Source organism: Sphaerisporangium sp. NPDC005288, assembly GCF_040607475.1.
GTDB classification, from domain to species: domain Bacteria; phylum Actinomycetota; class Actinomycetes; order Streptosporangiales; family Streptosporangiaceae; genus Sphaerisporangium; species Sphaerisporangium rhizosphaerae.
The window spans coordinates 1-57,671 of the sequence record NZ_JBEXGT010000043.1 but is presented as its reverse complement, the minus strand read 5'-3'; the positions used below and the strand labels follow the sequence as shown (position 1 = coordinate 57,671).

General features: G+C 71.9%; 48 protein-coding genes and 1 pseudogene (1 of these 49 running past the window's edge). 27 read left to right on the top strand and 22 right to left on the bottom strand.

What is annotated here, in order from left to right; all coding sequences use genetic code 11:
- The 6 genes from ABZU32_RS32110 to ABZU32_RS32085 all read right to left on the bottom strand — a co-directional run.
- Window positions 1-923, bottom strand: partial view of a sigma-70 family RNA polymerase sigma factor gene (locus ABZU32_RS32110; protein WP_354928024.1) — the 5' portion only. The gene continues 316 nt to the left of window position 1, outside the view; only the first 923 of its 1,239 coding nucleotides appear in the window; the start codon lies at window positions 921-923; the stop codon falls past the left edge of the window.
- A gap of 1 nt (window position 924) precedes the next feature.
- On the bottom strand, window positions 925-1,272 hold the full coding sequence (locus ABZU32_RS32105; protein ID WP_354928021.1) for a YciI family protein: 348 nt from the start codon (window positions 1,270-1,272) through the stop codon (window positions 925-927).
- A 153-nt stretch (window positions 1,273-1,425) separates the two neighbouring features.
- A complete protein-coding gene (locus ABZU32_RS32100; RefSeq protein WP_354847101.1) occupies window positions 1,426-2,097 on the bottom strand; it encodes a FadR/GntR family transcriptional regulator in 672 nt (223 codons plus the stop codon).
- A gap of 64 nt (window positions 2,098-2,161) precedes the next feature.
- The gene (locus ABZU32_RS32095) at window positions 2,162-3,193 is read right to left on the bottom strand and encodes an MBL fold metallo-hydrolase (protein WP_354928018.1); all 1,032 of its coding nucleotides are present in this window, start codon (window positions 3,191-3,193) and stop codon (window positions 2,162-2,164) included.
- Window positions 3,190-4,350 carry a steroid 3-ketoacyl-CoA thiolase gene (locus ABZU32_RS32090; protein ID WP_354928015.1) on the bottom strand — a complete coding sequence of 387 codons (1,161 nt, stop codon included), beginning with the start codon at window positions 4,348-4,350 and terminating at the stop codon, window positions 3,190-3,192. Before ABZU32_RS32090 ends, ABZU32_RS32095 begins: the two co-directional genes overlap by 4 nt.
- 187 nt (window positions 4,351-4,537) lie before the next feature.
- Window positions 4,538-5,236: a TetR family transcriptional regulator gene (locus ABZU32_RS32085; RefSeq protein ID WP_354928011.1), complete on the bottom strand. Its 699-nt coding sequence runs from the start codon at window positions 5,234-5,236 to the stop codon at window positions 4,538-4,540.
- A 214-nt stretch (window positions 5,237-5,450) separates the two neighbouring features.
- Here ABZU32_RS32085 and ABZU32_RS32080 point away from each other — a divergent pair, with 214 nt between their 5' ends.
- From ABZU32_RS32080 to ABZU32_RS32045, 8 genes are all read left to right on the top strand, one after another.
- Complete coding sequence (locus ABZU32_RS32080; RefSeq protein ID WP_354928008.1) at window positions 5,451-6,542, top strand: acyl-CoA dehydrogenase family protein; 1,092 nt, start codon at window positions 5,451-5,453, stop codon at window positions 6,540-6,542.
- Window positions 6,542-7,696, top strand: a complete 1,155-nt coding sequence (locus tag ABZU32_RS32075) for an acyl-CoA dehydrogenase family protein (protein WP_354928005.1) — start codon at window positions 6,542-6,544, stop codon at window positions 7,694-7,696. The genes ABZU32_RS32080 and ABZU32_RS32075 overlap by 1 nt, the downstream gene beginning before the upstream one ends.
- A gap of 90 nt (window positions 7,697-7,786) precedes the next feature.
- Entirely contained in the window at window positions 7,787-8,743 is a 957-nt protein-coding gene (locus ABZU32_RS32070) for a bifunctional MaoC family dehydratase N-terminal/OB-fold nucleic acid binding domain-containing protein (protein ID WP_354928002.1), read from the top strand.
- A complete protein-coding gene (locus ABZU32_RS32065) occupies window positions 8,743-9,150 on the top strand; it encodes a MaoC/PaaZ C-terminal domain-containing protein (RefSeq protein WP_354927999.1) in 408 nt (135 codons plus the stop codon). Before ABZU32_RS32070 ends, ABZU32_RS32065 begins: the two co-directional genes overlap by 1 nt.
- Window positions 9,151-9,224: 74 nt before the next feature.
- The gene (locus tag ABZU32_RS32060; protein WP_354927996.1) at window positions 9,225-10,397 is read left to right on the top strand and encodes a lipid-transfer protein; all 1,173 of its coding nucleotides are present in this window, start codon (window positions 9,225-9,227) and stop codon (window positions 10,395-10,397) included.
- 293 nt (window positions 10,398-10,690) lie between these two features.
- Window positions 10,691-11,437, top strand: coding sequence for a DUF899 domain-containing protein (locus ABZU32_RS32055; RefSeq protein ID WP_354927993.1), 747 nt, complete (start codon window positions 10,691-10,693; stop codon window positions 11,435-11,437).
- Between the two features lie 75 nt (window positions 11,438-11,512).
- Complete coding sequence (locus ABZU32_RS32050) at window positions 11,513-11,701, top strand: DUF5134 domain-containing protein (protein WP_354847129.1); 189 nt, start codon at window positions 11,513-11,515, stop codon at window positions 11,699-11,701.
- A gap of 11 nt (window positions 11,702-11,712) precedes the next feature.
- A complete protein-coding gene (locus ABZU32_RS32045) occupies window positions 11,713-12,714 on the top strand; it encodes a sigma-70 family RNA polymerase sigma factor (RefSeq protein ID WP_354927990.1) in 1,002 nt (333 codons plus the stop codon).
- A gap of 96 nt (window positions 12,715-12,810) precedes the next feature.
- On the opposite strand, the gene ABZU32_RS32040 is transcribed toward ABZU32_RS32045, so the two are convergent.
- Window positions 12,811-15,705, bottom strand: coding sequence for a hypothetical protein (locus ABZU32_RS32040; protein ID WP_354927987.1), 2,895 nt, complete (start codon window positions 15,703-15,705; stop codon window positions 12,811-12,813).
- A gap of 393 nt (window positions 15,706-16,098) precedes the next feature.
- On the opposite strand from ABZU32_RS32040, the gene ABZU32_RS32035 reads away from it, so the two are divergent.
- From ABZU32_RS32035 to ABZU32_RS32020, 4 genes are read left to right on the top strand one after another with little or no spacing between them, the layout of a single operon-like run.
- On the top strand, window positions 16,099-17,241 hold the full coding sequence (locus ABZU32_RS32035; protein ID WP_354927984.1) for an ABC transporter ATP-binding protein: 1,143 nt from the start codon (window positions 16,099-16,101) through the stop codon (window positions 17,239-17,241).
- Window positions 17,234-17,899: an ABC transporter permease subunit gene (locus ABZU32_RS32030; RefSeq protein ID WP_354927981.1), complete on the top strand. Its 666-nt coding sequence runs from the start codon at window positions 17,234-17,236 to the stop codon at window positions 17,897-17,899. The genes ABZU32_RS32035 and ABZU32_RS32030 overlap by 8 nt, the downstream gene beginning before the upstream one ends.
- On the top strand, window positions 17,896-18,567 hold the full coding sequence (locus ABZU32_RS32025) for an ABC transporter permease (RefSeq protein WP_354927978.1): 672 nt from the start codon (window positions 17,896-17,898) through the stop codon (window positions 18,565-18,567). Before ABZU32_RS32030 ends, ABZU32_RS32025 begins: the two co-directional genes overlap by 4 nt.
- A 40-nt stretch (window positions 18,568-18,607) precedes the next feature.
- On the top strand, window positions 18,608-19,531 hold the full coding sequence (locus ABZU32_RS32020; protein WP_354927975.1) for an ABC transporter substrate-binding protein: 924 nt from the start codon (window positions 18,608-18,610) through the stop codon (window positions 19,529-19,531).
- Between the two features lie 276 nt (window positions 19,532-19,807).
- Here ABZU32_RS32020 and ABZU32_RS32015 read toward each other — a convergent pair whose 3' ends face one another.
- Window positions 19,808-20,509, bottom strand: a complete 702-nt coding sequence (locus tag ABZU32_RS32015; protein WP_354927972.1) for a TetR/AcrR family transcriptional regulator — start codon at window positions 20,507-20,509, stop codon at window positions 19,808-19,810.
- On the opposite strand from ABZU32_RS32015, the gene ABZU32_RS32010 reads away from it, so the two are divergent.
- Both ABZU32_RS32010 and ABZU32_RS32005 read left to right on the top strand, forming a co-directional pair.
- Window positions 20,394-21,473, top strand: a complete 1,080-nt coding sequence (locus tag ABZU32_RS32010; protein WP_354927969.1) for an aldo/keto reductase — start codon at window positions 20,394-20,396, stop codon at window positions 21,471-21,473. The genes ABZU32_RS32015 and ABZU32_RS32010 overlap by 116 nt on opposite strands.
- 93 nt (window positions 21,474-21,566) lie before the next feature.
- A pseudogene (locus ABZU32_RS32005) lies at window positions 21,567-22,467 on the top strand (IS5 family transposase).
- Window positions 22,468-22,616: 149 nt separating this feature from the next.
- Here the strand turns inward: ABZU32_RS32005 and ABZU32_RS32000 are convergent.
- The 4 genes from ABZU32_RS32000 to ABZU32_RS31985 form a co-directional block, all read right to left on the bottom strand.
- On the bottom strand, window positions 22,617-23,624 hold the full coding sequence (locus ABZU32_RS32000) for a zinc-binding alcohol dehydrogenase family protein (RefSeq protein ID WP_354927966.1): 1,008 nt from the start codon (window positions 23,622-23,624) through the stop codon (window positions 22,617-22,619).
- Window positions 23,625-23,952: 328 nt separating this feature from the next.
- The gene (locus ABZU32_RS31995) at window positions 23,953-24,792 is read right to left on the bottom strand and encodes an SgcJ/EcaC family oxidoreductase (protein WP_354927963.1); all 840 of its coding nucleotides are present in this window, start codon (window positions 24,790-24,792) and stop codon (window positions 23,953-23,955) included.
- Window positions 24,793-24,832: 40 nt separating this feature from the next.
- Window positions 24,833-25,894: a sigma-70 family RNA polymerase sigma factor gene (locus ABZU32_RS31990; RefSeq protein ID WP_354927960.1), complete on the bottom strand. Its 1,062-nt coding sequence runs from the start codon at window positions 25,892-25,894 to the stop codon at window positions 24,833-24,835.
- Window positions 25,895-26,166: 272 nt separating this feature from the next.
- Window positions 26,167-26,958 (bottom strand): helix-turn-helix domain-containing protein, encoded by a 792-nt coding sequence (locus ABZU32_RS31985; protein WP_354927957.1) that lies wholly within the window; start codon window positions 26,956-26,958, stop codon window positions 26,167-26,169.
- A 458-nt stretch (window positions 26,959-27,416) separates the two neighbouring features.
- Here ABZU32_RS31985 and ABZU32_RS31980 point away from each other — a divergent pair, with 458 nt between their 5' ends.
- Window positions 27,417-27,896: a flavin reductase family protein gene (locus ABZU32_RS31980; RefSeq protein WP_354927954.1), complete on the top strand. Its 480-nt coding sequence runs from the start codon at window positions 27,417-27,419 to the stop codon at window positions 27,894-27,896.
- A 92-nt stretch (window positions 27,897-27,988) separates the two neighbouring features.
- Here ABZU32_RS31980 and ABZU32_RS31975 read toward each other — a convergent pair whose 3' ends face one another.
- The 9 genes from ABZU32_RS31975 to ABZU32_RS31935 all read right to left on the bottom strand — a co-directional run bounded on the left by ABZU32_RS31975 (window position 27,989) and on the right by ABZU32_RS31935 (window position 41,254).
- Window positions 27,989-29,647 (bottom strand): MFS transporter, encoded by a 1,659-nt coding sequence (locus ABZU32_RS31975; RefSeq protein WP_354927951.1) that lies wholly within the window; start codon window positions 29,645-29,647, stop codon window positions 27,989-27,991.
- 75 nt (window positions 29,648-29,722) lie between these two features.
- Complete coding sequence (locus ABZU32_RS31970; protein WP_354927948.1) at window positions 29,723-30,202, bottom strand: MarR family transcriptional regulator; 480 nt, start codon at window positions 30,200-30,202, stop codon at window positions 29,723-29,725.
- Window positions 30,203-30,322: 120 nt separating this feature from the next.
- On the bottom strand, window positions 30,323-30,796 hold the full coding sequence (locus tag ABZU32_RS31965; protein ID WP_354847171.1) for a MarR family winged helix-turn-helix transcriptional regulator: 474 nt from the start codon (window positions 30,794-30,796) through the stop codon (window positions 30,323-30,325).
- 105 nt (window positions 30,797-30,901) lie between these two features.
- Complete coding sequence (locus tag ABZU32_RS31960) at window positions 30,902-32,593, bottom strand: S49 family peptidase (RefSeq protein ID WP_354927945.1); 1,692 nt, start codon at window positions 32,591-32,593, stop codon at window positions 30,902-30,904.
- A 53-nt stretch (window positions 32,594-32,646) separates the two neighbouring features.
- Window positions 32,647-35,052, bottom strand: coding sequence for a 1,4-alpha-glucan branching protein GlgB (gene glgB / locus ABZU32_RS31955; RefSeq protein WP_354928090.1), 2,406 nt, complete (start codon window positions 35,050-35,052; stop codon window positions 32,647-32,649).
- 275 nt (window positions 35,053-35,327) lie between these two features.
- Window positions 35,328-35,891, bottom strand: a complete 564-nt coding sequence (locus ABZU32_RS31950) for a hypothetical protein (RefSeq protein ID WP_354927942.1) — start codon at window positions 35,889-35,891, stop codon at window positions 35,328-35,330.
- Window positions 35,892-36,037: 146 nt separating this feature from the next.
- Entirely contained in the window at window positions 36,038-37,465 is a 1,428-nt protein-coding gene (locus ABZU32_RS31945) for an aminoglycoside phosphotransferase (protein ID WP_354927939.1), read from the bottom strand.
- Window positions 37,462-39,174, bottom strand: a complete 1,713-nt coding sequence (gene treS, locus ABZU32_RS31940) for a maltose alpha-D-glucosyltransferase (protein ID WP_354847182.1) — start codon at window positions 39,172-39,174, stop codon at window positions 37,462-37,464. Before treS ends, ABZU32_RS31945 begins: the two co-directional genes overlap by 4 nt.
- Window positions 39,175-39,226: 52 nt before the next feature.
- Window positions 39,227-41,254, bottom strand: a complete 2,028-nt coding sequence (locus ABZU32_RS31935) for an alpha-1,4-glucan--maltose-1-phosphate maltosyltransferase (RefSeq protein WP_354927936.1) — start codon at window positions 41,252-41,254, stop codon at window positions 39,227-39,229.
- Between the two features lie 448 nt (window positions 41,255-41,702).
- Between ABZU32_RS31935 and glgP the strand changes: the two genes are divergently transcribed.
- The 5 genes from glgP (at window position 41,703) to ABZU32_RS31910 (ending at window position 47,201) form a co-directional block, all read left to right on the top strand.
- Window positions 41,703-44,300: an alpha-glucan family phosphorylase gene (glgP, locus tag ABZU32_RS31930; RefSeq protein ID WP_354847187.1), complete on the top strand. Its 2,598-nt coding sequence runs from the start codon at window positions 41,703-41,705 to the stop codon at window positions 44,298-44,300.
- Between the two features lie 118 nt (window positions 44,301-44,418).
- Window positions 44,419-44,802, top strand: coding sequence for a YciI family protein (locus ABZU32_RS31925; RefSeq protein WP_354847190.1), 384 nt, complete (start codon window positions 44,419-44,421; stop codon window positions 44,800-44,802).
- 66 nt (window positions 44,803-44,868) lie between these two features.
- A complete protein-coding gene (locus tag ABZU32_RS31920) occupies window positions 44,869-46,152 on the top strand; it encodes an RNA polymerase sigma factor (protein WP_354928087.1) in 1,284 nt (427 codons plus the stop codon).
- 103 nt (window positions 46,153-46,255) lie between these two features.
- Window positions 46,256-46,834 (top strand): NAD(P)H-dependent oxidoreductase, encoded by a 579-nt coding sequence (locus ABZU32_RS31915; protein WP_354847193.1) that lies wholly within the window; start codon window positions 46,256-46,258, stop codon window positions 46,832-46,834.
- Between the two features lie 10 nt (window positions 46,835-46,844).
- Window positions 46,845-47,201 carry a winged helix-turn-helix transcriptional regulator gene (locus ABZU32_RS31910; protein WP_354927933.1) on the top strand — a complete coding sequence of 119 codons (357 nt, stop codon included), beginning with the start codon at window positions 46,845-46,847 and terminating at the stop codon, window positions 47,199-47,201.
- A gap of 147 nt (window positions 47,202-47,348) precedes the next feature.
- On the opposite strand, the gene ABZU32_RS31905 is transcribed toward ABZU32_RS31910, so the two are convergent.
- Entirely contained in the window at window positions 47,349-48,194 is an 846-nt protein-coding gene (locus tag ABZU32_RS31905; protein ID WP_354927930.1) for a hypothetical protein, read from the bottom strand.
- A gap of 212 nt (window positions 48,195-48,406) precedes the next feature.
- On the opposite strand from ABZU32_RS31905, the gene ABZU32_RS31900 reads away from it, so the two are divergent.
- The 7 genes from ABZU32_RS31900 to ABZU32_RS31870 all read left to right on the top strand — a co-directional run.
- Window positions 48,407-48,769, top strand: a complete 363-nt coding sequence (locus ABZU32_RS31900; RefSeq protein WP_354847203.1) for a hypothetical protein — start codon at window positions 48,407-48,409, stop codon at window positions 48,767-48,769.
- Window positions 48,770-48,875: 106 nt separating this feature from the next.
- Window positions 48,876-50,177 carry a DUF6395 domain-containing protein gene (locus tag ABZU32_RS31895; protein ID WP_354927927.1) on the top strand — a complete coding sequence of 434 codons (1,302 nt, stop codon included), beginning with the start codon at window positions 48,876-48,878 and terminating at the stop codon, window positions 50,175-50,177.
- Entirely contained in the window at window positions 50,174-51,016 is an 843-nt protein-coding gene (locus tag ABZU32_RS31890) for a M55 family metallopeptidase (protein ID WP_354847209.1), read from the top strand. The genes ABZU32_RS31895 and ABZU32_RS31890 overlap by 4 nt, the downstream gene beginning before the upstream one ends.
- 64 nt (window positions 51,017-51,080) lie before the next feature.
- The gene (locus ABZU32_RS31885) at window positions 51,081-52,808 is read left to right on the top strand and encodes an FAD-dependent oxidoreductase (RefSeq protein ID WP_354927924.1); all 1,728 of its coding nucleotides are present in this window, start codon (window positions 51,081-51,083) and stop codon (window positions 52,806-52,808) included.
- 3 nt (window positions 52,809-52,811) lie between these two features.
- Entirely contained in the window at window positions 52,812-53,360 is a 549-nt protein-coding gene (locus tag ABZU32_RS31880) for a YbaK/EbsC family protein (RefSeq protein WP_354927921.1), read from the top strand.
- A 479-nt stretch (window positions 53,361-53,839) separates the two neighbouring features.
- Window positions 53,840-56,533: a protein kinase gene (locus ABZU32_RS31875; protein ID WP_354927918.1), complete on the top strand. Its 2,694-nt coding sequence runs from the start codon at window positions 53,840-53,842 to the stop codon at window positions 56,531-56,533.
- The coding region (locus ABZU32_RS31870) for a serine/threonine-protein kinase (protein WP_354927915.1) at window positions 56,530-57,671 on the top strand (1,142 nt) is incomplete at its 3' end. The genes ABZU32_RS31875 and ABZU32_RS31870, both read left to right, overlap by 4 nt.

Below are 57,671 nucleotides of genomic sequence, written 5' to 3'. Positions count from 1 at the left end.
TCGTCCCAGGTGGGCGCCTCGGAGTGGACGGCGGCGATGGCGGCCATCAGGGCGAAGCGGCCCGGAGGGCGGCGCCGCAGCGCCTCGCGGACCAGCGCCACCCCCTCGGCGATGGCCGGACGGTCCCAGCGGGTGCGGTCCTGCTCGTCCAGCGTGAGCAGCCGCCCGTCGCCGGCCACCCGGGTGGCGGCGCGGGCGTCGGTGAGCAGGATCAGCGCGAGCAGGCCGGCGGCGTCGGCGTCGTCCGGCAGCAGCGCCCGGAGCATGCGGGCCAGGTCCAGCGAGCGTTCCACCAGGTCGCGGCGGACGACCGACTCGCCTGCCGGGGCGGTGTGCCCGGTGGTGAACAGCAGGTGCACGACGGTGAGCACCGCGTCGATGCGCCCGGGGAGCGCCTCCGGCGGCGGCACGCGGTAGGGGATGCGCGCGGCGGCGATCTTCTTCTTGGCCCTGGTGAGGCGGGCCGCCATGGTCGGCTCGCTCACCAGGAAGGCGCGGGCGACCTCCGCCGTGGTCAGCCCGCACAGCAGGCGCAGGGTCAGGGCGACCTGCGCCTGCAGGGCCATGGCGGGGTGGCAGCAGGTGAAGATCAGCCGGAGCCGGTCGTCGCCCGCCCGCGCGGCGGGCGCCTCGTCCGGCCCCGGCTCGACCTGGTCCTCCAGCAGCAACGGCAGCGACCGGCGCATGGTCGCGTCCCGGCGCAGCAGGTCCAGAGCGCGGTTCCTGGCCACCGTCGTCAGCCAGGCCCCCGGGCTGGCCGGGACGCCCTGGGCGCTCCAGGCGGTCAGCGCCCTGGCGTAGGCGTCCTGCACGCACTCCTCGGCCAGGTCGATGTCGCGGGTGACGCGCACCGCCGCGGAGAGCACGAAGGCCCACTCGCGGCGGTGCGCGTCCGCGACGGCGGCCGCCGCCTCCGGGCTCACCTCAGTCGAAGATCTGCACCGGGCGGACCTCGACGCCGCCGTAGGGCGCCGGAACCTGCTTGGCCACGGCGATCGCCTCGTCCAGATCGGCCGCGTCGATCAGGTAGTAGCCGCAGATGGCCTCCTTGGTCTCGACGAAGGCCCCGTCGGTGACCAGGAACTCGCCGGAGGAGTCCTTGCGGATGGAGGTGGCGGTGCCGGTCGGGTGCAGCGCGTCGCCGCCCAGCAGCTTGGGCCCGTTGTGCTCGGCGAACACGACGTGCTCCTTGTAGACGCGGTCGTGGTCCTCCTGCGTGGCGGCGGCGTAGGAGGCTTCGTCCTCGTAGATGAGAACCAGGTACTTGGCCATGATGCGGTCCTTCCGTGTTCGTCCATGCCCATCGGAGCTCGTCGGGCCCTGCTTCGCGGGCCGGACATCCATCCCGACGCGTGGGTCTGCCTCGGATCGACAGGACGGCGGAACTCCGCCGGAGATTTTTCCCGGCCTCGGCGGCGCGGGGGCTCAGAGAGCGCGGCGCAGCCATTCCTCGACGCCGGCGACGTGGACGGTGGCCCAGGCGCGGGCGACGTCGGGCTGACGGCCCGCGATGGCCTCGTAGATCGCGGCGTGCTGCTCCCTGGTCTTGACGGTGGCCCCCTCCTGGGTGAGACCGCGCCAGACGCGGGCCCGGGTGGTCGGCCCGGACAGGCTCTCGATGAGCGAGCACAGCACGGTGTTGCCCGACCCCTTGGCGATGAGCTGGTGGAACTCCAGGTCATTGGCGACGAGCTGCTCGATGCTCGGGTCGTCGGGCAGGGCGTCCAGGATCGACCGGAGGTCCTCGACCTGGCCGTCGGTCATGGCGAGCGCCGCCATGCCGGTGGCGGCCGGTTCGAGGATGCGGCGCACCTGGAAGAACTCCAGCACGGTGTCGTCGCGGTGGAAGTCGACCACGAAGGACAGGGCGTCGAGCAGGAGGTGGGGCTCCAGGCTGGTGACGTACGTGCCGTCGCCCTGCCGCACGTCCAGCACGTTGATCAGCGCGAGCGCGCGGACGGCCTCGCGGAGGGAGTTGCGGGACAGGCCGAGGCGTTCGGCCAGGTCGGCCTCCTTGGGGAGCCGCGCGCCCGGGCCGAGCTCGCCCGAGACGATCATTCCCTTGATCTTGTCGATCGCCGCGTCCGTGACCGCCACGGAGACACCACCTCTGCTTTTCGCGCTTCATCCGCAGACATCGGATGTCTATGAGTGTATGGGGTCATTGTGACGTGGCGGTGAACCGGACGGGATCGCCGGGAGCCCCAGGTGCGCGGCGGACGGCGCCGCGGGACTCCAGCGTCCGCAGATGCGCCGCCGCCTCGCCCGCGGCGAGGCCGCGCTGCATGGGCGCCAGGTCACTCCACGGCCTGTTCCAGGTCATTCGCTCGGCGACCTGCCAGATCGTCAGGGGCTCGGCCGCGACCCCTGTCATCATGTCGCGCAGACGTAGGAGCTTGTCCTCATGGTGGGCCCGGATCTCGGCCGCGCGGGCGGCGACGTCCGCGAAGGGCTCCTCGTGCGCAGGCAGCGCGTGCGCCTCTCCCAGCCCGGCCACCCGGGTGAGGGACCCGAGGAAGTTTTCCAGCGGATCGACGTCCTGCCGGTCGTACGGATAAATGCCGATGTGAGGGGTGATGTCGGGCAGGACGTGGTCGCCGGTGAACAGCCGGTCGGCGTCCTCCAGGTGCAGGCACACATGCCCGGGAGTGTGGCCCGGCGTCCACACCACACGCAGCACGCGCCCCGGCAGGTCGATCAGGTCCCCGTCGCGCAACTCCCTGTCGGGCTGCGCGGGCGGGTCGGGCCGCTCGGAGGCCCGGACGGCCTCCGCCTCCGCCCCCGCGCCCGCCCGGCGCATCATCTCGGCCTGGAACTCGCGATGGGAGTCCACCGGCATGCCGCGCATCAGGCGCACGATGGCGGCGTCCGCCTCGTGCATCGCGATCCAGCCGCCCGACTCCTCGCGCACCCGCCCGGCCAGCCCGGCGTGGTCGGGGTGGTAGTGGGTGACGACCACCCCGCGCACCTCCCGGACGTCCACGCCGCACGCGGCGAGCCCGTCGCGCAGCGCCGTCCAGGCGTCCTCGTGGTTCCAGCCCGCGTCGACCAGCACCGGCCCCGCGGGAGACTCCACCGCGTACACCAGCGTGTACCCGAGCGGGCTGCCGGGGATCGGCACCGGCACGCTCCACACCCCGCCGCCCAGGTCGGCGGGACGCTGGGTGCTGTAGGCCCTGCGGCGCGTCCTCACACGCGCTCGAGGATGGTCGCGGTGGCCAGGGCGCCGCCGGCGCACATCGACACCAGCGCGGTCGCGCGGTCGGCCCGCTCCAGCTCGTGCAGCGCCGTGGTGACCAGCCGGGCGCCCGTCGCGCCCACCGGGTGCCCGAGCGCGATGGCCCCGCCGTTCACGTTGACCCGCTCCATGTCCGGGGCGTGCACCTCCGCCCAGGACAGCACGACGGCCGCGAACGCCTCGTTCACCTCGAACCTGTCGATGTCGCGCACGGACATCCCCGACATGGTCAGCACCTTGGCGGTCGCGTCCACCGGCCCGTCCAGGTGGTAGTAGGGCTCGGAGCCGACCAGGGCCTGAGCCAGGATGCGGGCCCGCGGGCGCAGGCCGTGCCGGGCCGCGGCCTCCTCGCTCATCAGCAGCACGGCGGCGGCGCCGTCGGAGATCTGCGAGGAGGTGCCCGCGGTGTGCAGGGCGTCCTCCCCGAGCACCGGCCTCAACCTGGCCAGCCCCTCGGCCGTGGTCTCGCGCAGGCCCTGGTCCCTGGACACGGCGAGGGTCTCTCCCGTGGGAACCCCGTTCTCGCCGAGAACAGGCGCGGTCACGGGGATCACCTCGCGCTCGAACCGGCCGTCGGCCCACGCCTTGGCCGCCTGCCGCTGCGAGCGGGCGCCGAACCGGTCGAGCCGCTCCCGGGTCAACCCGCGCCGCTGGGCGATGCGCTCGGCGGCGGTGAACTGGTCGGGCAGGTCGATCGACCAGTCACCGGGGCGCGGGTTGGCCGGCAGCACGTTGCTGCCGAGCGGCTGGCGGGACATGGACTCGACGCCGCAGGCGATGCCCACGTCGATCACCCCGGCCTGGATGAGCGCGGCGACCAGGTGCACGGCCTGCTGGGAGGAGCCGCACTGGGCGTCCACCGTCGTCACCCCGGTCTGGTACGGCAGGCCGGCGTAGAGCCAGGCGTGCCTGCCGACGTGGCCGCCCTGCTCGCCGGCCTGGGTGACGCAGCCCGCGAAGACCTGCCCAACGGCCGAGGGGTCGATGCCGGACCTCTCGACGACGCCGTTCATGGCCGCCCCGAGCAGGGCCTGCGGTTTGACCCCCGCCAGCCAGCCGTTGCGCTTGCCGATCGGGGTGCGTACGGCTTCGACGATCACGGGCCTGCCCATGCGGCCTCCTTCCCATCAGAACAAGGTTCCGCCGCGACTGTAACCGGTTCTAATTTGCCGCGAAAGCCTTGCCGGGCGCCGGAAGCCTCCCGGAACCCTCCTGGAAGCGGGAAGCCCTCCTGGAACCCTCCTGGAAGCGGGAAGCCCTCCCGAAAGCCGGAAGCCTTCGTGGATGCCCGAGGCCCTCTCAGGCGTCGGAGCCGTCGCGGTCGTCGCGGTCGTCGAAGTCGGCGAGCAGGCGCTCGGCCGCGATCTCGATGCGGCGCTGGATCTGCTCGTAGGTGCGCCGGCCGCGCAGCATCTCCAGCAGCTCGTTCACCCACACCCCGGCCAGCGAGCCGGCGAGGGCGAACTGCTCCTCGGAGGCGGTCTCGAGGGTGAGGCCGTTGCCCGAGACGCGCAGCAGCAGCCCGGCCATGCGGTCGCCGAACGGGACCTCGACCTGGGCCATGATCAGTGAGCGGATGAGCGCGTCGGCGAGCTCGGGCTCGCGCATGAGGCCGCGGGTGGCGCGCATGAGCACGTCCACCCCCCGCCCCGCCGCCGTCTCGGCGCTCGGCGGACGCCGCTCGATGCTGTTCTCGAGCAGGTCGATCTCTTCGCCGACGACCGCGACGACGAGATCCATCTTCGAGGGGAAGTAGCGGTAGAGGGTGCCGAGCGCGACCCCGGCGCGTTCGGCGACGGTCCGCATCTGCATCGCCTCGACGCCGCCCCGCGAGGCGAGGGCCGCGGCGGCCTGGACGATGCGCTTGCGCCGTTGGTGCTGGCTGCGGGTGCGGACGCCGGAGGAGACCCGGGGCGCCGGGGACGGCGGCGCCGCCTGGTCGTCGCCGCCGGGACCGGCGGCCGGGACGGCGGCGGTGCCGGCATGCGAGGTGCGCATGAGAACACGTTACCGGATGACCCGCAGGTAGGGCTTGTTACTCACCGGTCACAAGGAAGGCCGGTCTTGCATGACCTTTGTGTTGCGCGCATGTGTCGGATCGGGGTCACGCGCAATCGCTATGGACACAGATTAGAATCTGTTCTAATTTGCGGCTGACCGGACTCCCACTGGACTCCCACCGGGCTCGACCGGGCGCACGGAAGGCGTCGTGATGGATTTCGACCTCGACGAGACGCAGGCGGAGCTGAAAGAGCTGGCCGCGGGCCTGTTCGGCCGGGAGGCCGGGCACGACCGCCTCGCCGCCCACGAGAAGAGCGGGCAGCCCTACGACGCCGAACTGTGGCGGGCGGTGGCGCGGGCGGGGCTCATCGGGGCCTGCCTGCCGGAGGAGGCCGGCGGCGCCGGGCTCGGCGCCGTGGCGATGGCCGTGGTCGCGCGCGAGGCCGGGGCGCGGGTGGTCCCCGTCCCCCTGCAGGACGGCCTGGTCGCGGCCATGGTGATCGGCCGGTACGGCTCGGCCGCGCAGCGCGCGCTCGCCGCGCGCCTGGCCGAGGGCGAGGTCGTGCTGACCGCCGCGCTCATGGAACCCGGCCGCGACCTCGGCACGCCCCCGCTCACCGAGGCCCGTCCCGGCGGAGCCGGCGGCGCGTGGGCGCTCTCCGGGCGCAAGACCATGGTCTCCTACGCCGCCGAGGCCGCCGCGATCGTCGTCCCGGCCGTGACGCCGCGGGGCGTCGGGCTCTTCCTCGTCGAGCCGGGGGCGGCGTCCCTGGCGCCGGCGCCCACCTCCACCGGCGAGCCGGCCGCGACGCTGATCCTCTCCGACACCCCGGCCGAGCCGCTCGGCGAGCCGGACGGCGCCGCGTTCGCCGCCCTGCGGCGCCTGGCGCTGGTCGCCCTGACGGCGAGCGCCTCCGGCGTCCTCGCGGGCGCGCTGGCCCTGACCACCGAGCACATCAAGACCCGCAGGCAGTTCGACCGCGCCCTGGCCGAGTTCCAGGCGGTGACCATGCAGATCGCCGACGTCTACATCGCCGGGCGGGCGCTGGACGTGGCCGTCTGGTCGGGCGCGTGGCGGGCGGACCAGGGGCTCGCCGAGGAGGCCGACGTGGACCTCGAGGTCGCCGCGCACACGGCCGCCGACGCCGCCCTCGCCGCCCTCTACACCTGCCAGCACCTGCACGGGGGCCTCGGCCTGGACGTCACCTACCCGCTGCACCGCCACTTCGCCTGGGGCAAGCACCGGGCGCACCTGCTCGGCGGCGCGGAGGCCCGGCTCGACATGATGGGAGCCCTCGTCTGATGCTGATCGACCTGACCCCCGAGCAGAAGCGGCTCCGCGAGGAACTGCGGGAGTACTTCGCCGCCTGCCTGACCGACGAAGACCGCGCCAAGATCTCCGAGGACCCGTTCGGTGAGGCGTACATGGAGCACTGCCGCAGGCTGGGCCGCGACGGCAAGCTCGGGCTCGGCTGGCCCGAGGAGTACGGCGGTGGCGGCTACGGGCCGCTGGAGCAGCAGATCTTCGCCAACGAGATCGCCCGCGCCGACGTGCCGTACCCGATCATCACCGTGCAGACGGTGGGCCCGACCCTGATGCAGTACGGCACGACGGAGCAGAAGGAGTTCTTCCTGCCCCGCATCCTGGCCGGCGACTGCCACTTCGCCATCGGGTACAGCGAGCCGGGCGCCGGCACCGACCTGGCCTCGCTGCGCACGACGGCGGTCAGGGACGGCGACCACTACGTCGTCAACGGCCAGAAGATCTTCACCTCCGGCGCGCACTACGCCGGGTACATCTGGCTGGCCGCCCGCACCGACCCTGGTGCCAAGAAGCACCGCGGCATCTCGATGCTGATCGCCGACACCCGCGACCCGGGGTACTCCTGGACGCCGATCGTGACCATGGACGGCCGCCACCACACCAACTCGACGTACTACTCCGACGTCAGGGTGCCGGCGGACATGCTGGTCGGCGAGGAGAACAAGGGCTGGGACCTCATCGTCAACCAGCTCAACCACGAGCGGGTCACCCTCGGCCCGGCCGGCAACCTCGCCCGCGTGTACGACCGGTTCTCCGCCTGGGCCCGGCGCACCGGCGCCATCGACGAGCCCGCCGTGCGCCGGGCCATCGCCCGCGTCTACGCCTGCTTCCGCACCAACGAACTGCTCAACTGGCAGGTCGCCGCGAACATGGGCCTCGGCTGGCTCGGCGCGCCGGACGCCTCCGCCACCAAGATCTACGGCTCCGAGCGCATGCAGGAGGTCGGGCGGATCGTCGGGGAGACGCTCGCGCGGTTCGGCGACCTGTCCGACCCGGAGACCGCCGCGTTCGCCGAGCAGCTCGACCGGTCGGTCAAGGGGGCGATCGTGCTGACCTTCGGCGGCGGGGTGAACGAGGTCCAGCGCGAGCTCATCGCGATGCTCGGCCTCGGGCTGCCCCGCCCGCCCCGGTGAGCGCGAGGACCACAGGGACGCGGGAGGACGGCGGGGACGCGGGAGGGCCGGGACGGTGACGGGCACGACGAGCACGGGCGGAGGACGGAGATGACCACGACGGCCGGGCAGGACCTGCACGAGCGGCTCGTCGCCCTGGCGGAGGCGCGCATCGCGGTGGGCGAGGTCCGCGGCGCCCCGGCGGCCGATCCGGTCAACCTGCCGATGATCCGCCACTGGACCACCGCGATGGGGGACGCCAACCCCGTCTACACCGACGAGGCGTTCGCCGCCGCGAGCGTGCACGGGGAGATCGTCGCGCCGCCCGCGATGGCGCAGGTGTGGACGATGGCCGGGCTCGGCCCGCCCGGCGGCGCGGGCACCCCGGTGGACGACGTGCTGCGCACGCTCGACGAGGGCGGCTTCACCGGCGTGGTGGCCACCAACTGCGAGCAGACCTACCACCGGTACGTGCGGCTGGGGGAGCGGCTGGTGCCGGCCCCGCGGCTGACCGGGCTGAGCGGGCCGAAGACCACGGCGCTCGGAACCGGATATTTCGTGACCTGGCTGGTCACCTGGTACTCCGAACACGAACCCGTCGCGGAGATGATGTTCCGGGTATTGAAGTTTCGTCCGCGGGAGGAGAAAGCCGCGCCCGAGAAGCGCGCGGCCTACCCTCTGACGCCGGCCGTCAACCGGGACACGGCGTTCTTCTGGGAGGGTGTCCGGGAAGGCGAGTTGCGCATCCAGAAATGTGGTGACTGCGGCGAACTGCGGCACCCGCCCGGACCGATCTGCCCGTCCTGCCGGTCGGCGAACCGGGTGTACGCCGTGGCGAGCGGGGTCGGCGAGGTCTACAGCTTCGTGGTGCACCACGCTCCTCCGATGCCGGGGCTGGACCCGCCTTTCGTGGTGGCGGTGATCGCGCTGCCGGAGGGAATACGAATTGTCGGAAATGTCGTGGAATGCCCACCGGAGAGCGTGAGCATCGGTATGCCGGTACGAGTGGCATACCGCGAAATGGACGACAAGTTGACCTTGCCGATGTGGGTACCCCAGGAGTCCTGATGCGCACACTGACCGAAGACGAGATCGAGCGCGGGACCGCGCTGCCGCCGTTGCGCATCGAGCTCACACCGACCACCGTCATCGCGACGGCCCTGTCGACCATGGACTTCACGCCGGTCCACCACGACGTCGCGGGCGCCAGGGCCCAGGGGTCGGCGGACATCTTCCTCAACATCCTCACCACCATGGGGCTGGTCGAGCGGTACGTCACCGACTGGGCCGGGCCCGAGGCCCTGATCCGCGGCATCAACGTCCGCCTCGGCGTGCCCGCGTACGCCGGGGACACCCTGACCTTCAGCGGCGTCGTCACCGAGCGGCGGGACGGCGAGGTGACCGTGGAGGTCCGCGGCGCCGTCAGCCTGGGCGACCACGCCATCGGCACCGTGCGCTTCAACCTCCCCCGCTGACCGGCGCCCGCCCGCCCTCCACAGGCCGGGTGTGCTCCCCGCCAGGGCCGACGTCACCAGAAAGGGCTCACCACGTGCACTCGCTCTCCGGCCGCGCGGCCCTCGCGGGCATCGGCGCCACCGAGTTCTCCAAGGAGTCCGGCCGCACGGAGCTCCAGCTCGCCGCCGAGGCCGTCTTCGCCGCGCTGGACGACGCCGGCCTCTCGCCGGCCGACGTGGACGGCCTGGTCACCTTCACCCAGGACGCCAACCAGGAGATCGCCGTCGCCCGCGAGACCGGCATCGGCGACCTGTCGTTCTTCTCCCGCGTCGAGTACGGGGGAGGCGCGGCGTGCGGCACGGTGCTCCAGGCCGCCATGGCCGTCGCCACCGGCGTCGCCTCCACCGTGGTGTGCTACCGGGCCTTCAACGAGCGGTCCGGGCGCAGGTTCGGCCAGCCGAACGCCGGGCTCGGCGGCGAGCCGTCCTCGCTCGGCGTCGAGATGGGGTGGCACGCCCCGTTCGGGCTGCTGACGCCCGCCGCGTGGGTCGCGATGTTCGCCCGGCGGTACATGCACACCTACGGAGCCACCTCCGAGGACTACGGCCGCGTCGCCGTGGCCATGCGCCGTCACGCGGCCGCCAACCCGGCGGCCTGGTTCTACCAGCGGCCCATCACGCTGGAGGAGCACCAGGCGTCCAGGTGGATCGTCGAGCCGCTGCACCTGCTCGACTGCTGCCAGGAGAGCGACGGGGCCGTGGCCCTGGTCGTCACCTCGGCGGAGCGGGCCAGGGACCTGCGGCGCTCACCGGCGGTCATCACGGCGGCCGCGCAAGGGTCGGGCGCCGGGCAGATGATGATGACCAGCTTCTACCGCGACGACATGGCGGGACTTCCGGAGATGGGCGTCGTGGCGCGCGGCCTCTGGGAGATGTCGGGCATGTCGCCGCAGGACATCCAGACGGCCATTCTGTACGACCACTTCACCCCGTTCGTGCTCACCCAGCTCGAGGAGCTGGGCTTCTGCGCCAGGGGAGAGGCGCGCGACTTCATCGCCGGCGGGGGCATCGAGATCGACGGCCATCTGCCGGTCAACCCGCACGGCGGTCAGCTCGGCGAGGCGTACATCCACGGCATGAACGGCATCGCCGAAGCCGTGCGGCAGGTGCGCGGCACCTCCGTCAACCAGGTCCCCGGCGTCCAGAACGTCCTGGTCACCGCCGGCACCGGCGTCCCCACCAGCGGCCTCATCCTCTCCCGCGACTGACTCTCGCGACCGATCCCCGCGCCCGACCACGCGACGCGCCCGCCCACGCGACGCGCGCGACCGGCCTCACGCGACCGGCGTGCGCGGGCCCGATGAAGGGCGCGCACAGGATGCCGCTTGTTCTCCGGACCCTCTCCGATGAGTTTTCGCGCCATGGCGCCTCTGTACATGTGGACGGCTCGCCGACCGCGCGATCCGGTGTCCGATGCCGGTCGGTCGGGCTCGCCGAGGCCACGGCCGCCGGTTCCGCCGTCCGCGCACATCATGATCGACTTCAGTAGAGAGGGAAGACGATGGCTCTTCCGCAGACGGCGTCCCGTGACGAGTGGCTGGCAGCCCGGCTGAGACTGCTCGACAGGGAGAAGGAGGTCATGCGGGCGCAGGACGCGGTCACCGCACAGCGCCGCGCACTGCCCATGGTGAAGATCGACAAGGAGTACGAGTTCGAGAGCGCGGCCGGCAAGGCGCGCCTCGGCGAGCTGTTCGAGGGCCGCCGCCAGCTCATCGTCTATCACTTCATGTGGAACGACGGCTGGGAAGAGGGCTGCCCGAGCTGCTCGTTCGCGGTCGACAACGTGGGCCGCCTCGAGCACCTGCACGGCAGCGACACCACGTTCGCGCTCGTCTCCCGCGCGCCGCTGTCGAAGATCGACAGGTGGAGGGCGCGGATGGGATGGACCATCCCGTGGTACTCCTCGGCCGGGAGCGACTTCAACTACGACTTCCACGTCACCAACGACGAGTCCGTCGCGCCGGTCCAGTACAACTACAAGAACAGGGCCGCCATGGAACGTGAGGGCCTGGAGTACGCGGTCAACGGCGACGCGCAGGGCCTGAGCGTCTTCGTCCGCGACCAGGACGCCGTCTTCCACACCTACTCGACCTACGGGCGCGGCGCCGAGGTGCTGTTGAGCACCTACCACTACCTCGACCTGACGCCCCTCGGGCGGGACCGCTACGTCAACCAGTTCCCCTACCACGACACCTACGGCGACGGCGACGGCGCGGGCGACAACCACCACCACGCCCACCACCACTGAGCACGCGGGCGGCAAGGTGGGTGAGGCCCCCACCGACGGGGCGTCACCCCTCCGTCCCGGACACGGAGTCCTGCGATGATCGAGTCGATACCACTCAGATGGACGCTCATACTGGCGTTCGCGGCCACAGGACTGTGGTTCCTGTTCCGCGGCGCGCGACCCGCTTCCGGCGACGGGGCACGGGGCGCCGCCGAAAGGATCTCCCACCTCGCTCACGCCCTCATGGCCGCGGCGATGGCGTTCATGTTCTGGACGATGGGATGAGCGGAGGTGCCGTGACGCGTACGTCGCGACCGCCGGCGGACCCGGCGCCCGGAGCGTCCGACGACGGCTTCGCCCGGCTGAGCGAACCCCTCCGGCGGGAACTGCTGGCGTACTGCTACCGGATGCTCGGCTCGGTCCACGACGCCGAGGACGCGCTCCAGGACACCTACCTGCAGGCGTGGCGCGGGTACGCCGGCTTCGAAGGCCGCTCCTCGATGCGCACCTGGCTGTACCGCATCGCGACGCGGACCTGCCTCAAGGCGCTGGAGGGCAACGGCCGCCGGCCGCTGCCCTCCGGGCTGGGCGGCCCGAGCCACGACCCGGACGCATCGCCGCGCTCCCGGCTGCCCGAGGTGCCATGGCTGCAACCGGCTCCCGGCGCACTGTTCGGCACCGCCTCCGACGATCCGGCCGTCATCGTCGAGGCCAGGCAGACCATGCGGCTGGGGTTCATCGCCGCATTGCAGTACCTTCCCGGCCGGCAACGCGCGGTGCTGATCCTGCGCGACGTGCTCGCCTGGCGGGCAGGCGAGGTCGCCGACCTGCTCGGCACCACGACGGCCGGGGTCAACAGCGCGTTGCAGCGCGCCCGGGCGCAGCTCAGCCAGATCGCGCCCACCCCGGAAGGGCTCACCGAGCCGGACGACCCGGCCCAGCGCGAGCTGCTCGACCGGTACGCGACCGCGTTCGAGAACGCCGACGTCGACGCCCTGATGGCGGTGCTGGCCGACGACGTCGTCTGGGAGATGCCGCCGATCCCCACCTGGTTCAGCGGACGCGAGACGGTCGGACGGTTCCTCGGCGCCAGGATCCTGGCCGGAGGCGGCTACCGGATGGTCCCGGCGCGCGTGAACGAACAACCCGCCTTCGGCTCCTACGCGCGAGGCGACGACGGCGTCCACCGGCCGCACGCCCTGCAGGTGCTGACCCTCACCGCCGCGGGCGTAGGGCACGTCGTGGCCTTCCTCGACGCCGACCTGTTCCCGGCATGCGGCCTGCCACCGGAGCTTTAGCCTGTCGCGCCGGAAGTCCACCCCCTGAGTCGACGGCCCGACAAGCGAGGCGCCGTTGTGCGGTGGGTGACCGGCGCGCGTGCGCCGGTCTCAGCACTATGGGGTGACGATCGTCGGGACCGTGAAGAAGACGAGCATCGCGATGGCGACGCACAGCAGGAAACCGGCCAGTTCCCAGAGCCAGTCGTAGTGGTGCTCACCGATCTTGATCGGCTTCAGCCGGTCGTGGCGGCGCGGCCGGGTCACTCCGCCGGACGTCGTGGCCGTGGCCGTGACGCCCGCCGGGGCGGCCTCGGACGCGGGGTCGCCCCCCTCCACGGCCCCGGAGTCCAGGGGCCCGGCCCCGGCCGCCGTGGACGCGGCCCCGGTCTTCGTGGGCGTGGATTCGAGGTCCGCGGCGGGGGGTTCGGGGTTCGTGGACGCGGGTTCCGGGGTCGTGGAGGCCGGTGCGGGTCCGGTGGCCGCCAGTCCGGCGTCCGGCGCCGGGATCTCCACGGAAGGGGAGAAGGCGGACGCGATCGCCGGTTCGGTGGACGCGGGGGCCTCGGCGTGGGCGGCGGGGATGGACGCGGAGATCGCGGGCATCTCGACCGTCGAAGGGCCGTCCCCGAAGCTCGCGTCGGCGGCGGGGAAGTCGTCCTGTGCGGGCGGCGCCTCCAACGCGGAGAAGGCCGCGCCGAACGCGGGCGGCGGCGCCGCGAAGACCGGCGGTGCGCCTGAAGCCGAGCCGCCCGGGGGGAACGGCGGTGCGCCGAAGGCCGACCCCAGATCGAGGAGCGGGGGTGCAGCGGAGGCCGGGCCGCTTTCGGGGAACAGGGGAGCCTCAGGGAACGGGGGCGCGCTAGAGGCCGCTGCCACGTGGGACGTCGTGGGCACGGCGGGGAACGGGCGCTGGGATGACGCGGGTACCCCGTCGTGGGCCGCCGTAGGGGCGACGAAGGTGGCGCCGGAAGCGGGCAGCGGAGGCGCCGAGGCGGCTCCCCGAGGCGCGGGTGGCTCCGCGGGCCAGGCCGCAGACGCGGGCGCCAGCGCGGGCCAGGCTCCAGGCGCGGGCGCTTCCCCGGGCCAGGCCGCAGACGCGGGCGCTTCTGCGGGCGAGGTCGCGGACGATCCCATGGGCCAGTTCTGGGGCACGGGGGGCGTCGTGGGGGAGGCTGTAGGAGCGGGGGATGCCGGGGTCTTCGTGCGCCTGAGTAGGTTCCGCGCTCCGGCGAGGAACGCCGCCAGGGGAGACTTCGGCCTGTCCCGCGACCCCGGGTCGGTACCGGCCGTGTGCGTAGGCGACTGACCTCCGGAGAGGTCGTCCGCGCCGTGAGAGGCGCGGGAGGGAGCGATCACGCCGTATGGGGCGGACGGCGGCTCAGGTGTGACCGAACCGGGTCCGGCGGCTCTGAACAGGGCGAGGTCGTGCGAATCCGGCCTGAACGGGGCGAGATGCTGCGAATCAGGCCCATACGAGGTCAGGTCGTGCGGATCGGTCCTGAAGGGGACGACGTCCTGCGGGGCGGGCCGGGAGGGGAACAGGTCCGGCCGGGCGGGCGCGGACGGGACGAGGCCGTGCTCGGCCGACTCCTGGGTGGCGGCGGGGGAGGTGGGGCCCACACTGAAGGTGCGCTGCAGGGTGGGCCACTGGCCGTTCGCCAGGGCGTTCTTGAACAGCGAGCCCTCGCCGCCAGGGGCGCCCCGCTTCCTGTCCGGGCGAGATGCGCCGCGCCGTTCCTGGGCCGGACGCGAGGACGTGCGGGGCTCGTCCGCCGGCTGCGAGGGGGGCCGGGCTTCGCCGGCCACGTGGGATGCGGTGCCCGGAACGCCGGTGGAGCGGGACGTGGTGTCCGGGGGAGCGGTCGTGCGGGACGTGGGGCCCAGGGCGTCCGTGGAGTGCGAAGCGGCGCCGAAGACGTCGGTGGAGCGGGGAGCGGCGCCGAAAACGTTGGGCGAGTGAGGAACGGCGCCGAAGACGTCGGGCGATTGGGGAACGGCGCCGAAGACGTCGGTGGAGTGGGAAGCGGCGCCGAAGACGTCGGTGGGGTGAGAGGGGGCGCCCGGGGCATCGGTCGTGCGGGACGTGACGCCGGGGGCGTCGGCCATGCCGGAGGGGGCGTGCGTGGAGGAGGGCGTGGGCGCGTCGGTGGCGCGGAAACGGGAGCGAGACGCGCGACCCGGTTTTCCGGCGGGGCGGGAGGCGCCGCGGAGTCTGGGCATCGGCTCGGTGGTGGCCTCGTGCTTGGATCTGCGGCCGGGGGCCGGAGGCGTGAGCTCCGGCGCGGGGAAGACGCCGGCGTTGGTGACCGGGTTGGGCTCGGCGAGCGGCAGAGGCCAGCGCGGCGTGGTGGGCCACCGCTTCTGCTGCGGGGCTCGCGCGGACGCCTTGGCCGGGTCGGGTGCGGGTTCCTCGGGCACCGCGGCGAGGACGCGGGTGCGCAGGGACGGCGAGGGGGTGCGCCAGGGCAGCCGGCCGAGGGACTCCTCGGCGGGCGCGACCCCGAGCACGTCGTACTCGGCGGCGAGCCGCGCGGAGGGCGTGGTGGCCCGCGCGGAGGAGACGGCCGAGGCCAGGGAACGGGCGAAGCGGTGACGCGCGCTGATCATGAGCTGCTCGGCCGTGTCGGCCGCGACGTCCAGGACCCACGCGAGCTCCACGGTGTCGAGCCCGCAGACCGCCGACAGCAGCAGCACCTCGCGCTGGTGCGGGCGCACCTCGCGCACCACCCGTTCGACCAGCGCGGTCACCGGGTCGGCGGCGGGGTCCACCGAGGGGAAGGAGTAGGCGACATCGCGCCGGTAGATCTCACGGCGTGCGAGCGCGTACAGGGCGGCGCGCGGGGGCTCGATGGCCGGGACGCCGGTGAGAACGGCCACCAGGGTGTTGGCGGCGGAGGCGGTGTCACCGAGCTGGTCGTGGCAGTACGCGAACAGCCCGGCGGCGTGACGGTCGTAGAGCTCGGCGACCAGCTCGCCACGAGGGCGGCGATCGATGAGCGATGGAGTCACAGCCGGTACCTCTGGAATTCTCGAGCGGGGTCGGGGGGTTGGGTGTGACGGCAGAGGTCAGAGGGAGCGTCAGTGGAAGCGTGGGGGCCAATCATGTCAAGGGGCGGCCGAGGACCGCACTAATCGATGCCACTTTGATAGATATCGCGAAAGTACCAGGAAGAAGGGCACGCACACGGCGGGATGCCCCTTTTCGGAAATGCTGACAAGTAGGCATGAGCGAGGTCTTGGGACAGATTGTCGAAGATCCCCATAGGCTGTGTCGGGAAAGATCAAGTGGACCCGCGGTCGGGCCGTCACCTACCGTGGGGGCTGCCGAGCGGGTGGTAGCCGTGCGCAGCCGACTCGACGTTTCCGGGCCACGGGGCCCGGCCGAGAAGCACGAGGTCGTGCGTGATCACATTTGAAGGCGTCACCAAGCGTTATGCCGACGGGACGGTGGCCGTCGACAATCTCAGTCTCCAGGTGCCGACCGGGGCGATCACCGTCTTCGTCGGGCCTTCGGGCTGCGGCAAGACGACGTCACTGCGGATGATCAACCGGATGATCGACGCGTCGTCCGGGCGCATCCTGCTGGACGACCAGGACGTCCGCCAGATCGATCCTCCCACGCTGCGCCGCGGCATCGGCTACGTCATCCAGCAGGCAGGCCTGTTCCCGCATCGCAAGATCGTGGACAACGTCGCGACCGTGCCGTACCTGCTCGGCTGGGACAAGAAAAAGGCGCGCGCCCGCGCGATGGAGCTGCTGGAGCGCGTCGGGCTCGACACCAAGCTCGCCGGGCGCTACCCGTTCCAGCTCTCGGGCGGGCAGCAGCAGCGCGTCGGCGTGGCCAGGGCCCTCGCGGCCGACCCGCCGGTGCTGCTGATGGACGAGCCGTTCAGCGCGGTCGACCCGGTCGTGCGCACCAGCCTGCAGGACGAGCTGTTGCGGCTCCAGGCCGAGCTGCACAAGACCATCGTGTTCGTCACGCACGACATCGACGAGGCGATCAAGCTGGGCGACACCGTCGCGGTGCTTCGGGTGGGCGGCCATCTCGCCCAGATCGCCGATCCCTCGACCCTGCTGGCCGAGCCCGCGGACGACTTCGTCGAGGGGTTCCTCGGCAGGGACCGCGGCATCCGGCGGCTGTCGTTCGTCCCGGCCGAGGGGGTGGCGGTGCGGCGCGAGCCGGACGTCCCCGGCTGGGCGGTGGTGCTCGACGCGGACGGCCGCCCCTTGGGCTGGCGCGCGGACGGCTCGGCCGCCGGCGCCTCTCGCTCCGGGACGGGCGGCGCCGAGGAATCTCCGGGCGCGGACGACCCGGGACGGTCGCCCGCCTCCGACGGGTTGCTGCCGTTCGGCACCTTCGACCCGCGCACCGACTCCCTGCGCGCCGCGCTGGACGCCGCGCTTCTCGCGCCGTCCGGGTGCGCGATCGCGGTGGACGGCGACGGGCGCTTCGAGGGCGTCGTCACCCGGCAGGCCATGGACGAGGCGCTCGCCGGCGCCGGCGAGCGCCGGTCGCCCGGTGAGGGGACGGCGTCCCATGGGTGAGGGCGAGCCGCTGATCCGCTGGGCGTGGATCGGGCGCAACTGGCCGAGCATCCAGCAGTTGCTGGTGGACCACGTCGTCATGGCGCTGGTCCCGGTGCTGCTCGGGCTGCTCATCGCGCTGCCGCTGGGCCTGGCGAGCGCGCGCTGGCGGGTGCTCTACCAGCCCACGGTGAGCCTGATGAACGTGGTCTACTCCCTGCCGTCGCTGGCGGTGTTCATCGTGCTGATCCCGCTGACCGGCCTGGCCGAGCGCACCACGGTGATCATCCCGCTCACCTTCTACTCGCTGGCGGTGCTGATCCCGGCGGTGGTGGACGGGCTGGCGGCGGTGCCCGACCACGTGCGGCAGTCGGCCGTGGCCATGGGGTTCGGGCCGATGCGGCGACTGCTCCAGGTGGACCTGCCGATCGCCGTGCCGGTCGTGCTGGCCGGACTGCGGGTCGCGACGGTGTCCAGCATCAGCCTGGTCAGCGTGGGCGCGCTGATCGGCCGAGGCGGGCTCGGTTACCTGTTCATCGACGGCTGGCAGCGCCAGTTCTCCACGCCGATCATCGTTGGCATCGTGCTGGTCGTGGTGCTGGCCGTGCTCGCCGACGGCCTGCTCGTGCTCGCCCAGCGCCTGCTCACCCCGTGGGCCCGTGCCAGGAGGACCGCGTGAACTGGCTGATCGACTTCTTCGGCGACCCGGCGAACTGGTCGGGGCCGGGTGGCATCCCGGCCCGGCTGCTGGAGCACGTCGAGTTCTCGGTGGTGGCGTTGCTGCTGTCGATGCTCATCGCCATCCCGCTCGGGCTGCTGATCGGCCACACCGGCCGGGGCGCCGTGCTCGTGGTGATCGCCGCCAACGCCGCCCGCGCACTGCCCACCCTGGGTCTGGTGGTGCTGATCGTGCTGCTCGTCGGGGTCGGCACCACCTGGCCGGTGCTGGTGCCGCTGGTGGCGCTCGCGATCCCGCCCATCCTGGTGAACACCTACGAGGGCATCCGGGGCGTGGAGGACGACCTGCGCGACGCCGCGTACGGCATGGGCCTGCGCGGCGGCCAGGTGCTGATGAAGGTGCTGGTCCCGGTGGCGATGCCGCTGATCCTGCTCGGCCTGCGCGTCGCGGCGATCCAGGTGGTGGCCACGGCCACCGTGGCCGCGTACGTCGGCCTGGGCGGTCTCGGCCGCTACATCATCGACGGGCTGGCGACCAAGGACTTCCCCAGCACGATCGGGGGAGCGGTCCTCGTGGCCGCCCTCGCCCTGGTCGTGCAGCTCTGTTTCGCGTTACTGCAGCGTGTGGTGGTCTCACCTGGGGTGAGCCGCCGTTCGGGGCTCCGGTAACCTGTAATACCCCCCGATTTGGAAGGGATTTAAGTCACTTATGAGGCGAATTATTACCACCGCTGCGGTCGCGCTGACCGCGGTGCTCTCCTTGGGCGCGTGCGGCGGGGGCGACCCGCTCAGCGACACCGGCGCCAGCGCGGCCCCCAGCTCGACCGGCTCCGGCTCCGCCGCGGCCGCCAAGGTCGTCGTCGGCTCGGCCAACTTCCCGGAGAACGTCCTGCTCGCCTCCATCTACTCCCAGGCCCTGCAGGCCAAGGGCGTCCAGGTGGAGGAGAAGTTCAACATCGGCAGCCGCGAGGTCATCTACGACCAGGTCAAGAACGGCGCGCTGACCGTCCTGCCCGAGTACAACGGCGGTCTGCTCAGCTTCCTGGACCCCAAGAGCACCGCCGCCAGCAAGGACGACGTCAACACCGAGCTGAAGTCCAAGCTCGCCTCCGAGCTGGAGATCCTCGACTCCTCCCCGGCCGAGGACAACGACTCGCTGTCGGTCACCAAGGACACCGCCACGAAGTACAGCCTGACGACGATCGAGGACCTGGCCAAGGTCGCCAAGGACTTCGCGGTCGGCGGCCCGCCGGAGTTCAAGAAGCGCCGTGAGGCCCAGTTCAAGGACGTCTACGGCCTGACCTTCAAGGAGTGGAAGCCGACCGGCGACACCACCGCGGACGCCATCAAGAGCGACGCCGTCCAGGTCGGCAACGTCTTCACCACCGACCCGAAGATCCTGATCAACGGCCTGGTGCCGCTGCAGGACCCCAAGAGCGTCTTCAGCGCCCAGAACGTCACCCCGCTGGTCAACAAGGCCGGCGCGAACGACACCGTGCGCACGACGCTGAACGCCATCTCCGCCAAGCTCGACACCGCGGGGCTCGTCGACATGATGAAGCGCGTGGCCGTCGACAAGGACGACCCGCCGGCCGTCGCCAAGGACTGGCTGACCAAAAACGGCCTCGCCTGACCCACCGGCCCGCCCCTGACGGCGGCCCGTGACCCGGCAGAGCCGTCGACACAGAACCACCCCCGAGAGCCGCCCTCCACCAGGAGGGCGGCTCTCGGCCTGTCAGAGGCTCTCAAAGTGATCTGACCTGCCCGGAAGGTCAGACTTCGACTTCCCACCACACGACCTTGCGCCCCACTGGGGGTGCATGTGATCGGAGTGACACAGAGCGTGTCAGTTTCGGGGTGGACTAGGCCGTGTCTGACAGATGGCCTTCGAGGGCCCGGCTCGTCCCAGCTAGCGGGCGAGATGCTGGAGCCAGTCGTGCAGGAGTGCGGTCTCGACGGGGCGGAGCGGGACGGTAGCTGGATCCGCCCCGCTGAGGGTGGCATCGAGCGCGAGGGCGCGAGCGGCGAGGGTCGGGTCTGGGGCTGGGCTCGTGTCGGTGGTCAGGGCGTCGATGAGTGCTTCCCGCATGCGTGGTGAGACCTCCGGGTCGCGGTCGCTCTCGGGGATGCCGATCAGGGAGAGCGTGACGCCGGTCACCGCTGCCAGGGTGAGGTGGGCGGCAAGGACAGGCGGTACCCGTAGGCGGCCGTCGGAGGCGGCGCGGGTGAGGAATGTCATGAGGAGTTCCTGAGCCTCCCGCGCGGCGGGTGGGCGGCGGCCGGGGCGGTCGGTGCCGTACATCAGCAGGTAGAAGGCGGGGTGCTTCAGGCCGAAGTCGACGTGCATGTCCCATCCGCGGCGCATGTCATCGACCGGGTCGCCGCTCGGCGTCAGAGTGTGCTTCTGGGCCAAGTACAGGTCGAAGGCGTGGATGGCCAGCGCCGAAAGGAGCCCGTCCTTGTCACCGAAGAGCTGGTACAAGGAGGCGGCCCGGATGCCGGCCGCCGCTGCGACGGCGCGGGTGGAGAGCGCCTGGGCGCCCTCCCGTTCCAGGAGTTCGGCTGCCACTTCCAGGATCTGTCGGCGACTGCGGGTCTTCGCATCATCCACGTTGCAATGCTACGACATAAGGCGTATCACTGATTCAGACAGTGGTACGAAAAATAGCGTTACAGCGATACGGCGGGAGAGGTTGATGAATCGTGTGGGCTACGGCGCCATGCAGCTCGCGGGCCCTGAGGTCTGGGGATTCCCGGACGACCCGGAGGCGGCGCGGCGGGTGCTGCGCCTGGCCGTGGAGTTGGGCGTGACCTTCTTCGACACCGCCAACGCCTACGGGCCGCGCACGGTGAACCAGCTGATCGGGCAGGCGCTGGGACCGATCCCCGAGGGCGTGATCGTGGGCAACAAGGTCGGCGCAGAGCGCGGCCCGGACAAGTCCTGGATCGTCGACGGCCGCCCCGAGACGGTCCGGCGGCAGGTCCACGAGGCCCTTACCGATATGGGAACGGACGCGAGCGAGCTGACCTACCTCCGACTCGTCGGCGACACCCCCGGCGCGCACCAAGACGTACCGCTGGAGGAGTCGCTCGGCGCACTCGTCGAGCTGCGAGACCAGGGACTGATCCGCCGCATCGGCCTGTCCGGCGCGTCCCCGCAGATGCTGGCCCGCGCCCAGCAGATGACCCCCATCGTGGCGGTGCAGAACCGTTTCAACCTGCTCGACCGCAGCGGCGTCCAGGTCCTCGCCGACTGTGAGACCCAGGGCATTCTCTTCATCCCCTACTTCCCGCTTGCCGCTGGGCGGCTGAGCGACCACCAGGAGCTGACCGGCCCGGCAGAGCGCCTGGGCGCCACATCGGCCCAGATCGCACTGGCCTGGCTGCTGCGCCGTTCGCCCTCCACGGTCGTCATCCCCGGCACGAGCAGTACCGACCACCTCCGGTCCAACATCGCAGCTTCCGAGGTTGCCGAACAGTTGACCGACACCGAGGTCGCGCGCCTGACCGGACTCGTCGACGAGTCGCAAGCGGCCCTCGGCCAGCCCACGCCTCCCGCTCAGAGCCACCGCTGAACAAGGGTCCCAGGGATGTCGCTATCGGCCCTTGGCCGCATCTGACGAATGATCTCCGGGGCCTCTGCGGCGGCGCCCGTGTCGCCGTTCGGGATGATGCATGTCGTGGCGGGTCGTGGAGAGTTGACGGATGTGTCGTGGGATCGGATAGAGCCGCTGCTTCCTCGGGCTGATGGGTGTGGACGGCCGTGGAGGGACCATCGGCAGGTGGTCAACGGGGTGCTGTGGCGGCTGCGCACGGGTGCGCTGTGGCGGGATCTGCCCGAACGGTACGGCCCCTGGCAGACGGTCTACGAGCGCTCCGCCCGCTGGGAGGCGGACGGCACCTGGGCGAAACTGTTGGAGCACGTCCGGGTCCGCAGCGACGCGGTGGGTGAGGTGGAATGGGCTATTTCGGTGGACTCCACGATCAACCGCGCACATCAGCACGCCGCCGGCGCCCGTAAAAAGGGGAAGCCGACGGGGACGAACTGGCGGATTCGGAACGCTCGGCGACGCGGCAGGCCCTCGGCCGGTCCCGGGGCGGTCTGACGACCAAAGTCCACCTGGCCGTCGACGGCCGCGGCCTCCCACTCGCCCTGGTCCTCACGCCGGGCAACGTCCACGACGCCACCATGTTCGAAGCGGTGATGGACGCGGTCCGCATCCCACGCGTGGGCAAGGGCCGGTCCCGTACCCGCCCGGACAGAGTCCTGGGCGACAAGGCGTACTCGTCCCGGGCCATTCGGGCGTGGTGCAGACGTCACGGCATCGCCGCCACCATCCCGGAACGTCGAGACCAGCAGGCCAATCGGCTCCGCGGGGCTCCAAGGGAGGCCGTCCGCCCGTCTTCGACGCACAGGCGTACAGGCACCGCAACGTCGTGGAGAGATGCTTCAACCGGCTCAAACAGTTCCGCGCCGTCGCAACCCGCTTCGACAAACTCGCCACCCGCTATCGGGCCGGACTCGAACTCGCCTCACTCATCCTGTGGCTCCGCCAACCAGCATCGTGATCATTGTCAGACACGGCCTAGCGGGGCTTGACCCCCAGCCGCTGGGCAAAGGAGCGTAGAGGGTCGGGCGCCCGTGAGCATATCGCCGACCTTCACTTCTCCGATGGGTCATGGATGCCGCCGGCCATAAGGGCCGGCGGCAGGGGCGGTCAGAAGCCGGTGATGACCACCTTGCCGATCGTGCGGCCGCTTTCCAGCATCTCGTGGGCCTTGCGGAGGGTGGCGGCCTCGATCGGGGCCAGTTCGGTGGTGAGGGTCGTGCGCAGGGTGCCCGCGTCGATCAGTTCGGCGACCTTCTCCAGCAGCTCGTGCTGGGCGATCATGTCGTCGGCCTCGTACAGAGACCGGGTGAACATCAGCTCCCAGTGGAAGGCGATGCTCTTGGACTTCAGGGGCAGCAGCTCCAGCCCCTCCGGTTCGTCGATGGCGGTGATGTGCCCGCCGGGCCGCAGCAGCTCGGCGTACGCCTCGATCTGGCCGTCGGTCTTGGGGGAGAACACGTAGTCCACTCCCCGGGGCGCCACGGCTCGGACGCTGGCTACCAGGTCGTGGTGGTCGGCGATCTCGTGGGCGCCCAGGCCGAGCACCCACTCGCGCGACTCGGGCCGCGAGGCGGTGCCGATGACGGTCAGGCCGGTCAGCGCGCGGGCGAGCTGGACGACCATCGAGCCGACGCCGCCGGCCGCGCCGAGCACGAGCAGGGTTCCGGTGCTGCCGGCGTCCAGCCGGAAGCGGTCGAACAGCGTCTCCCAGGCGGTGATCGTGGTCAGCGGCAGCGCGGCGGCCTCGGCGAAGCCCAGCGTCCGCGGCTTGTGGCCGACGATGCGCTCGTCGACGGCGTGGTAGCGCGAGTTGGAGCCGGGACGGGTGATCGAGCCGGCGTAGTACACCTCGTCGCCCACCTCGAACAGCGTGACCTCGGAGCCCACGGCGGTGACGACCCCCGCGGCGTCCCAGCCGAGCACCTTCGGCGTGCCCCCGGGATCGTCGCCCTTGCGGACCTTGGTGTCCACCGGGTTCACCGACACCGCCTCGACGCGGACGAGCAGGTCACGCGGTCCGGGCGTGGGAACGGGCAGCTCGACGTCCTCCAGGCTGCCGGGGTCGGACACGGGAAGGGATCTGCGGTAGGCCACCGCGCGCATCGTCTCGGTCATACGACGACCGTACGCAACGACGCCGGCAGCCCGCGACGCGCCCGAGCGGGTCCTGGTCGACCGTGAAACGCATGCAGGGGTGCCGGCCGACCGAGACACGCCTGGGCGGGTGCGGGTCGGCGCTGTGACACGCCGGGCGGATGCCGGCCGGCCAGGAGGAGGCGGCAGAGGGTGCCGGTCGACCGTGAAGGCGTGCCCGAGCGAGCGCCGCTCGTGCGGTGACCACCTACACTCACCGGGTGCCCAGGTCGTGTTTCCTGGATCATGAACGTGGCTCGTCCGGCGGCCGTCCGCCCGGATTCGACGCCGAACTCGCCGTCGTTGCGGTTCATTCAGGGTGCAGGGCGGTCCTCGCTTCACCGGTGGCGGGGTCGAACGGCACGGACAGGTGCTGATGGATCATCACCCATGTGCCCTTCGTTCGCCGGAACACCCGCGTTCCGCGTGACCAACTGTCGAACGCCCGGGCGTCGGCGTGCTCGACCCGAACGTGGTTGAGCCCCCATGCGACAGCGAGGCCGTCCCGTGCGATGACCTTCAGGTCCGGAACGTCCCAGGTCACCATGGCATCGGCGGAGGCGTCCAAGCTACGTTCACAGACCTCCCGTACGGCCTGGACGCCGAGGTGCTGAAGGGGTTCTTCGTGCTCGTAGGAGATGACGTCATCGGCGATGGCGGCCATCATGCCGTCCAGGTCCTTGGCGGCGGTGTCGTCGGACCAGCGCTGGTGCAGCCGGCGTATCTCCTGCTCGGCGGCGTCATCGCGCGCGAGGTCGGCGACAGGGAACGAGTGGTGTTCGTGAGCGACGACCCACTGGCCGTGTTCCTTGCGCAGGCCCAGGGTCAACCGTAGGCGCAGGTCGGGATTGTCGGCGAACTGCTCAGGCATGCCGCACCGCAGCAGGGCGTGCGCGAACGCGACGTCGTCACCGACGGTGAGGTCCAGCGACTCGATCTCGAACGAGGCACCTTGTGCCTGCCATTCGAAGAAGGGCGGCCAGGTCTCGCGGTAGGTGTCCAAGCCGCGTACGCCCTCGTACGGCGGCGGCACATCGAACATGACGATGTCGCCGGCGTGGTCGGCCACGACCTTGTCGATGTCACCGGCATGGACCGCCTCGGCCCAACGCTCGATCAGGGTGCGGATCTGTTCTTCGTCGGTGGCCATGGCTCGACCGCGTCCTTCCGGGTCAACGGGTTCGTCACGACTACAACCCGCCCGGATCGCCGAAATCATCGCACCCCGCGGAATCAGTTCCCCTCAGCTCCGTCGGCAGGTCGAACATCGAAAAATCGGCGCCCAAGAAGGAGACCACCTCGGCGATCCGCTCCCCGCGCAGAACGAGCAGATCCAGACCTGCGGCGACGTACACGCCCCGGTCCTCGTCCCACAGGTACGTGCCGAACGCCGGCTGCGCGTTCGCCCGCGCGGGCAAGAAGCGCCAGCGTCGCGTCGCCGCGGTTCGAGCCAGGAAGCCGCGGATGCCGTCATGACCCTCATACCAGGCCGTCAGCGGCGGCATCGAGTACTTCGCGTCCTCGGTCAGCATCGCCACAATGGCGTTGACGTCCCCGGCTTCCCAGGCGGCCACATACCGCCGGGCCACATCCCGCCGCGCCGCCTCACTCAGCGAGCTCAACACCTGCTGTTGGGTCGTCTCAGGCAGCAGACCGGCGACGGCCTTCCGGGCCCGTTGAAGCGCACTGTTGACCGCCGCCACTGTGGTTTCCAACAGCTCGGCGACCTCCCCAGAGCCGTACCCGAGAACCTCACGCAGCAGCAGAACGGCCCGCTGCGACGCCGACAGATGCTGCAGCGCCGCGACGAAGGCCAGCTCCACACTTTCTCGCGCCACCACACGAGCCTCCGGGCCCAGATCCGCCGTCCAGCTCATCAGCCGGTCCGGGTACGGTTCCAGCCATCCGGCCTCGGCCGGCGATGTGCCGTGGGGGCTCAGATCGGTGGGCAGCTCTCGCCGCCCCCGCCGCTCGATGAGCGTCAACGACCTGTTCGTTGCGATCTTGTACAGCCACGGTCGGATCGATCCGCGGTCCTCGAACCGCCCCAGGCTGCGCCAGGCCCGATCGAACGTGTCCTGCACCACGTCATCCGCATCATGCACCGACCCCAGCATCCGGTAGCAGTACGCCCGCAACTCCTCCCGCAACGGCCCCACCAGACGTCCGAACGCCTCCCCATCACCCTCCCGCGCCGCAGCCAACAGATCGCCCGCGGTGGCCTCATCCACCCAGCCCGACTCAGAACGCATCTATCCCCCCGACTGACCTGCACGAGCCAAGCTATGCGAAAACGATCAAACGCACGCCAGGTCACAGTCTCGAAAGCAAGATCCGGGAAACAGGCCCTAGCTAGTGGGCCGTCCACGAGCGTTCACCGGGGTCGGGCGCCGTAGCCGGCGCCGACATCGCCGTACGACGACCCGCCGACCCGGCGCCGATCACATCCGGCACACAGCCGGGGCGGAGGGCCGCCGTCCGGTGGGTGCTCGTCAGTGGCGAGCCCCCGTCCGGTGGGCGCTCCTCAGTGGCGAGCCGCTCGGGCGCGCAGGAGGGCGGCCGTGGGCTCGTCGGCCGGCAGGAACGCCTCCAGGTGCAGCTCGGCCAGGGTGACGTCGACGGCCGTGGCGAAGGAGGTGATCGTGGTGAGCAGGCGCAGCTCGCCCTCCGGCGACCACAGGCGCAGCGGCACGGCGAAGCCCAGGTGGTCGGGCCCCGGGTCGGCCGCGGGGACGTAGCCGGACAGCTCGGCGATGAACCCCTCCAGCCGCGCGTCGGGGCTCCTGGCGGCCATGGCCCGCAGGTTCTCGATGATGTGCCGGCCCCAGGCCGCGAGGTTGCGCACGCGCGGGGCCATGCCGTCGGGGTGCAGGGCCAGCCGCAGCACGTTGACCGGCGGACGGAGCAGCTCCGGCGAGGCCCCCTCGGTGAGCACGGCTATGGCGCTGTTGGCCGCCACCACCTCCCCGTACGGGCGCAGGACCACCGCCGGGTAGGGCAGGTGGCCGTCCAGGACGCCGGTCAGGGCGTCGAGCACCGGGCGCAGCAGCGGCTCGTCCAGGCGCGACTCGGGGAAGACGGGCGCGTATCCGGCGGTGAGCAGCAGGCCGTTGCGCTCGCGCGGCGACAGGCCGAGCGACTCGGCCAGCCGCACGACCATGGTGCGGCCGGGCATCGAACGGCCCCGCTCCATGTAGCTGAGGTGGCGCTGTGTGGTGCCCGCGCTGATGGCGAGCTCGAGCTGGCTCACCCTGCGGCGCTCGCGCCAGCGCCGTAGCTCCTCGCCGAACCGCGTGTCCTCCATCGTCGTGCTCACCGCCCCGTTGTATCCGAGCCGCCGTGCCCGCGGCGATACCCCGCAGGGTATGACCCGCTGTCACCCCCGCGAGCCGGGCGCGACCAGGTCAGCATGGGTCGTACGCGACCGGGTCGGCGTGGGCTGGGCGTGATCAGGTCGGCGTGGGCTGGTTGTGACCAGGCCCGCGTGGGCGGGCTGGGCGCGATCGGGTTCGCGCGGGATGGATGTGACCAGGTCGGCGCGGGCTGGTTGCGATCGGGTCCGCGCGGGCCGGTTGCGATCGGGTCTGCGTGGGCTGGACGTGGCCGGGTGGGCGTCCGAGGCGGCGTGGGCTGGGCGTCCGGGGCGGCGTGGGGCTGGGGTGTCGGGCGTGGACCGACGCGCCAGGATCGGCGTGGACCGACGCGCCTGGGTCGGCGTGGTCTGGCGCGCCCGGGGCGCCGGGGGGTCGGTGATCGGTGGTAGGAGTGGGGGCCATGAACGAGTTCGTGGAGGCGATGCGGCAGCTGGCCGCCGGGGTCGTGGTGGTCACCGTGCGGGACGAGCGGGACGACATCGGCACGACGGTGACGACGTTCACCTCGCTGTCGGCCGACCCGCCCATGGTGCTGCTCAGCCTGGCCTCCACCGGGTACCTGTGCGAGGTGCTGCTGCGCCAGGACCGCTGGGCGGTGACCCTGCTCTCCGGCGACCAGGCGGTGATGGCCAGCCGGTTCGCCACGCCCGGGCGTCCGAGCGCGCGCCTGCTGCTCGCCGGGACTCCGCACCACCGCGGCCGCCACACCGGGGCCTTCGTCATCGACGGCGGCGTGGCCGCCCTCGAGGCCGAGACCGCCCGGGTGATCCCCGGCGGCGACCACACGCTCTTCCTCGCCCAGGTGCTGGGGGTCGACTACGTGGCCCCGGCGCTGCCGCCGCTGGTGCGGCTGCGCGGGCGCTACCGCACGCTGACCTGATGCTCGCCGTGCGCCGACCTGATGCCCACCGCAAGCTGACCTGATGCTCGCCGTGCGCCGACCTGATGGTCACCCGCGCGCTAGCCTTGTGGTCACCGCGCGCTGACCTGATCATCGCCGCGTGCGCCGGCCGGGGCGTCGCCGGTCTCGTGGGCGGGAGTCTCGCGGGCGGGAGTGCGGGGCCGGCGGGGCAGCACCACCAGGGCGACGAGGAAGGCCGCGGTCAGCAGGCCGGCGCCGATGGCGAAGGCCAGCCGGTAGCCGCCGGTCAGCGCCGCGGCCGGGCTAGCCCCGTGCGCGGAGAGGCCCTCGGTGCGGGAGGCGGCCAGTGTGGACAGCACGGCGACGCCGAGCGCCATGCCGATCTGCTGGGTGGTGTTGAACAGCCCGGAGGCCAGCCCGGCGTCCCGCTCACCGGAGCCGGACATGCCGAGCGTGGTCAGCGCCGGGATCGCCAGCCCGAAGCCGGAGGCCAGCAGCATCGGCGGGAGCAGGTCGGTCACGTAGTTCGCGTGCACGGGGACCCGGGCCAGCAGCACGAGCTGCGCGATCAGGAGCGCGATGCCCGCCAGCAGCACGTCCCGCTCCCCGAACCGGGCGTACAGCCGGGCCGAGATGCCGAGGGACACCGCGCCGATGGCGGTCGCCGCGGGGAGCATCGCCAGGCCGGTGGCGGTCGCGCCGTACCCGAGCACCTTCTGCGTGTAGAGCGCGGTCAGGACCTGGAAGGCGAACAGCGCGGCGACCATCAGCATCTGGACGAGGTTCGCCCCCGAGACGTTCCGCGACCGCAGCACCCGCAGCGGCATGAGCGGGGTCCGCGCGGTCGCCTGGCGCAGGAGGAACCCGGCGAGCAGCGCGACCGACAGGGCGCCGAACCCGAGGGTGGCCGGCGAGGTCCACCCCCGCGTCTCGACCTGGACGACGGTGTGGATGCCGAGCATGAGCCCCGAGGTCACCAGGAGCGCGCCGGCGACGTCGGCCCCGGCCGGCAGGCCGAGCCCGCGGTCGCGGGGCAGGACGGACACGGCGACCGCCAGGGCGGCCACGCCGATGGGCAGGTTGACGAAGAAGATCCAGTGCCAGGTGAGGGCGTCGGTGAGCAGGCCGCCGAGCACCGCGCCGATGGACGCGCCGGCGGCGCCGGTGAAGCTGAACACGGCGATGGCCTTCGCCCGCTCGGCCGGCTCGGTGAACAGCGTCACCAGGATGCCGAGCCCGACCGCGGCGGCCATGGCGCTGCCCGCGCCCTGCAGGAACCGGGCGACGATCAGCGTGGTGGGGTCGGCGGCGACGCCCGCGAGCACCGAGGCGGCGGTGAACACCGCGGTCCCCGCCAGGAACACGCGCCTGCGGCCGGCCAGGTCGCCGAGCCGGCCGGCGAGCAGCAGCAGGCTGCCGAAGGCGATCAGGTAGGCGTTGACGACCCAGCTCAGCCCGGCGGGGGAGAAGCCCAGGTCGGTCTGGATGGCGGGCATGGCCACGGTCACGATGCTGCCGTCGAGGATGGTCATCAGCGTCGCCGTGGCGATCACCCCGAGGGCGATCCACCGGGAACGGGGCCGGGCCGGGGGCGGCGGCTCCGCGGCGGGCGGGCCGGCGTGCGAGGGGGACGGGCCGGAGTGCGAGGAGGGCCGGCCGGAGTGCGAGGAGGGTGGGCTGGAGTGCGAGGGGGGCGGGCCGGCGTGCGAGGAGGGTGGGCCGGAGTGCGAGGGGGATGGGCCGGAGTGCGAGGGGGAGGTGGCGGACATGGGTTCTCTCCTGTCGGATGAGACGACAAGAGAGACCGTAGCAGATGGTTTTGTTATAGACGATCTCTGACGGATCTAACTTGCCCGCTGGCGCGCCCGCCGCACCGGCTGCGGATTGTCCGCCGGAGTGGCCAGTTCGTCGGTGACCAGGCGGTTCATCACCCGCAGGAACAGCTCCCGCTCGTCCTTCGACAGGCCCGCGAGTGCCGTCTGGTGGACGCGGTCGACGATGCGCTGACTGAGTGCCGCGACCTTCGCCCCCTCCTCGGTGACCGCGATGATGCGGGCCCGGCGGTCCTTGCTGGAGGGGCGTCGCTCGGCCAGGCCGGCCTTCTCCAGGGCGTCCACGGTGACGACCATCGTGGTCTTGTCCATGTCGCCGATCTCGGCCAGCTCGGCCTGCGTCCGCTCCTCCTCGACGGCGTGCACCAGCACGCAGTGCATACGCGCCGTGAGCCCGATCTCGGACAGAGCCGCCGCCATCCGCGTGCGCAGCACGTGGCTGGTGTGGTCCAGCAGGAATGACAGGTCCGGTGTGGTGGGTGCGGGAGCCATGGCGGTCACTCCTCCAGCATAACGATGTCGTTCCGTACCGGATTATCCGCTAGCAGAGCCGTTTGCCGGAGTTCGATGGATCCGGCCCCCGGAGGTCGCGGGCGGGCCGGTGACGGCCGGTCAGTCGAAGCCGCCGAACCAGCCCGGGACGTCCAGGCGGAAGACGTCGGCCGGGGTGACCTCCCGCAGGTCGGCCTCCAGGGCGCGCAGGCGGTCCTCGCCGAGGACCTGCGCCCACCGCGCCCGGATGTCGTCGAAGATGCGGGCCGACCGCACGAGGCTGTCCACCCCCCGCTCGGTGAGCCGCACGACCTTGCGCCGGGCGTCGTGCGGGTCCGAGCCGCGCTCGACGTACCCGACGCGCTCCAGCGTGTCGACCGTCTTGCCCGCCGCCTGCTTGGAGACCCCGAGCCTTCGGCCGAGCTCGGCGGCCGTCGTGCCGTGCGTGCCGATGGCCTGCATGACGAACCCGTGCAGCGGGCGCACGTCAGGATGCCCCTGCCGGGCCAGCTCGGCGTGCACCTCGTCGATGATGGTGCGAAACCCCAGGAACAACCGGAGGGGAAGCTCGTAGCCCGGCGGGTTCGTGGACACGATGGACGACCTCGCTCAATGGCAGACAACCAGGTTGACCAGCCTAGCGGCGCCCGCCGCCGGGCCACCAGAGCGGCCGGGCGGACGGTGGCGCGGGGCGCCGCGCTAGCGGATCGTCCACGTGCCGGGCAGCATGAGCGGCCCGTACGCGGGCAGGCCGAGCTCGGCGGCCACCCGGGCGAGCGGGCCCCAGGCCTCCAGGCGCACCTGGCCGAGCGCCGCGGCCCTGTCCTCGCTGGACTCCGCCGGCCGCAGCCGTTCGAGCGGGTGCATGCGCGGATAGGGGCGCACCGTGGCGTCCTTCGGCAGGCCGGCCCGGCTGCGGGCGATCGCCAGCGCGTCCTCCAGGCCGCCGAGCTCGTCCACCAGGCCCCTGCCGAAGGCGTCGGCGCCGGTCCACACCCGGCCGCGGGCCAGATCGTGGGCCCGGTCGCGGTCGAAGCCCCTGCCCTCGGCGACCTTGCCCACGAAGTCCTCGTAGATGCGGTCGAGCCAGGCGTTGACCCGCTCCCACTGCGGCTCGGAGAAGGCGCGGCTGGGCGAGAACATGCCGGAGTTCGCGCCGACGTCCACCGACTCGGAGGTGACGCCGAGGCGGCCGAGCAGTTCGCCGACGGCGGGCTTGCCGCCGAACACGCCGATGGAGCCGGTCAGCGTGCCCGGCTGGGCGACGATCACGTCGGCGGCCATCGAGACGAAGTAGCCGCCCGACGCGGCCAGGTCGCCCATCGAGATGATGACCGGCTTGCCGGCCTTGCGGGTGAGGACGACCTCGCGCCAGACCACGTCCGAGGCGACGTACGACCCGCCGGGGCTGTCGACGCGGAAGACGACCGCCTTGACGGCGTCGTCGCGGCGGGCGGCGCGGAAGGCGGCGGCGATCGTGTCGCAGCCCATGGCGCCCGCGCCGCCGAGCGGGCTGCGCCCGCTGCGGCCCAGCCGGATCTGCCCGCTGCCGTGGATCAGCGCGACGACGCGCTCGCCCGGGTGCGGGAGCTTCTTGGCGATGGCGCCCTTGGCGTACCGCGAGACGTACAGCAGCAGGTCGCCTTCGGAGCGGACCTCGTCGTAGACCTCGTCGCGGTAGGCGAGCCGGTCGACCAGGCCCGCCTGGACCGCCTCGGCGCCGATGAACGGGCCCTGGTCGATGAGCTCGCGGACCCGCTCGGGGGCCAGGCCACGCCCCTCGGCGACGCCGGACACGATCTGCTCGATGACCGACTCGGCGATGCGCCCGGTGGACTCGCGGTGCGCGTCGGTCATGTGGTCCTGGGTGAACATGTTCGCCGCGGTCTTGTACTCGTGCCGCTGGCCGATCTGGTAGTCGACGCCGATCTTCGACAGCGCGTTCCTCACGAAGCGCTGCTCCAGCGAGATGCCGGTCAGGCCGACGTCGCCGGACGGCTGGAGGTAGACCTTCTCGAAGGCGCTGGCCAGGTAGTAGGGCACGGTGCCCGCGCCGAACTCGCCGAAGGTCTCGGCGAAGGCCACGGTCAGCTTGCCCGCCGCCCGCAGCCGCACGACGGCCGTGCGCAGCTCCTGGACCATGGCGAGCCCGATGGGCCGTCCGCCGATCTTGACGACCAGGGCCTTGACGCGCGGGTCCCTGCGCGCGCGGCGCAGACCGGACAGGACGTCGGCCAGGCGCGTCTTGCGCATCGACAGCACGGCGCTGAGCGGGTCGGCGGGAGGCCCTTCGGTGAGCCCCTCGGTCAGGTCGAGCTCGAGAACCAGGGGAGCCGTGCGCCGCTGCCGGAACCTGTCGACGGTGTCCATGATCGACTTTGTCGCGTCCATAGCGACACCCTAGGCGACGTTTCCGGGGAAGAGGCGCACGCTTTCCCATCGGTTCACGCCGGCGGCCGCTCCTCGCCGTCCGCGGCCGTGCCGCTCTGAGGCGCCGCGCCGGTCAGGGCGTCCCCGGCGGCGGGAAGGCCGTCGGCGGGCGCAGTGTGAGCGGGCGCGCTGTCAGCGGGCGCGCTGTCAGCGGACGGGCCGTCAGCGGGCGGGCCGTCAGCCGGGCCCGCGTCCTCGGCGGCGGGGAGGGCCGCCGCGGGGTCGTCGTGCTCGACGGCCGGAAGGGCCGCGGCGGAGCCGGCCTCGCGGGTGCCGGGGTGGCGCAGGTACAGGGCGCCGAGCGGCGGCAGCCGCAGGCGCGTGGAGTACGGCAGCCCGTGCCAGGGCCGCTCGACGGCCTCGACCGACCCGAGGTTGCCGACTCCGCTGCCGTTGTACTGGTAGGCGTCGGTGTTGATCACTTCTTCCCACAGGCCGGCGGCGGGCAGGCCAAGGGTGTACTCGTGGTGCGGCTGACCGGAGAAGTTGACCACGCAGGCCACCATCGAGCCGTCGGCGCCGTGGCGCACGAAGGAGAACACGTTGCCGGAGGCGTCGTCGGCGTCGATCCACTGGAACCCCGACGGCGAGTGGTCCTGGGAGTACAGCGCCGGAGAGTCGGCGTACAGGCGGTTGAGGTCGCGGACCAGCCGCTGGACGCCCTGGTGCGGCTCGAAGTCCAGCACCCACCAGTCCAGGCCGCGCTCCTCCGACCACTCCGAGCCCTGGCCGAACTCGCCGCCCATGAACAGCAGCTTCTTGCCGGGATGGGCCCACATGAACGCGAACAGGGCCCGCAGGTTGGCGAAGCGCTGCCACTCGTCGCCGGGCATCTTGCCGATGAGCGACCCCTTGCCGTGCACCACCTCGTCGTGCGACAGCGGCAGCACGAAGTTCTCCGAGTAGGCGTACATCAGCGAGAAGGTCATCTGGTGGTGGTGGTACTGGCGGAACACCGGCTCGTGGTGCAGGTAGGCCAGGGTGTCGTGCATCCAGCCCATGTTCCACTTGAACCCGAACCCCAGCCCGCCCAGGTGCACGGGACGGGAGACCCCCGGCCAGGCCGTGGACTCCTCGGCGATGGTGACGATGCCGGGCGCCTCGCGGTAGGCCACCGCGTTCATCTCCTTGAGGAACTCCACGGCGTCGAGGTTCTCCCGGCCGCCGTAGATGTTCGGCGTCCACTCGCCCTCGCGGCGGGAGTAGTCCAGATAGAGCATCGAGGCGACCGCGTCCACGCGGAGCCCGTCGATGTGGAACTCCTTGAGCCAGTAGACCGCGTTGGCGACCAGGAAGTTGCGCACCTCGCGCCGTCCGAAGTCGAAGATGAACGTCCCCCACTCGGGGTGGGTGCCCCGCCGCGGGTCGGAGTGCTCGTACAGGGGGGTGCCGTCGAAACGGGCCAGCGCCCATTCGTCCATGGGGAAGTGCGCGGGCACCCAGTCGAGCAGCACGCCGATGCCGGCCTGGTGCAGCCGGTCGACCAGGTGACGGAACTCGTCGGGGCCGCCGAACCGCGAGGTGGGCGCGTAGTAGGAGGTGACCTGGTACCCCCACGAGCCGCCGAAGGGGTGCTCGGCGACCGGCAGCAGCTCCACGTGGGTGAAGCCCATGTCCCGCACGTACTCCACGAGCTGGGTCGCCAGCTCCTCGTAGCTCAAACCGGGGCGCCAGGAGCCCAGGTGGACCTCGTAGGTGCTCATCGGGGAGGCCAGCGCGTCCCGCTCGGCGCGCCGGCGCATCCACTGGTCGTCCTGCCAGGCGTAGGCGGAGGAGTCGACGATGGAGGCGGTGGCGGGCGGCTGTTCCGTGCGGCGGGCCATCGGGTCGGCCTTGGACCGCCACACCGAGTCGGCGCCGAGGATGGAGAACTTGTAGTGCTCTCCTTCGCCGACCCCGGGGATGAACAGCTCCCACACGCCCGACCGGCCGAGCGACCGCATCGGGTGCGCCGCGCCGTTCCAGTGGTTGAACCCGCCCTCGACCCGCACGCCGCGCGCGTTGGGCGCCCAGACGGCGAAGGCGGTGCCGTCCTCGTCATCGTGCCGCATGACGCGGGCGCCGAGGACCTCCCACAGGCGCTCGTGCCGGCCCTCGCCGATCAGGTGCAGATCGACCTCGCCCAGCGTGGGCCAGTGGCGGTACGGGTCGCCCGCCTCGTGCGGCTCCGCGCCGGCGTAGGTGACCCGCAACCGGTAGGGCGGGATCTTGTCCACCCCCGGCAGCGTCGCCGCGAACACCCCGTGCTCGACGTGGCTCATCTCGTGCGCGGCGTCATCCAGCAGCAGCTCGACCTTCTCCGCCAGCGGCTTGAGCGCCCGGACGGTGAGGCCCTCGGGGGTGAGGTGCGCGCCAAGGATCACGTGCGGATCATGGTGCGCGCCGCCGGCCAGCCGGTTCAAGTCAAGATCCGCGTTCATCAGCTCGCTCACTGCTCCTCGGCACCGTGATTGGTGTTATTGAGCTAACCCTGCCCCAGATCGTCCCGCCAACCCATGATGTCGGGCGGATCACACCGCGGGAACGGCGAACGCACGGTTCGGCAAGCCAGGAACGGCCTCACCGCCCCCGGGTGAGGGGACGCCTTGGCCGCGCGGCGTCACCATCCGAGCACGCGGACCCCTCGCGTGCTCACCACTTCAGCACGCGGACGCCTTCGCGTGCTCACCGCTCCAGCATGTGGACCCGCGCGTGCTCACCACTTCAGCACGCGGACGCCTCCGGAGGCCATGTCCACGACGACGCGACCGATGTCGAGCTCCTCGCCGTTCGGGAACCACACGAACAGTTGCAGGCAACGGCGGGTCTCGCACCCGAACCGGCGGAAGACCAGCGACCGCACCCGCAGGTCGGCGGCCGACGAGAGCGGACGGTGCGCCGCCTCGGCGTAGGCCCTGCCGACGATGGCGGCCAGCGGGGGGTCGGCGAGCAGGAACCGTGTCGCCCGGGCCTGCTCGGAGGGGGTGGGGGCCGCCGGATGGCCGCCGTCGCGCGGGTCGCCGGTGAAGGGGAGGCCGGGGGCGGCCGCCGCGCCGCCGCGCCGGGCGCGGGCGGCCGCGCGGCTGCGCGCGCTCACCTCGTCATCGGCTCCGGGGGCGGCGCGCTCGGGCCGCCCCGCCTCGGTCGGCCCGCCGGCCGCCGGGGGCGTGCGCCGCGTCCCTCCGCGCTCCTCACCCGTCCGGACGGTCAGCGCGAACACGCACATGCCGGACACCAGAACGCCGAACACGACGGGGATCGCGAGCCGCCGTCGCCTCATCAGCCCACTCTCTCACCGTCCGTCAATGTCCGGTCGCCCATGGTATCCAACGTGGGGACGCGCACGCCGCCTCGCGAGCACCGTCAACCCAGGTTGTGGCCGGGTCGGCACAGGTCGTGGCCGAGTCGGCCCAGGTCGTGGCTGACTCAGCCCAGGTCGTGGCTGAAGGCGGCCAGGGGGATCGGCAGCCAGGACGGCCGGTTGCGCGCCTCGTAGACCACCTCGTAGGCGGCCTTGCTCAGCTCCAGCGCGCGCAGCAGCACCGCGTCGTCGCCGTGGATGCGCCCGCCGCCCGCCGAGTATCCGGCGATGAACGCCGCGCGGTTGCGCTGTGCCCACTCCGCGGCCAGCGGCTCCAGCTCCTTGGCCTCGGGGTGGTCGGCCAGCAGGTGGCGCGCGGCGTAGTCGAACGAGCGGAGCATGCCGGCGACGTCCCTGAGCGGGGAGTCCAGGGCCCGGCGCTCCTGGAGCGGCTGCCCGGGCTCGCCCTCGAAGTCCAGCACGACCCACTCGCCGGGCGTGCGCATGACCTGGCCCAGGTGGTAGTCGCCGTGCACCCGCTGCACGGTGATGGGCCGTCCGGTGTCGGCCAGCCGGTCGAACGCCTCGTGGGCGACACCGGCGTGCTCGGCCAGGCCCGGCACCTCGGAGATGGCGGCCTCCAGGCGCCGCCTGAACCCCTCGACCATGCGTTTGACCTCGGGCGCCTCCACCGTGCTGGTGGGGAAGGCGGCGGCCAGCTCCTTGTGCAGGTGGGCGGTGGCCATGCCGAGCCGGGTGGACTCGGCGGCGAAGTCGCCCCCGGCCTCGGCCGCGGTGGTGCCGGGCAGCGACCCGTAGAGGTCGCGCACGCTGGTGAGGGCCAGGGCCCACCCGTCGCTGGCGGTGGGCAGGAACTCCTGGGTGAAGGCCAGCGTGGTGTTCTCCCCGCCGATGTCGGTCTCGATCCACCCGTAAGGCTTGGCGATGTTCGGCGACCCGCGCTCGGCGAGGGCGGAGACCACTTCCAGCTCCGGGTTCACCCCAGGGACGATCTTGCGGAACAGCTTGCAGATGTAGGCGTCGCCGAACACCAGGGAGGTGTTGGACTGCTCGGCGCCGAGCACCAGGCTGCGGAGGGCGGTGTCGATCTCGATGCCGGGCATGTGGCGGAACCGCAGGCCGCCGATGTCGGCGCCGGAGGCGATGCCGGACAGCAGCAGGCCGGTGACCTCGGCGTCGTGCACGGCGTCGTAGGCGTGGCCGTCGGGCGTCTCGCCGATGGCGACGTGCTTGAGCCGCTGCGGCAGTTCGGGACGGAAGCCGATCAGGAGTTGGTAGCGGTCGGTGCGCGCGTCCTGGCGGACGGTGATGACGAGGTGGCGCACGGTGACGCGGTCGTCGGTCGGCGGTCTGCGGCGGTCCGTGGTCCCGCAGGACCCCGCCACATCACTGTGGAAGGATTCTGCAGGACCACGAAGGGGCAACGTGGTGGCGGCCTCGACGGCCAGTTCGGTGATCGCGCGGCCCTTGCCGGCGAACCACCGCTGATGGGTGATCCAGCCGGCAAGCAGCTCTTCGAGAGTATGTCTCACGTCTCCTCGGTTGCTGCGCTCGTGGGCGGAAGGGTGAACCAATAGAACCCATGCCCGGGGAGCGTCAAAAGATACGGAAGTTCGCCAATTGGGGGAAATGGCACCCCTCCGGTGCACTCCACGGGGGTGACGCCCTCGAACCGGCGCAGATCCAGCTCGACGGGCTGGGGGAAGCGGGACAGGTTGTTGACGCACAGCACCCGGTCGTCGCCCAGCTCGCGGACGAAGGCGAGGACGCTGGGGTTGGAGGAGTTGAGCTCGGTGAACTCGCCGAGACCGAAGACGTGGTGGCGCTTGCGGATCTCGATCATCTTCTTGGTGAAGTGCAGCAGCGAGCCGGGGTTCTTCTGCTGCGCCTCGACGTTGAGCGCCTGGTACCCGTAGATCGGGTCCATGATCACCGGCAGGTAGAGCCGGCCGGGGTCGCAGTCGGAGAAGCCCGCGTTGCGGTCGGGGGTCCACTGCATGGGGGTGCGGACGCCGTCGCGGTCGCCGAGCCAGATGTTGTCGCCCATGCCGATCTCGTCGCCGTAGTACAGCACGGGGCTGCCGGGCAGGCTCATGAGCAGGGCGGTGAACAGCTCGATCTGGTTGCGGTCGTTCTCCAGCAGCGGCGCCAGGCGGCGGCGGATGCCGACGTTGGCGCGCATCCGCGGGTCCTTGGCGTACTCGGTGTACATGTAGTCGCGCTCTTCGTCGGTCACCATCTCCAGGGTGAGCTCGTCGTGGTTGCGCAGGAAGATGCCCCACTGGCAGTGGTCGGGGATCTTCGGGGTCTGGGCCATGATCTCGGAGATGGGGTAGCGCGTCTCGCGGCGGACGGCCATGAAGATGCGCGGCATCAGCGGGAAGTGGAAGGCCATGTGGCACTCGTCGCCGCCGGTCACCGGGTCGCCGAAGTACTCCACGACGTCGGCGGGCCACTGGTTGGCCTCGGCGAGCAGCACGCGGTCGGGGTAGAGCGCGTCCACCTCCTTCCTGATGCGCTTCAGGTAGGCGTGGGTCTGCGGGAGGTTCTCGCAGTTGGTGCCCTCCTGCTCGAACAGGTAGGGCACGGCGTCCAGGCGGAAGCCGTCGATGCCGAGGTCCAGCCAGAAGTTCAGGACCTCGACCATGGCGTCCTGAACCGCCGGGTTCTCGTAGTTGAGGTCCGGCTGGTGGTGGAAGAACCGGTGCCAGTAGTACTGCCCGCGCACCGGGTCGTAGGTCCAGTTGGAGGTCTCGGTGTCGATGAAGATGATGCGGGCGTCGCTGTACTCCTCGTTGTTGTCCGACCACACGTAGAAGTCGCCGAACGGGCCGGTGGGGTCGTGCCGGGACGCCTGGAACCAGGGGTGCTGGTCGCTGGTGTGGTTCATGACGAGGTCGGCGATGACCCGCATGCCGCGTTTGTGCGCCTCGTCCACGAGCTTGATGAAGTCTCCCAGGTCACCGAAGTCCGGGAGGATCTTCATGAAGTCGGAAATGTCGTATCCGCCGTCTTTGAGGGGGGATTCGTAGAGTGGCAGGAGCCACAGGCAGTCGACGCCGAGCCACTGGAGATAATCCAGCTTGCTGATGAGCCCGCGGATGTCACCGGTGCCGTCGCCGTTGCTGTCCGCGAATCCCCGGATGAGGACCTCGTAGAAGACGGCGCGCTTGTACCAGTGCGGGTCGCGCGGCTTTTCGTGTGTGAAGGTATTCGGAACGGGCTGAGGCGTCAAGCTCACCTGTGGACTCCCCGCTGTGCTTATGCGCGCTTTCCGCCGCCTTCGCCAGTGCCTACGGCTGACTGGCCGGCGTCGCTCGCAGTGTGAGGACGTGGGCTGGGTTGATGTGCGGATCGAGGCGCACGTAATTGGCATGCCGCCAGTGGTACGACTCGCCCGAGAGCTCATCGTCCACGACGAATTCGGCGCCCCAATCGAGGCCGATGGCAGGCATGTCCAGCCAGACCGTCGCCTCGTGGGTGTTGTGTGGGTCGAGGTTGACCACCACCACGACCACATCGCCTATGCCGTGCCTTCGTGTGGACGCGTCATAAGCTCCGGGCAGCCGCTTGGAAAAGCAGACCATGTCCGGGTGGTCGACGTTGTGGAACCGTAGGTTACGCAGTTCCTGAACCGCCGGGTGTGCTCTTCTGAACAAATTGAGGGTTGTGATGAAGGGAGCCAGGCTCCGGCCCTCGCGTTCCGCGGCGGCCCAGTCGCGCGGCCTCAGCTCGAATTTCTCGCTGTTGAGATACTCCTCGCTGCCCGGTCGTACCGGGACGTTCTCCGCGAGCTCGTAGCCCGCGTAGACCCCCCACGTGGGCGACGCCAGCGCCGCCAGGACGGCCCTGATCTTGAACGCCGGGACCCCCCCGTTCTGCAGGTACTCGTGCAGGATATCCGGAGTGTTGACGAACAGGTTCGGGCGCAGGAAGTGCGACGTCTCGTGCGAGAGCTCGGTCAGGTAGCTCTCGAGGTCGGCCTTGGAGTTCTTCCACGTGTAGTAGGTGTACGACTGGTGGAAGCCGATCTTGGCCAGCGTCTGGAGCATGGCGGGACGGGTGAACGCCTCGGCCAGGAACAGCACGTCCGGGTCGGTGGCGTGGACGTCGGCCAGCAGCCGCTCCCAGAACCCCACCGGCTTGGTGTGCGGGTTGTCCACGCGGAAGATGCGCACCCCGTGCGCCGTCCAGTGGCGCACCACCCGCAGCACCTCGGCGTAGATGCCCTCGGGGTCCTTGTCGAAGTTCAGCGGATAGATGTCCTGGTACTTCTTCGGCGGGTTCTCGGCGTAGGCGATCGACCCGTCCGCCCTGACGGTGAACCACTCGGGGTGCTCCTTGACCCACGGGTGGTCGGGGGAGCACTGCAGGGCCAGGTCGAGCGCCACCTCCAGGCCGAGCTCGCGGGCCCGCGACACGAACGCGTCGAAGTCCTCCAGCGTGCCGAGGTCGGGGTGGAGCGCGTCGTGGCCGCCGTCCTCCGACCCGATGGCCCAGGGGGAGCCGACGTCGTGCGGGTCGGGATGCAGGGTGTTGTTGCGCCCTTTGCGGAACGTCTCGCCGATCGGGTGGACCGGCGGCAGGTAGACCACGTCGAAGCCCATGCCCGCGACCGACGGCAGCCGCTCGGCCGCGGTGCGGAAGTTGCCCGACTTGGGGACGGCGCCCTCGTCGAGGACCGCGCCCTCGGAGCGGGGGAACAGCTCGTACCACGAGCCGTACAGCGCCCGCCTGCGGTCGACCCGCAGCCGGTGCCTCGGCCCCCGGGTGACCAGGTCGCGCAGCGGGTGCTGGGCCAGCACGGCCGCCGTCTCGGGGAGCTGCGCCACCGCCAGCCTCGCCCGCGGGTCGAGGTCGTCGTCGCGCAGTTGGTCGGCCACGTTCTGCAGGATGGCCCGGTGGGCGCACCTGTCGCAGCCCGCCTGGCGCACGGCCTTGGCGGCGCGCTCGAACAGGCGCGCCCCCTCCTCGCACATGAGATCGGTGTCGATGCCGCGGGGGATCTTGATGCCGGCGTCGTGCAGCCAGGTGGCGATCGGGTCGCTCCATGCCTCGACGCGGTACTGCCACTCGCCCTCGGTCGGCGGCGTCACCTCGACGGCCCAGCGGTCGGTGCCCGGGGCGACCTCGCGCATGGCGAGCAGGCGCCCGCGCGTGCCCTGCGGGTCGGTCAGCACGACCCCGGCGGCCACGGCGTCGTGCCCCTCGCGGAACACGGTGGCGCTGATCTCGAAGGTCTCGCCGGCCGCCGCCTTCGCGGGCCACTGCCCGCAGTCGACGACAGGTTGGATGTCCTGGATTGGGATTCGTCCGATCATCGCGTCTCAAGGTAGCGGCGACGCGCCGGGCGCCGCCGGGAATTGTGAGGGCAGGAGGATCTTGCTTTTTCGGTCGTCGCCGGCGGACGCCGGCTATGGGCGGGCATGATGGATCACACCCCGAGACGACGACCGTCGTCCCGGGGCTGGCAGGCGGTGGTGTGGCTCTTACATGGGACTGCCCCCATAGTCGCGCTTCAAGCCTGCTTGAGGGAAGTCAGGGGATACTTGGGGGGCTTGTGTCTCCCGCTGTCGGGCCTGGTCTCGGCCTTCGGTCATCGGTCGTACATGATCAAGACATGATCAAGTTGAGATCACTGTGACGAGTCGGCTTTAGTGAGGTTTGAGCCGCTTGGGTAGCGGTGAGAGCAGAAACGCATGAGATCTGGTAGGCGCACAAGAGTGTTCCGGTCGCGCGTCGTGGCGCTGAGTAACTAGGGTCTGGCCAGTGAGAGCAATCCGCAGATTCACCGTCCGTACCGTTCTTCCCGCGGAGCTCGCCGCACTCGGCGAGCTCGTCCACAACCTGCGCTGGTCATGGCATCCCGAGACCATGGACCTGTTCGCCGAGGTGGACCCCGACACCTGGCAACGCGTCGGGCACGACCCGGTCGCGCTGCTCGGAGCGGTGGAGGCTGACCGGCTGGCCGAGCTGGCCCGTGATCGCAGGTTCCTCCGCAAGCTGGCCGACGCCGCCGACGACCTGCGCGAGTACATGACCGCGCCCCGGTGGTACCAGACTCTGCCGGACGCCCCGGCGGCCATCGGGTACTTCTCGCCCGAGTACGGCATCGCCGCCGCGCTCCCGCAGTACTCAGGGGGTCTCGGCATCCTGGCCGGCGACCACCTGAAGGCCGCCAGCGACCTGGGCGTGCCCATCCTGGGCGTCGGGCTCCTCTACCGGCACGGCTACTTCACCCAGTCCCTGTCCGCCGAGGGCTGGCAGCAGGAGCACTACCCGAGCCTGGACCCCGGCGGCCTGCCCCTCAGCCTGCTGAAGGAGGAGGACGGCACGCCCGCCCGCGTCGTCATCCCGCTGCCCGAGGGCCGCGCGCTGCACGCGCAGATCTGGGTCGCCCAGGTCGGGCGCGTCCCGCTGCTGCTGCTCGACTCCGACGTGGCCGAGAACGACAACGCCGCCCGCGACGTCACCGACCGGCTGTACGGCGGCGGCACCGACCACCGACTGATGCAGGAGCTGCTGCTCGGCATCGGCGGCGTGCGGGCGCTGCGCGCGTACTGCCGCGTCACCGGCCACCCCGCGCCGGAGGTCTTCCACACCAACGAGGGCCACGCCGGGTTCCTCGGCCTCGAGCGCATCCGCGAGCTCACCGAGCACCGGCTGTCGTTCGACGAGGCGCTGGAGGCCGTCCGCGCCGGCACCGTGTTCACCACGCACACGCCGGTGCCCGCCGGCATCGACCGGTTCCCCGCCGACATGATCGGCAAGCAGTTCGGCGGCGACAACGCCTGGCCGACCGTGCCGGTCGAGCGCATCCTCGCGCTCGGCGCCGAGCCCGACGGCCCCGAGGGCGGCGAGCAGGTCTTCAACATGGCCGTCATGGGCATGCGGCTCGCGCAGCGGGTCAACGGCGTCTCCGAGCTGCACGGCGACGTCAGCCGCGGCATGTTCCAGGGTCTGTGGCCGGGGTTCGACCTCGACGACGTCCCCATCGGCTCGATCACCAACGGCGTGCACGCCCCCACGTGGGTCGCGCGCGAGGTGATGGAGCTGGCCGGCAAGGAACTGCCCTCGCTGGTCGAGATCGCCCAGGGATGGGAGGGCGTCCAGAAGCTCTCCGACGAGGACATCTGGGCCATCCGCGGCCGGCTCCGCCGCCGGCTCGTCGAGGCCGCCCGCGAGCGGCTCCGCGCCTCCTGGCGCGCCCGCGGCGCCTCCACCGCGGAGCTCGGGTGGATCGACGAGGCCCTGGACCCGGACGTGCTGACCTTCGGCTTCGCCCGCCGGGTGCCGTCCTACAAGCGGCTCACCCTCATGCTCAAGGACGCCGACCGGCTCAAGCAGCTGCTGCTGGACCCGGAAAAGCCCGTCCAGATCGTCATCGCCGGCAAGGCGCACCCCGCCGACGAGGGCGGCAAGAGGCTCATCCAGCAGATCGTCAAGTTCGCCGACCGCGAGGACGTGCGCCACCGCATCGTCTTCCTGCCCGACTACGACATGGCGCTCGGGCAGCTCATGGTCCAGGGCTGCGACGTGTGGATGAACAACCCGCTGCGCCCCCTGGAGGCCTGCGGCACCAGCGGGATGAAGGCCGCGCTCAACGGCGGCCTGAACCTGTCCATCAGGGACGGCTGGTGGGACGAGTGGTTCGACGGCCTCAACGGCTGGGCGATCCCGACCGCCGACGGCGTCGAGGACCACGACCGCCGCGACGAGCTGGAGGCCGGCGCGCTGTACGACCTCATCGAGCGCGAGGTGGCCGACCGCTTCTACGACCGGGCCGGCGACTCCCACCCGCGCCGCTGGCTCGACATGGTCAAGCACACCCTCAGCTCCCTGGGCCCGAAGGTCTTGGCCGGGCGCATGCTGCGCGACTACGTCGTCGACCTCTACACCCCGGCGGCCGGGTCGGCCCGCGAGCTGTCCAAGGGCGAGCACGCCAAGGCCCGCGAGTTCGCGGCCTGGAAGCTGCGCGTCACCCGCGCCTGGCCGGGCGTGCGCGTGGAGCACATCGAGGCGTCGGGCATCGGGGACACCCCCGAGCTGGGCGCGTCGATGGAGGTGCGCGCCACCATCGCCCTGGGCGATCTGTCCCCGGACGACGTCAGCGTCGAGGCGGCCTACGGCAAGGTCGGCGTGCACGACCAGCTCCTCGCGCCGTCGTACATCCCCCTCACCGCCGGGCCGGTCGGCGACGACGGCAAGGCCGCCTACACCGGCGTGGTCCCCCTCGACCGCACCGGCGCGTTCGGCTACACCGTCCGGGTCGTCCCCTCCCACCCGCTGATGTCCTCTCCGGCGGAGCTCGGCCTCATCGCCGTCCCGGAGGAACCCGCCGGCATGACCAGCGGCACCCTCCGCTGAGGCGATTTGTTCGCGCCGAATTCTCCGTTCATGTAGAAAAGGCCGCTCGCCCGTTCGACGTCCATGTGAGAAGCCCGCCCGGCACGACGGCCGGGCGGCGGCCGACGGAGGAGAAGTCATGAGGGTCATGGTCATGATCAAGGTGAGCGGAGCGGACGAGAGCGCGATCGTTCCGACGCCGGAGATGATGGCGGAGATGGGCGCCTACAACGAGAAGCTCGTGAAGGCGGGCATCATGCTCGACGGCGGGGGCCTGCGGCCGAGTTCCGACGGGGCGCAGGTCGTCTTCGAGGGCGGCACGACCTCGGTGGTGGACGGTCCGTTCACCGAATCCAAGGAGATCATCGTCGGCTACTGGGTCTGGCAGGTCAGCTCCCTGGAGGAGGCCGTCGAGTGGGCCCGGCAGTGCCCGAGCGACCCCGGCAGCGGCAGGCGGGAGGTCCTGGAGGTGCGCCCGTACTACGACGAGGAGGACTTCCCGGCCGCGGAGACGCGGGGCTGAGGACGCCGGCCGGAGTCCGGGGAGGGACGCGGTGCACGCGCGGCGCTCGCTCGGGGAAGGGTCGTGATGGACGCCCGGCGCACGGTCGAGGCGGTGTGGCGCATGGAGTCCGCGCGCCTGGTGGCCCATCTCGCCAGGGTGGTACGGGACGTCGGGCTGGCCGAGGACATCGCCCAGGAGGCGTTCGCGTGCGCCCTGGAACAGTGGCCGCGGCTGGGCGTCCCGGACAACCCGGGCGCCTGGCTGACCACCACGGCCAGACGCCGGGCGATCGACCTCATCCGGCGCGAGCGGGTGCGGGACCAGAAGTACGCCCAGGTCGCGGCCGACCTCCTGGCTCCTGCTCCGCCGCCCGGCGGGGCCGCGGACGCCGAACTGTTGTCGCTGGTCTTCGTCGCCTGCCACCCGGTCCTGTCCCGCGAGTCGCGCGCGGCGCTGGCGCTGCGCCTGGTCGGCGGGCTCAGCACCGAGGAGGTCGCCCGCGCGTTCCTGGCCCCGGCCGCGACCATGGGGCAGCGGATCACCCGTGCGAAGCGCACGCTGACCGAGGCGCGGGTGCCGTTCGAGGTGCCCGGCGACGACGAACTGCCGGCCCGGCTGTCGGCCGTTCTGGAGGTCGTCTACCTCATCTTCAACGAGGGCTACTCGGGCACGTCGGGTGAGGAGTGGGTCCGCAGGGACCTCGCGGAGGAGGCCATGCGCCTCGGCCGCATCCTGGCCGGCCTATTGCCGCGCGAGCCTGAGGTGCACGGACTGGTGGCGTTGATGGAACTGCAGGCCTCCCGCTTCCGTGCCCGCACCGGCCCGCACGGCGAGCCGGTGCCGCTCCAGCACCAGGATCGCTTCCGATGGGACCGGACGCTGGTGGCGCACGGGCTGGCCTCGCTCTCCCGCGCCAAGACGGCCGGCGGCGCGCTCGGGCCCTACACCCTGCAGGCGGCCATCGCCGCCTGCCACGCCCGCTCCCGGCGGTTCGAGGAGACCGACTGGGAGGCCGTCGTCGCGCTGTACGACGCTCTCGCCCAGCTCGCCCCCTCGCCCGTGGTGGAGCTCAACCGCGCGGTCGCGCTGCTGCACGCGGACGGGCCCGAGGTGGCGCTGAAGGCGCTCGACGCCGTCCGGCAGGATGCGCGGATGGCGCGTTACCACCTGCTCGGCGCCGTGCGCGGCGACGTCCTGCTGCGCCTCGGCCGGTCGGCCGAGGCGGCCGAGGAGCTCGAACGGGCGGCGGGCCTGGCGCCGACGACCCGTGAGCGCACCCTGCTCATGGAACGCGCCGCCGCCGCGACCGAGCACGGCTCGTTGCACGGAGCGCGGGGGATCGATGGCTCTTCAGCGGATCCGGAATAAGGAGGTGAGGTGCTCAGTTAACCGTAGCGGCTAAGAAATGCTTAGCCGAATGCGGCGGCGGGCAAGGTCTGAGAGGTCCGAGCCCGCTGGTGAGGAGATGGTCATGGCGAAGTTGCAGATTCTGGTGGCGAGCACCCGGCCCAACCGCGCGGGGATACCCGTGGCGCGGTGGATCGAGCAGGAGGCCAGGGCGCAGGGCGCGTTCGACGAGGTGGAGGTGGTCGACCTCGCCGAGCTGGGCCTGCCCTTCATGGACGAGCCGCACCACCCGAGGCTGCGCAACTACCTCAACCAGCACACCTTGGACTGGAGCGCCAAGGTGGACGGGGCCGACGCCTTCGTCTTCGTCATGCCGGAGTACAACTACGGCTACAGCGCCCCGCTGAAGAACGCCATCGACTACCTGTTCCACGAGTGGGCCTACAAGCCGGTCGGCATCGTCAGCTACGGAGGGGTCTCCGGCGGGCTCCGCGCCGCTCAGATGATCAAGCAGGTCGTCACGACCCTCAAGATGACGCCCGTGGTCGAAGCGGTCGCGATCCCCTTCGTCCAGCAGTTCGTGGGCGAGGACGGTAGCCTCTCCCCGAACGACCTCATGGTCTCCTCGGCGAAGGCCATGTTCGACGAGTTGAGGCGCGTGAGCGACGCCCTGCGGCCGCTCCGCGAGAGTCTGCCCGCATGAGGAGCCAACCATGACGGCCACGACCGAGATCCACAAGGTCTGCGCACGGTTCCACATCGCCGTCGAACTGATCGGCGCCCGCTGGACCGGCGCCGTCCTCCGGGTCATCTTCACCGGCCACAGCCGGTACGCCCAGATCAGAGAGGCGGTGCCCGGGATCAGCGACACCATGCTGGCCGCCCGGCTGCGCACCCTGGAGGCCGAGGGCCTGGTCGAGCGCATGGTCCTGCCGACCACTCCGGTGCAGGTCGAGTACCACCTCACCGAGAAGGGCCGCGACCTGGCCCCGGTGCTCGAAGCCATGATCGCCTGGTCCCACAAATGGATCCCGCTGCCCTCCGCCGACGGCCCGCCCGCCGAGGAGTGACGCCGGGTCAGGCAGGGCGGTGACCTCGGCACCACCGCCCCGGGGACGGCCCTGCCTGCACCCCCGCGGCGCTCACGCGCCCGGCGGACGACCACGACGACTCGATCGGGAGGCCGGGCACAAGGGCCGGAACGCTCGGTACAACGCTCAGTCGTCGGTGAACAGTTCGTCCGTGGTGGTGGCAGTGGCGCTGCGCAGCATCCAGGTGTTGAGCTCGGTGAGGTCGGTGCAGGCGGTGATGCGCTCCCGGACGTCGTCGGAGACGTGGACACCGCGAGCCGTGAGAATGGTCAGCACCGCGTTGCCCCTCTCTTCGACCCGTGCTTCCTTTTTGCCCGCTTCGAGGCCCTTGCCGTAGTGCTCTTTGGCGAAGGGGCTGTAGACGGGCCAGGTGGTGTCCTTCATGATCTCCTCCAGGGTGCGCCGCACGGCCTCAGAGGCCAGTCGGTGTGCGTATTCATAGTATTGCGGAGCGTGTTCGGGGTCGACGTTCTCCAGCGCGGTCATGAAGGCCGACGCGACGAGCGGCTGTTCGCCGTGCACCATCACCGAGAGCGCCGCCAGCTCCGGATGCTCCCGCGCCTGCTTGGCATCGGTGATGACGGGAGTGAGGTCGGGGCCGAACACCTTGGGCGTGAGCTCGTAGGCGTCGAGGCTGGTGGTGATCGGCCGGGCCATCCAGCGGGCGACCTTCGCCTTGTTGCAGATCACCAGAACGGTGACCGGGCAGTCGAGCTGGAGCCACAGGGCCGCCGCGTAGCGGGCCAGGCCGCGGCGTTTGGATTCTTCGACCTCCTGTTGGATCTCCACGATGACGCCGTGTGTGGGGTCTCGCGGCGGCCCCACGAGGATCACCGTGTCGGCTTGGGAGTCGCGTGAGGGACGGTCGTTGAAGTCGCCGGGCGCCAGATACGCCGACGCGCTGTTCGGCACGTCGACGCCGAATTGATCGCGCAGGATCTCCAGCGCGAACTGCGGCCGGTCACGGAACATCAGATTGAGAGTGTCATGTATAAGCGAGGGCACGTCACGGAATGCTATCAGTCAAGTGCGGTGCGTGATGACGCTGTTGATCTGTTGTGCGGTGGCTTCTGGGGCGTGTCGGACGCCTGGGTGCCGAGTCAGCGTGGGTTGTCAGGAAACGTGATGTAACGGTCATCTATGGGATTCGGGTAGATCAGGCTTTGCCGTTAAGGTGACCGGTCATGGCTGGGTTCGTGATGCGTGTCCTGGCGCCGCTGCGGCTCCGGCGCGCCGTGGTCGGCCGGTTGGATGCCCGTTATGTGACGCGGGCCGACCACCGGCAGGACGTCCGGGACGCCCTGTGGGAGGTCCAGGCGCTCAAGAGGGAGATGGAAGGGCTGCGGCGCGAGGTCGAGCAGCTCCGCCGCGAGGTCAAGCGCGCCGCCACGACGGCGGGGACGCCGGGCGCGGCCCTGACCGCGAAGGTCGAGGACGCCCACCGGCTGGCCACCGAGACCGCCTCGGCCGTCGACCACCTGCTGCAGGAGGAGGTCCGGCTCTGGCAGGCCGTGGACGGCCTGAGGAGCGGCGAGGCGGCATCGTGAAGGGGCGCCTGGACGGCCCCGGACGGGGGCCCGGGAAGCGAGGCGGCATCGTGAGGAGTGCCTGTACGGTCCCGGACGCGGGCCTGGGGAGCGGTGAGGTGGCGTCGTGAGGGTCGCGTGGACGGCCCTGGACGGGGGACTGTGGCGGCTGCGCATGCGGCTGGACGCCGGCGAGGACCTCGCGGGGACGGTCACCGACGGGCACCCGGTGGAGCTGGCGACCGACACCTGCCATGTGCGCCTTCCAGCCCGCGCGGGCGACGCGGGCCCGTCCGGGGCCGGGTCGTCGGGAGCGGGTTCGTCCGGCGCGGGAACGCCGCCGGGGGAGGTGCATCCCGATCTGCTGGCGCTGGCCGCGTGGACGGTGGTGGCGCCGTGGACGCGGCGCAGAGTGGTGTTCGACCGGCCGATCTCGGCCGAGCTGGCGGCGGCGTTCGAGAGCGGCTGGGGCGTCGAGGCCGGGCCGGTGGGCGGGGGGCCGCCGCGTGCGGCCGGTGACCGGCTGGCGATCTCCTACAGCGGGGGCGCCGACTCGGCGGCCGTGGCCGCGATCCTGCCGGACGCGCCCCTGATCCACTTCCGCAGGGTCGGCCATCCCCGCGTCCCGAACCGCTGGACGCACTACCGGTCGGACGTACTGGCCGCGCTGGCGAACGACACCGGCAGGGACGTGACGATCGTCGAGTCCGACCTGGAGTTCCTGCTGCGCTCGCCCCGCCCGGGTTACCCCGAGCACCATGCCGTGATGGCGGGCGCCGTCCTGCTGGCCGACGCCATGGACCTCGGCGGCGTCGCCCTGGGCTACGAGATCGGGTCCCGGTGGCTGGGCGGTGGCCGGTACGTGCACCGGTACACCCCGGACAACCCGATGTGGTCCGGCCACGGCCCGTGGGGCCGGCTGTTCGCCGCCGCGGGCCTGCCGCTGGTCCTGCCGGTCGGCGGCATCAGCGAGGCGATGACGATGCGCGTCGCGCTGGGCTCCGAGCTGCGCGACCAGGTGCGCTGGTGCCTGCGCGGCGACGGCGCGGGCCCGTGCGGGCGGTGCGGGAAGTGCCTGTACAAGGAGCTGATCCAGGCCGCGATCGAGCGCCGTCCGATGAGTACGGCGATCACCGCCGACCGGCCGGTGGCGCGCAAGTGGCAGCAGCCCCCGCCGTACGGCGGCCAGGAGATGATCGAGTACGGGTGCGCGCACATCCCGAACATCGACGACACGCCTTTCGCCCGCGCGGCCGGATATCTCAGGGCCACACCCGAGTCCACCGCCTGGCTGGAGCGGTGCTACCCTCCGGCCGTCGAGGAGATCCCCGCGCGCTGGCGCGGAGCGATCGCGGCCGTCATGGAGCGTGACTTCGGTTTCATGGACGCGGACGACGTCAAGCGGGTAGAGAGCTGGGGAGGGCGATGAAGGTCTACGTGTCGGTCGACATGGAAGGCGTGACCGGGCTCACCGACCCCGAGGAGATGCACGCCGGAGGCCGCGGCTACGAACGCGGCTGCGAGCTGATGACCGCGGACGCCAACGCGGTGATCGCCGGCGCCCACGAGGCGGGCGCGACGGCGGTGACCGTGAACGACGCCCACGGCTCGACCAAGAACCTCCGGGTGGACCTGCTGGACCCGCGGGCCACGCTGCTCCGCGGCCCGGGCAAGCCGATGCGCATGGCCCAGGGGCTGACCGCCGACTTCCAGGCCGCCTGCTTCGCCGGCTACCACGCCCGCGCCGGCGTCCAGCACGGCGTGCTCAACCACACCTGGATGGGCAAGGAGATCCAGAACGTCTACCTCAACGGCGAGGTGTGCGGCGAGACGCGGCTGGTGGCCGGGTTCGCCGGGTTCCTCGGCGTGCCGGTGGCACTGGTCACCGGGGACGAGGCGGTCTGCGCCGAGGCGCGCGAGCTGCTCGGCGACGTCGAGACGGTCGCGGTCAAGAAGGGCGTGGACAGGTTCGCCGCCGAGCTGCTGCCGCCCAGCGTCGCCCAGGCGCTGATCCGGGAGGCCACCGCGCGGGCCCTGAACCGGCTGAGCGACTTCCGCCCGCACGTGGTGGATTCGCCGTACACCCTCGGCGTCGAGTGGAACTCCACGGCCATCGCCGCCGGCTGCTCGCTCATTCCCGGCGTGCGCGCGGCCGGCCCCCGGCACACCGAGTTCACCACGGAGGACTTTCGGGACATCATGGCGCTGCTCGGCATCTTCGCCATGATCGCGGGCCAGGTGGCCTGCGGCAGCGGCGTGTACGGCTGAGCCGGTGGGCGAAGACGGGTCACCGCGGCCACAGGAGGACGGGCCGCCGGGACACGGTGACGGCGTGTCACCTGGACCGCGAGGCGGCGTGCCGTCGGGGTCGCGGGACGGCCTGCCACCTGGGCCGCGGGACGGCGGGCCGTCGGGGTCGCGGGACGGCGGGTCACCGGAGTCGCGGGGCGGGGACGGCCTGACGCGGCGGTCGCTGCTGGTCGGCATCGGCGCCGCGGGCGGAGCGGGAGCCATGTACGCCGCCATGGGCGTGCTCGGCCTGGCCCCGTCCAAGGAGACGGCCCCCGTGCCCTTGGCCGGCGGGTCCGCCGCGCCGTCGCCGTACGTCCCGCCGCAGCGCTCGGACTTCGCGTTACGCGGCGGCCGCCCGGCGTCGGTGCTGGTGCTGGGCGCGGGCGTCGCCGGCCTGGCCTGCGCGTACGAGCTGGGCAAGGCCGGGTACGAGTGCACGGTGCTGGAGGCCCGCGACCGGGTGGGCGGGCGCAGCCTGACCCTGCGCGGCGGCGACACCGTCGCCGAGCTGCCGCTCCAGGGGGGAGCGGGGCAGGCCGGGGAACTCCAGCGGGTGGGGTTCGGGGAGGGCACGTACTTCAACGCCGGTCCCGCGCGCATCGCGCAGTGGATGGTCACGCTCGACTACTGCCGCGAGCTGGGCGTCCCGCTGGAGGTGTTCGTCAACACCAACTCCGCCGCCTACGTCCTGACCGACGGCATGAAGGCGCCCGTCCGCGCCCGCACGGCCCGTGCCGACGCCTACGGGTACATCTCCGAGCTGCTGGCCAAGGCGACCGACGCCGGCGCGCTGGACGCCCGGCTCACCCGCGCCGACAAGGAGCGGCTGCTGGACTTCCTCTCCCATTTCGGGGACATCGGCCCCTCGCACGCCTACACCGGGGGCGAGCGCCGCGGCTTCCGGGTCAACCCTGGGGTGGGGCCGGGCGCCGAGCTGGGCGCCGTCCCCGCGCTGACCGAGGTGCTGAGCCAGGGGCTCGGCCGCGTCCTGACGATGGACGCCGGATACGAGCAGGCCATGCCGATGTTCCAGCCGGTGGGCGGCATGGACGCGATCGTCCGCGCGCTGGCCGGGCGGGTCGGGGCGGCGCGCATCAGGACCGGCGTCCGGGTCACCCGCATCACCAACACCCCCGACGGCGTCGAGGTCGCGGTGGAGGGCGGCGCGCCGCTGCGGGCGCAGTACTGCGTCGCGGCGCTGCCGCCGCACGTGCTGGCCCGCATCCCCGGCAACCTCGGCGCGGAGGTCAAGACGGCCCTGACCGGCGCGGTGCCGATGGCGGCGGGCAAGCTCGGCCTGGAGTACGGCCGGCGCTGGTGGGAGATCGAGGACCGCGTGTACGGCGGCGCCACCGAGACCGACCTGGACGTCGGCCACATCTGGTACCCCTCCCACGGGTTCCACGAGCGGCGCGGGCTGGTGGTGGGCTACTACAACACCGGCGCCGACGCCGACGTCTACAGTGCGCTGACCCATCGGGAGCGCCTGCGCAGGGCTCTCACCCAAGGTCGCAAGATCCACGGCCGCAAGTACGGTCAGGACCTGCTGTCCAGCGTGTCGGTCTCCTGGGGGCGGCAGCCGCACATCGAGGGCGCGTGGGTCCGCTGGTCCTCGCCTTCGGGGCAGCGGGCGCTGCTGCGTCCCGCCGGGCGGGTGTACTTCGCCGGGGACTGGCTCACCCATCTGATCGCCTGGCAGGCGGGAGCCTTTGAGTCCGCCCGTAAGGTGGTGACCGAACTCCATCACCGCGTCCTGAAGGAGGCATGACCCATGAAACTGGGCACGCTCGAATGGGTGCCCGCCGGCGACCGGCCCGATCTGCTCGCCGATCCGGTCGCGCGCGCCATCGGGGCCATGACCTCCGAGATGGCCTCCGGGGTGGCCGGTGAGGTGTCGGTGGCGCCCATCGACCCGGCGCTGGCCGACACCGCCGCGTTCTGCGAGCGGTACGGCGTGGCGCCGGAGGAGTCGGCGAACTGCGTGATCGTCGCGGCCAAGCGCGGAGGTGAGACGCGGTACGCGGCGGTGATGGTGCTGGCGACGATGCGCGCCGACGTGAACGGCGTCGTGCGCCGCCATCTGGACGCCCGCAAGACGTCCTTCGCCCCGCAGCAGGAGGCCGTGGCGCTGTCGGGCATGGAGTACGGCGGCATCACGCCGCTCGGCCTGCCCGACGACTGGCCCGTCCTGGTGGACGCCGAGGTCGCGCGGCGTCCGCTGCTGGTCATCGGCAGCGGCATCAGGGGCTCCAAGCTGGCGCTCTCGGGCGAGGCGCTGGCCCGACTCAAGACCGCCGAGGTGGTCGCGCTCGCCCAGTGACCTGCGGGCGCCGGGGTCCTCGTGCGGCGCGCGCACACCCCGCCATGACGCGCACAGTGATCGCTCCGGCGCACACGGGTCGCAGGAGTTTCCCGATTTTGGAAACCCTTGGGTCCGGTTCAGCCGTTGTACTACCGGGAATGTGGCCTCTTGGTTCCTCTCATGGGCGGGGTTTAAGCCGGTATGGTGCTACGTGCCGTCAACGGCCGCGAGCGCGCGCAGCGCTCTGGTCTCCGCGCCGGGCTCAAGGAAGAGTCCGGCGGGCGCCTCCCCGAGACCGCCGGCCGCCCGGCCGGCGACGGGGGTTGCCAGCCGCGATGGCGCGCGGGTTCGCGCCGCGCGGATCCGTCGGTGTGGCATGCCATGATTCGCCGGCCGGACTTTTTCGGTATGGGCATTGCACAAAGTGAGCGAACCGTGACAATTGGAGCAAGGCGCTTCCCTCCGGTCACCACTGCCGGGGCACCGCCGGAGATCAGATGAATCATGACGACCGATTGGGCCCCTACCGGCTGCTCCGGCGGCTCGGCGAAGGCGGCATGGGCGTGGTGCATCTCGCGCTCGACTCCCAGGGCAGGCAGGTCGCCGTCAAGGTGCTCCGCGCCGAGGTCACCGGGGACGACGTCGCGCGCCGCAGGCTCGCGCGCGAGGTCGAGACCATGCGGCGGGTGCGCAGCAGCCACATCGCCGAGGTGCTCGACGCCGACGTGACCGGCAGCCGTCCCTACATCGTGACGCGTTACGTGCCGGGCAGGCCCCTGGACGACACGGTCAAGCAGGACGGCCCGCTGGAGGTCGGCCCGCTGCTGAGGCTGGCCCAGGGCGTGGCCGAGGCGCTCACGGCCGTGCACGCCGCCGGCGTCATCCACCGCGACCTCAAGCCCGGCAACGTGCTCATGCTCGACGGCGAGCCCGTTCTCATCGACTTCGGCATCGCCCAGGCCGTCGACGCCACCCGGCTCACCCAGACGGGCATGTTCATCGGCACCCCGGGCTACCTCGCGCCCGAGATCATCGAGGGCCACGAGGCGGGTCCGGAGGTCGACGTCCACGCGTGGGCCGGAACGATGCTGTACGCCGCCACGGGCGCGCCGCCGTTCGGCAAGGGCACGCTGGAGATGGTCTTCTACAACATCACCGCCGGGCGGGCCAACGTCGAGGCGGCCCCGGCCGTTGTCCGTCCCCTGCTGCGCGCCGCCTTCAACCGCGACCCGGCCAAGCGGCCGAAGGCCGCCGAGCTCGCCGCGCAGCTCTCGCGCCTGGTGCCGCCGCGTGCGCCGCAGGGACGCGCGCGGGTGCCCGACGACATCCGCACCGTTCCCGATATGTCCGGCATGCCGGTTACCGGCACCTCGCTGTCCCACCCGGAACCGCTCCCCGCCGAGCCGCCGGCGGCAGGGCGCTCGCCGTCCGCCGACCCGCGCCTCGGCGCGGTCCCACCCGGCGCGCTGCCTGGTGTGGTACCGGGCGTCGTGCCCGGCGCGGCGTCGGGCGCGCGCACCGGCGCCCCCGAGGCCTCTCCGGCCGCGGCGGCCTCCGGGGCCCGTCCTGGCACGGTCCCGCCCGAGGCGCCGCCCGGCGTGGCCACGCCGTACGCCGGGTTCCCCGCCGCCGACCCGCGCACGGCCGCCGACCCGCGCACCGGCGCCGCCGGGTCGCGTCCCGGCGCGGGGCAGGCCCGCCCCGGCGGCGCCCCCGCCGAGGAGTTCGTCTCGCTGCTCGGCGACGCGCCGCAGGCCCCCGCCGTGGGCGACCCATGGCCGACCGTGCGGGTGACCGGGGAAGAGCTGCGCCAGGCCGGCATCGCCTTCGACCGCGGCGCCGCCGCGCCGGGCGCCGGGCCCTCCGGCGGTGGGTCCCAGGTTCCCGGCGGCGGGCCGTCCCCGGCGAGTGGCGGCCACGGCGAGGGCGAGATCCCCACCCGGTACGCTCCGCCGTCGGGGTCCCGCCCGTGGGAGGGCGGTCGTCCCGCGCCGCTCGACCAGGGTGAGGTGCCCACCAGGCGGGTGCGTCCCGACGAGCTCGGCGACCTCGACGCCAAGGCCAAGACCTACCGCGCCGAGCCGGGCGCCACGCCCGGGGTCTCGGCCCTTCCCGGAGCGGTCCCGCTGCCCGGGTCCACCGGCTCGCAGGCATCCCCTGGCGCCGGTTCGCACGGTCCCCAGGCACGCCACGGCTCGGCCGCCGGTTCCCGGGGAGCGCCGGGCTTCCCGGCGCCGGGCGTCCAGGGCGGTCAGGGAGCCCACGGTGGTCACGGCGGTCAGGGCACTCACGGCGCCCAGGGTGGTCAGGGCATGCACGGCGGCCACGGTGGCCAGGGGTCTTCCGGGTTCGCCGTGCCAGGCGGGCACGCCTCGCCCGGCCACCCGGGTCCCGGCGGCCACGACCCGACCGGCGGGAGGCCCTACCACCAGGCCCTGTTCGAGCAGTCTCCCGAGCTCTTCGAGCAGACGCCGCACATCCGCCACCCGGCGCAGGCCCAGTCGGCGCCCGCGCCCTACGTGCCGACCGTCCACCTGCCGCCCGAGGCCACGCCCGACTTCGGCCGGCAGGGCATCGGCGTCGACGGCACGCCCCGCTCCGCGGTGTACACCGTGGCGGGCGTGCTCGCGCTGATCATCGCGGTCGGCGCGGCCGTCGTGCTGCCGGTCGTGGTGACGGTGCTGGTGGTCCCGGTCGCCGTGCTGCTCAGGGCCGCCGACATCGCCCAGCCGGCGTTCGCGTCCCGGCGGCCCGCCGCGGCCGCCGCCGGTGACGTGCTGCGCGTGCTCGGCCGGCCGGGGGCGCTGGTGAAGTCGGCCGGCGTCACGCTGGCCCTGCTGCCTTACGCCCTCATTCTGGGCGTGCCCGTGACGCTGGTGCTCACCTTCCTGGTCGACAGCATCCCCCCGGGCACCGCCCTGAGCTGGGGGGTGGCCGTCTCGCTCTGGATCATCTGCGCGGGCCCGGGTGTGGAGGGGCCGGGCCGTCAGCTGGGCAGGACGCTCGCCGCCGCGTTCCCGGCCAAGGGCGCCGCCACGGCGCTGACCTTGGCACTCGGGGTCGTGGCCGTGCTCGTGGCCCTTTACGCGGTCGCCACGCTCGTCCGGCCCATGGGCGATGCAGTCTGGAGTCCTGTGGACGTGGACACCTGGCTGCGCCGCTTGCAAGAGCTTCGGACAAACACAGGATGACGGGGGAAACCGTGCCGGAGACGCTCGACAGATTGGGGCCGTACCGGCTGCTCCGCCGGCTCGGCGAGGGCGGGATGGGCGTGGTCCACCTCGGCTTGGACGAGGAGGGCAGGCAGGTCGCCGTCAAGGTCCTGCACCCGCACGTCGCGGCCGACCTCAAGGCGCGCGACCGGCTCACGCGCGAGGTCGAGACCATGCGCCGGGTGCGCAGCCCGCGCGTGGCCGAGGTCCTGGACGCCGAGCTGACCGGCGCGACGCCGTACATCGTCACCCGGTTCGCCCCCGGGCGGACGCTGGAGGAGACCGTCCTGACCGACGGTCCCCTGCCGGCGCACGAGGTCGTACGGCTGGCGCGGGGCCTGTCGGAGGCGCTGATCGCCATCCACGCCGGCGACGTCATCCACCGCGACTTCAAGCCGGCCAACGTCATGCTGGTCGGTGGGGACCCGCTGGTCATCGACTTCGGCATCGCCCACCTGGTCAACGCCACCCGGCTCACCCAGACCGGCATGTTCGTCGGCACGCCCGGCTACCTGGCGCCCGAGATCATCAGAGACGACGAGATCACCCAGGCGGCCGACGTGCACGCCCTGGCCGCCACCGTCTTCTTCGGGGCCACCGGCAAGCCGCCGTTCGGCACGGGCTCGTTCGAGTCGGTCTGCTACAACATCATGGAGGGCCGGGCCAACATCGACCAGGCGCCGCCGTGGCTGCGCGGCTGGCTGCGCGCGGCCTTCGCCGTGAACGCCGCCGAGCGGCCGGACGCCCAGCGCCTGCTGGCGATGGCCAGGTCGCTGGACCCGAGCGTCACGGCCCTGCGGGAGTCCGCGGTGCCGCCGGGGCACACCCGCCGGCTGGACGGCGCGCAGGTCAAGGGCCGGCTGCCCGACGGCACCCGCGTGCTGGACGCCGACGCTCGCCCGGCCGGCGGCGCGCCGGACGCCACGCACGTGCTGAACGGCGACGGCACCGCCGTTCTCGGCGCCGGCGAGCGCTCCGACGGCACGACGCCGACCAAGCGCACCAAGCCGGCCTCCGAGGACAGCTACTCCGACCTGCTGCCGCCGGTCCGGTACGCCGAGCCCGAACGCGAACGCAGGCGCGGGCGCGCCGGGGCGCCGCCGCCCGCCGCCCCGGC

What these genes read in the sequence shown, in the direction of transcription:
- ABZU32_RS32070 (WP_354928002.1), top strand. Translation starts at nt 7,787, where the DNA reads ATGACCACGACGGCCGGGCAGGACCTGCACGAGCGGCTCGTCGCCCTG.
- ABZU32_RS31900 (WP_354847203.1), top strand. Translation starts at nt 48,407, where the DNA reads ATGGCTGGGTTCGTGATGCGTGTCCTGGCGCCGCTGCGGCTCCGGCGC.
- ABZU32_RS32085 (WP_354928011.1), bottom strand. Translation starts at nt 5,236, where the DNA reads ATGCGCACCTCGCATGCCGGCACCGCCGCCGTCCCGGCCGCCGGTCCC.
- ABZU32_RS31970 (WP_354927948.1), bottom strand. Translation starts at nt 30,202, where the DNA reads ATGGCTCCCGCACCCACCACACCGGACCTGTCATTCCTGCTGGACCAC.
- ABZU32_RS31880 (WP_354927921.1), top strand. Translation starts at nt 52,812, where the DNA reads ATGAAACTGGGCACGCTCGAATGGGTGCCCGCCGGCGACCGGCCCGAT.
- ABZU32_RS31960 (WP_354927945.1), bottom strand. Translation starts at nt 32,593, where the DNA reads ATGGACGCGACAAAGTCGATCATGGACACCGTCGACAGGTTCCGGCAG.
- ABZU32_RS31920 (WP_354928087.1), top strand. Translation starts at nt 44,869, where the DNA reads ATGGACGCCCGGCGCACGGTCGAGGCGGTGTGGCGCATGGAGTCCGCG.
- ABZU32_RS31935 (WP_354927936.1), bottom strand. Translation starts at nt 41,254, where the DNA reads ATGATCGGACGAATCCCAATCCAGGACATCCAACCTGTCGTCGACTGC.
- glgB (WP_354928090.1), bottom strand. Translation starts at nt 35,052, where the DNA reads ATGAACGCGGATCTTGACTTGAACCGGCTGGCCGGCGGCGCGCACCAT.
- ABZU32_RS31990 (WP_354927960.1), bottom strand. Translation starts at nt 25,894, where the DNA reads ATGCGTTCTGAGTCGGGCTGGGTGGATGAGGCCACCGCGGGCGATCTG.
- ABZU32_RS32010 (WP_354927969.1), top strand. Translation starts at nt 20,394, where the DNA reads ATGCCGGCCGCCGCTGCGACGGCGCGGGTGGAGAGCGCCTGGGCGCCC.
- ABZU32_RS32065 (WP_354927999.1), top strand. Translation starts at nt 8,743, where the DNA reads ATGCGCACACTGACCGAAGACGAGATCGAGCGCGGGACCGCGCTGCCG.
- ABZU32_RS31925 (WP_354847190.1), top strand. Translation starts at nt 44,419, where the DNA reads ATGAGGGTCATGGTCATGATCAAGGTGAGCGGAGCGGACGAGAGCGCG.
- ABZU32_RS32050 (WP_354847129.1), top strand. Translation starts at nt 11,513, where the DNA reads ATGATCGAGTCGATACCACTCAGATGGACGCTCATACTGGCGTTCGCG.
- ABZU32_RS32090 (WP_354928015.1), bottom strand. Translation starts at nt 4,350, where the DNA reads ATGGGCAGGCCCGTGATCGTCGAAGCCGTACGCACCCCGATCGGCAAG.
- ABZU32_RS32020 (WP_354927975.1), top strand. Translation starts at nt 18,608, where the DNA reads ATGAGGCGAATTATTACCACCGCTGCGGTCGCGCTGACCGCGGTGCTC.
- ABZU32_RS31995 (WP_354927963.1), bottom strand. Translation starts at nt 24,792, where the DNA reads ATGGCCACCGACGAAGAACAGATCCGCACCCTGATCGAGCGTTGGGCC.
- ABZU32_RS31980 (WP_354927954.1), top strand. Translation starts at nt 27,417, where the DNA reads ATGAACGAGTTCGTGGAGGCGATGCGGCAGCTGGCCGCCGGGGTCGTG.
- ABZU32_RS31875 (WP_354927918.1), top strand. Translation starts at nt 53,840, where the DNA reads ATGAATCATGACGACCGATTGGGCCCCTACCGGCTGCTCCGGCGGCTC.
- ABZU32_RS31950 (WP_354927942.1), bottom strand. Translation starts at nt 35,891, where the DNA reads ATGAGGCGACGGCGGCTCGCGATCCCCGTCGTGTTCGGCGTTCTGGTG.
- ABZU32_RS31910 (WP_354927933.1), top strand. Translation starts at nt 46,845, where the DNA reads ATGACGGCCACGACCGAGATCCACAAGGTCTGCGCACGGTTCCACATC.
- ABZU32_RS31905 (WP_354927930.1), bottom strand. Translation starts at nt 48,194, where the DNA reads ATGTTCCGTGACCGGCCGCAGTTCGCGCTGGAGATCCTGCGCGATCAA.
- ABZU32_RS32080 (WP_354928008.1), top strand. Translation starts at nt 5,451, where the DNA reads ATGGATTTCGACCTCGACGAGACGCAGGCGGAGCTGAAAGAGCTGGCC.
- ABZU32_RS32075 (WP_354928005.1), top strand. Translation starts at nt 6,542, where the DNA reads ATGCTGATCGACCTGACCCCCGAGCAGAAGCGGCTCCGCGAGGAACTG.
- ABZU32_RS31915 (WP_354847193.1), top strand. Translation starts at nt 46,256, where the DNA reads ATGGCGAAGTTGCAGATTCTGGTGGCGAGCACCCGGCCCAACCGCGCG.
- ABZU32_RS31890 (WP_354847209.1), top strand. Translation starts at nt 50,174, where the DNA reads ATGAAGGTCTACGTGTCGGTCGACATGGAAGGCGTGACCGGGCTCACC.
- ABZU32_RS32000 (WP_354927966.1), bottom strand. Translation starts at nt 23,624, where the DNA reads ATGACCGAGACGATGCGCGCGGTGGCCTACCGCAGATCCCTTCCCGTG.
- ABZU32_RS32055 (WP_354927993.1), top strand. Translation starts at nt 10,691, where the DNA reads ATGGCTCTTCCGCAGACGGCGTCCCGTGACGAGTGGCTGGCAGCCCGG.
- ABZU32_RS31975 (WP_354927951.1), bottom strand. Translation starts at nt 29,647, where the DNA reads ATGTCCGCCACCTCCCCCTCGCACTCCGGCCCATCCCCCTCGCACTCC.
- ABZU32_RS32030 (WP_354927981.1), top strand. Translation starts at nt 17,234, where the DNA reads ATGGGTGAGGGCGAGCCGCTGATCCGCTGGGCGTGGATCGGGCGCAAC.
- ABZU32_RS32105 (WP_354928021.1), bottom strand. Translation starts at nt 1,272, where the DNA reads ATGGCCAAGTACCTGGTTCTCATCTACGAGGACGAAGCCTCCTACGCC.